Here is a 56,815-nt window from a genome sequence, read left to right on the forward strand (position 1 = left end):
TTGAGCAACACATCAAACACGACAGCCGCTTGCAGGTCGACGGTCAGCGCAGCGAAACCGTGACCGGCAACAGCATCAGCGTGCTCCAGGCCGAAGAGCAGCGCACCGTCAGCGCGGACCGCAAAGTTCAGATCCTGGGCAGCGATCATCTGCACATTGCAACCAGCGCCCATACCCGTGCCAGACAGAGCGTACTGGTCGAAGCCGGGCAGGAAATCCACCTCAAGGCGGGCGCCCTGGTGGGGCTGGAGGCGGGCGCAGCACTGACGCTGAACGCGGGTGGGCAGCATATCGTCATCAGTGCGGCGGGGATTTATTGCAGTTCGCCCATTCAACTGGGAGGCGTGCCGATACCGGGCACGCCCGCGATGCCAGCCATACCGAACCCTGTCGAGCCTTTGATCGCGCTGGCACCAGGCCCGCAAATCGAAGCACTGATGGCGGCCGCGCGTGGCGCCAAACCCATTTGCCCTGTCTGCGAAAAAATGCGGAGCACACCCGCATGAGCCGCGCTTACTTGTTACTCGACAGTTGCCAGATCGACAACCTTCAAGCCCGAGTGTGTGAATTGGCCCCCGGATCAAGGCCTCATTTTTTGTACCTGATGACCCAATACGCCGAGCTGGCATTTTACGGCCCTTTGTTAGTTGCCGTGCAGGCCCATAGCCCGTTGGCGCAGGCCTTCGACGCGCATTGGCAAGCCACAGCAGGCATCTGGCTTGAAAGTGATGCAGACGAAGAACGCTTGATCAAGCACTTGCGCAGCCTGATTCATGTCCGGGTGGAGGGCGATGTCAGCGTTTTATTTCGTTACTACGACCCACGAATTGCCCGTTTATGGTTGCAAGACCTGGCCGCCGGTGAGCGTGACAGGTTGATGGGCCCCGTGAGCCTGATTCGTTTGCCTGAGGGTGATTTACACCGTAAGGGCCTTGCCCGGGTGGGGGCCGAGTATGCGCATGTCCCATGGCTAACCCTGGATGCGCAACAGCTTGAGCACCTTGGCCAAGCAGGGCGAGAGGCTGTTCTGCAGCGCGTACAGGCGCACTGTCAGCAGTTTTTTCCGGCGTATTTAGATGGGCTGGATTCAGCCGGGCAGAAGCAATGGGCCAGTGCTTGCTGTTGCAGTGCCGAGCGTCAAGGGTACAGCGCAGTGGATGACGTGATGCGCTGGGTCAGTGTGTACGGCCATTTCGGTGACACCTTTCCTGATGGACCTGATCACACGGTGTATCGCCAGTTATTGGCCTCTCGTGATGGTTCACCCAAAGAGCGACTGGATAAGCTTCTGGCTGAATTTAAACGCCAGCTTGTATGCGCAGAGATTGCCTCATGAGCCACGAACAAATACTCGCCACACTCTCACGTCTGGAGGCGGCTGAGCGGGCCGCTTGTGGTCATGAATCTATCGATGTCAACAGCGTCGCGGGCCAATGCCCCGCCTACCAACCATATGTTTTTGTGCTGCCCGTTCGGTATGCGTTGAGCGAAGAGGCGTCCACACACGCGGCCGCTCAACCGGGTGTTACGCCTCAGAGCCACCCCATGGCCGCACGACTGCTACGCGAAGGGTTTGTGTATGTGTGGCAAGGCAGTGAAGGGCTAAAACGCTATGCCGTGGCAATCAACCGCTGCCTCCATGAACAACCGTTGGAGGCCGATGACACGCGGGTCGAGCGTGGCAAACTGTTTGGACTGACGCTCAGCAAACATGAGCCTGCCTGGATGCTCTACAGCGAATACCCGCTCACCCCTGAGGCGTGCCAGCAGTTAGCGGATCCACAGGCACGCGCCCAACACATGCGCGTTATTGATTTGCGCCAGCTCGCCAATGAACTTCGGACCCCCCATTGCGTGCCGCTGAATGAGGCGGATCAGCTCATGGGCGAATTAATCCCTGAAACCTATGCGCGAGCCGTGACCCTTGACCATCTGCACAACGGTAAAGCGCATAAAGCCCACGAACAGCAATGGGCGCAACGAGTGTTCGAAAACCGTCCGACGGACAACCTTACGCACAACATCACCCAATGGCTGGACGCTCAGCGCTGGAATAACGAGCGCATCCGTGTGGCGGCGAGCCACCCTGAGATGACCACCGAGCACACCGTGCCTGGTGAGTGGAGTGCGGTGCAGTGGGCGCCTTTCACTGTGCAACAAGTGCTGGAGGGCGCGCATCAACAGGCTCAAGGCCTGTATGCCGTACTGGCATGCCTGGATGATGATCTGGGCGTACTGCGTGACATTAATCACGAACAGGAACAAGTCGAAAGCCGCCATGAACAATGGCAGCAGGACCATCAACTTCGCTTGAGCATTGGCGGCTTCATACGCAGCCTGATCACCGAGGACGGCGCTGAAGTGGCGGGGCAGGTGAGTTATCGCTACCGCGAGCATGAGCTTGAGCTGACCCCGGAGCAGGGTGAGCAACTGCTCAAAGCGGATCGCGATCTGGAAGAACTGTTTCGCGAAGAAGCACGGTTGAATCAACGGCGCGGGCGTATTTCAAAATATTGGGCAGGTGCTGCCAGGCTGGCAGAAGTGCATGATCAAATAAAACGCACGGTAGCCTCGGTACGTGAATTCATTCCGGCTCAATTGCACACCGAAGTTGAAGCGTTGGTGCGCGATTACCGAGCGTCAAAAGTGGCCAACCTGGAAAACCGTTTCGTCAGTGAAAAGGTTGAGCAGTACATTGACTTGCCGGCCATGAACACCTGGCTGGACCACACGGCCCCCAACCATTTCGCTCAGGTTCAACAGCGCCATACCCGTCTCTATGCCGACCGGGGTGTGTATTTGCTTCGGCACCATAGCGGCACGTGGTTTGTCGATTTCCACAACCCCGCTCACCTGACATGGCTTGGCCACTTGGCCATAGCCTGCCTGAGCGCGCAATGCCTGCGCAAACAAGGTGCCGAGCAATACGCCGACTACGTGCGCAGTGCCGATGAAGGCGCCTTGCGTCAGTTGTTCTACGGCTGGAGCCCGACCCTGGAGGCGGCGGTCATCGGCATTAGCCGGTCCGCAGAGTTGATGGCGGCATTGAGTCTGGAAAACCAGGCCAACGCCGAACAGGCATTGATCAAAATACTCGGCCCGCTGGGTGCGCCGATCCTTGCCAACCTCGCCGAACTCGCTCGCGAGGCTGACAGTGCGTGGAATAGCCTGATCAAACGCTTGGGGGCTGCATTGCTGTTACTGGGCGGTAAGCCCGGCACGCCGTTAAGCGGGGCGTGGTTGAGCATCATGGTTGCCGTGCGCGTGGGCAGTGAGACCGGCTTGCGCCTGATTAATCAGGGCGGACGGCAGGTGTTGCAACTGGTCGGTAAAGCGGCCGAAGACCTTATCCAGTGGGCAAAAATAACAGGAAAAGCCATCGGCACAGGGCACGTCGCCAATATCGTTAACTCACCTGCGGTACAAAAAAGTGGCGGCGTGATTGCATTGGCGGCATTGCTGCTCAATAGCTGGAATGCGGGGCGTTATCTGAGCCAGGCGCAGGTGCTGGAAGGGGTGGATCAACAGCGTCAGTACGAGACAGCGTCCGCGACGTTATATGCCGCAGCCGCGTTGGTGGCGGTGATTGATGCGCAGGTCAGGAAGGGGTTTTGGGGAGGAGGTGGCGTCGACAGGCTCAAAGTTGGAGCAAAATTTGCGTCGGTGTTGACGATGTTTGGTGGGGTATTCGGCCTGCTATCGTCAGTCGCAGCGTTGAAAGAGTACAAGTCACTTCAATTGCAGCTCGACAATGCTGGTGGGCAAATTGACCCATGGATGCGGGGTCAAAAAATAATAGTTGGGGCGCAGGCTTTAACCTCTGGGGCACAAGCTTTACTTGGATTTACCTATACGTATAAAAATATTGTTGCTGGCTTGGATGTGGCCTTATCGAATATTCGATATTTACGATTCATGGGGCTGTTAAACTACTTGCTTGTAATATTGGGTGTGTTGTACATAGTCGCTTGGTTGATGCGGCAGACACCGTTGCAAAATTTTCTTGATAATTGCTGCTGGTCAAAAGGGAAAGCACGGAATTTGTCAGCTATTCCTTCAAGTGTCCAAGTGGATGAGTTAACACGTCTTTACGATATACTTTACGCCCCTAGAGTTAGCTTTGTCGGTGCTGAACGAAGAAGGTCTGCTGATAATCGCATGGGTTTTATTTTTGTACCTGCCGTGAGCGCCATGACTATCGACTTGCCAGGGGCAATCCCCTCAAGCGCTTATTTAGAACTATCAATAGTAGGAGATCCAATTGATACGCAACAATGGGTTGCGCGCGTTAAACGTAATAATTCAAGTGTGCGCATTCATCCGCCACGACCGGTACAAGATATAGGTAAGTATTGGATTGAAACCAGTCAGTGTGAATGGATTCCTTATCGTGAGGGGCAGGGGCTCCGTTTGACAGGGCACTTTCACGTCATTCCAGGTGTATTTGAGTCTGAGCCGAGCTCAGTTTCTGTTCGTGTGAGGTTTAAAAATCCAGTAGCCGACTTATTTAGCGGGCTTGGATACGTGGGGGGGGAACAAGGTTTGGTCTTTACCTATACCGTCAGCGAGGGACTTATTGCTGTTAAAAGTGCTCCAACCCCCGAGCTGGATAAAGCTAAGGCTTATGTGCTGAGCGCCGAGCAAAATCCCCAGTACTTTCAACCCTTAAGAACAACGGAATGAATAGTAAAGTGGCACGAAAAAGTAAGGTGCGACCACTTCTGAAGGAGGACTATCTCTCACCCTTACCGTTGCCTACAGGTGAGTTGCCAGCGGACTCCTTAAATATTATTTGGCGGAAGAATAATGTATTTATGGACGTTGGGTATTACTGCATTGCCTCCGGCGTAATGGTGATGTGGCCTTCGATGATGCTCTGTTTATGGATTGCCTATATCACTAATGATCCAGATGTTCTTCTGTTAGGGGGCGCCATTTTGTCTGTCCCTATCGCGTTAATGCTACGGAGCTTATTCGTCCCGGTACCCTTACCTATTCGGTTTAATCGTCAGCGCAGAGAGGTCTGTGTATCAGTTGCGAAGGGTGAATATTGGGTAGTGCCTTGGGAAACTGTCACAGCAATGGGCACTGAAAGTTCGACGATTAATCAAGCGGGTAAGCAAACTCAGGGTTTATTGCTGATAGGGTTTACGAATCCCGATCCGGATGGCAGTGCAAGGAATAAAAATTTCACGATAGGTTTCAATTGTGGGGGCGGTATTTATGCGATGAAACTATGGGAATGCATGCGTAGTTACATGGAAATAGGCCCCGACGCAGTCGAAGACCCTCCTGATAATGTGCATCATCCCAAAGGTATATTGGCGACTTACTGGCGCGACCTTGTCAAAGCTGCCGGCCAGAAAGGATGGCCGCTGGCAATCGTGTGGGATGGGTTCTTTGGAATCTTTATTTTCAATGCCTTGTTGGTTATTGCGTTGGAGCGGCTAAAACTAAACCCCCCTCCAGAATTAACCTGGCCGGAGATTGTTGAGTGGTCTAAACCGATACCACCCGAGCAGTGGGCCAAGCGCTCGCCCGAGCTGGAGGCGGCCATTGCGCAGCGCGAAGCGGAGCTGGCATTGCGCGATTAGTCAGTGCCAGACGTGCCAGTCCGGCTCGCGAAGCAGGTGTACCGCTATCGCGAGCAAGGGGCTGGCCGGATCGATCAGGCCGTTTCGGTCGGGTCGTGGGGTTTGCGCACGGCACGTACCACAGGGCGCAGCAGTTCGGTTGGCGGGGTTTCGCAGCTGATTTTGCGGCCCAGTTTGGTTTCGATGGCGGGCAGCTGATACGAGTCGTCTTCACCGGCAAAGCTGATGGATACGCCGTCAGCACCCGCTCGGCCTGTACGGCCAATGCGGTGTACGTAGTCGTCCGGCACTTCCGGCAGGGTGAAGTTGATCACGTGGCTGATGCCGTCGATGTGAATCCCGCGGCCCGCGACGTCGGTGGCGACCAAGACGCGGATTTTGCCTTCGCGGAAGCCTTCCAGGGTTTTGATGCGTTTGTGCTGGGGCACGTCGCCCGACAGTTGCGCGGCGTTGATGCCGTCACGTACCAGGCGTTCTTCGATGCGACGCACTTCGTCCTTGCGGTTGGCAAAGACGATGACGCGTTCCCAGCCGTTGTCATTCACCAGGTTGAACAACAACTTGTACTTGTCGGCCCCGGCGACGGCGTAGACGTGTTGTTCGACACGGTCGCTGGCCACGTTTTCGGATTCAATCTCCACGATGGCCGGGTCGGTGGTCCATTGCTTGGCGAGGTTCATCACGTCTTCGGTGAAGGTCGCGGAGAACAGCAAGGTCTGGCGTTCGGCTTTGGGCGGGGTCTGGCGGATGATCTGGCGCACCTGCGGGATAAAGCCCATGTCCAGCATGCGGTCGGCTTCATCGAGGACCATCACTTCAACCATGTCCAAATGCACTTCGCCGCGCTGGTTGAAGTCCAGCAGGCGACCCGGAGTGGCCACCAGAATGTCGCAGTGACGGGCTTCCAGTTGCTTGAGTTGCTTGTCGAAGTCCATGCCGCCCACGAACGTCATGACGTTGAGGTCGGTGTATTTGGTCAGGTCGGCCGCGTCTTTGGCAATTTGCACCACCAGCTCGCGGGTCGGCGCGATGATCAAGGCGCGGGGCTCACCCATGTAGCGTTCTTTGGGCGGTGGCGTTTGGGTCAGCTGGCTGATGATTGAAATCAGGAAAGCCGCCGTTTTGCCGGTGCCGGTCTGTGCGCGGCCAATCGCATCGCGGCCTGAGAGGGTGTAACCCAATACGCCCGCCTGAATCGGCGTGCAATAAGGAAAGCCCAGGTCCTGGATGGCGTGCATCAGTTCGGGCGCAAGCTTGAAGTCGTGAAAGCGGGTTTTGCCTGCTTGCGGCTCGACCACGAAGTCTTCGAGTTTCCAGGGGATAACCGGCGGTTTGGGTGCCGCTTCCCGGCGCGGTTTGGCCGGTTTCGGTTTTTCGTCGCGTGCAGAAGGGGCAACGGGCTGTGCGTCGGGCGTGGTCACCGAGGCAGAAGCGGGAGCAGGCTGGGCGCTTTGTGGCGCGTCGGTTCGCGGGCCGGGGCTGCTGGAAGGTGCTGTGCAAGCTGGCGCGAGCGGCTCAGCCTCGCTTTTACCGAATATTTTTTTGAGTGCTTTGAGCACGGTCATCTCATCAGTTGGTTAAGGAGTGTACGCCGGGCAGTGTAATGCAAGTCGCGTGCTCGGCGTAGTGAACGACAGGATGTTTCGGTTTTAACCCAGGCGCGCTTTGAGCCAGACGCCTATGTCCCGGATTTCCTCAGGTAACACTTCATGGCTCATTGGGTATTCCTGCCAGGTAACGCTCACGCCGCGGCTTTTTAAATGTTCATACGCCGTACGTCCCATGGAGTTTTGGACTACATCGTCGTACTGACCGTGTAGGCACAAGGCTGGAATTCGCTGCTGGCTGGCGGACAGTTCCATCTCATCGCTGAAGGTTGGCGCGTAGGTGGAGAGGGCGATTACGCCACCCAATGCGCCCTGCCATTTCAGGTACGCGGTGTGAAACACCACCGCGCCGCCCTGGGAAAACCCGGCCAGAAAAATACGGCTGGCGTCTATTCCTTGTGCTTTCTGCTTTTCGATCAACTCAATGACCGTGCGGGCGGACTCATTGAGCTCGTCTTCGCAGATCGACCGGGCCGGGCTCATGGCCTTGATGTCGTACCAACTGGGCATGGCATAGCCGCCATTGATGGTGACTGGCCGGGTCGGTGCCTGCGGCAAAACAAAACGTGTAGTCAGGAGGCTTTCTTGCAGCGCTTCGGCTACCGGCAAGAAGTCATTGCGGTCCGCGCCCAAGCCATGAAGCCAGATAACACAGGCGTCTGCGGGCTTTTTAGGGTCAAGGATAAGAGGCTCGGTCATGGTTGCTCCATCGGTGTGCAGGCGCGCCATCACGGTGCGCGGCTGAAGTGCGAGTTCGTTTAACGTTTGGCGAAAATGTCTATTGCTTGAACGATTTTTCTGAAAATAAGCGCGTATTTGTTCAGAGCGTATGAGTGGTACGCGCTTTGCTATGAGCTGTGGGCGCCACTGCGTATTTCCGGCGGTAACACTAACAGGCAACGGCCGTCGGGGGGATAGCAAAAAGCCTGAAGGTGAAGCGAGACAAGGAGTTCAGCAGCTCACGTGAGCGCTTCAGTTTGAAGGTTCGTGCGATGCACCCATCGCTCAAGACTTATGCCGCTTGACCTCATTTAAAGCCAACACGGGTCAACAGTGCCTCACAAGGGGGCGGCGGGTCTTGTTCAAACACAATAAAAGCAACACTTGGAGGTTTGAATGAAGCAGTTGAAATCCACTTTGGCCCTGGCCACAGCAGTCGTTGTCCTCGGCATGAGCAGTTTTGCCCAGGCGGGCGCAACGCTGGACAGCGTGAAGAAAAAAGGCTTTGTGCAATGCGGAGTGAGTGATGGGCTGCCCGGTTTTTCGGTGCCGGATGCGTCCGGGAAAATTCTCGGGATTGACGCGGACATTTGCCGCGCCGTGGCCGCTGCTGTGTTTGGCGACGCGACCAAGGTCAAGTTCAGCCAGTTGAATGCCAAAGAGCGGTTTACGGCGCTGCAATCGGGCGAGGTGGATGTACTGTCGCGCAACACCACCTGGACCAGCTCCCGTGACGCGGGCATGGGCATGGTGTTCGCCGGCGTGACGTACTACGACGGCGTGGGGTTTTTGGTGAATAAAAAACTGGGCGTCAACAGTGCCAAGGAACTGGACGGCGCCACCATTTGCATTCAGGCGGGCACCACCACGGAGCTCAATGTCTCGGATTACTTCCGCGCCAATAACCTCAAATACACCCCCATCACCTTTGACACCTCTGACGAAAGCGCCAAGTCGCTGGAGAGCGGGCGCTGTGATGTGTTGACCTCCGACAAATCGCAGCTGTACGCACAGCGCAGCAAACTGGCGACGCCGAACGATTACGTAGTGCTGCCGGAAACCATATCCAAGGAGCCCTTGGGGCCAGTGGTGCGCAAAGGCGATGAGGACTGGTTCAGCATCGTTAAATGGACCCTTTACGCCATGCTCAATGCTGAAGAAGCGGGCATCACCTCCCAGAACGTGGTAGCCGAAGCCAAATCGACGAAAAACCCGGATGTCGCGCGGCTGTTGGGTGCCGACGGTGAATACGGCAAAGACTTGAAGCTGCCCAAAGATTGGGTCGTGCAGATTGTCAGTCAGGTCGGCAACTACGGCGAAGTGTTTGAGCGCAACCTCGGCAAAAGCACTCCTCTGGCCATCGACCGCGGGCTCAATGCCTTGTGGAACAACGGTGGCATCCAATACGCACCCCCTGTGCGCTGATAGCGCTGTCACCCGGCCGCCACCTGGCCGGGTGATGTTCTGTCCATTTTTTTCAGGGGTTCAACATGCAGACTAAAGTCGGCGCACTCAAGCCCAGGCTCAGCCTGAGCGATCCACGTGTGCGTGGGTGGGTATTTCAGATCGTCACCGTGGTGCTGGTGGTCTGGCTGGGCGGGTATCTGTTCGACAATACCCAGACCAATTTGCAGCACCGGGGCATTACGTCGGGGTTTGATTTTCTGGAGCGCAGTGCCGGGTTCGGCATCGCGCAACATTTGATCGATTACACCGAGTCCGACAGTTATGCCCGTGTATTTGTCATCGGCCTGCTCAATACCTTGCTGGTTTCGGCCATTGGCGTGGTCTTGGCGACGATACTGGGTTTCATCATTGGCATCGCGCGGCTGTCACCCAACTGGATGATCAACAAGCTGGCCACGGTCTATGTCGAGGTGTTTCGCAACATTCCGCCACTGCTGCAAATCCTGTTCTGGTATTTCGCGGTGTTCCTGACCATGCCGCTGCCGCGCAACAGTCACAACATCGCAGACACCTTCTACATGAGCAGCCGCGGGCTGAATATGCCCGCAGCGATTGGCACCGAGGCGTTCTGGCCGTTTGTCATCAGTGTCGTGCTGGCAATCGCGGCGGTGGTGCTGATGGTGCGTTGGGCCAACAAGCGCTTCGAAGACACCGGGGTGCCGTTTCATAAATTCTGGGCGGCCGTGGCGCTGTTGGTGGTGATTCCGGGCATCTGCGTGTGGCTGACCGGCAGTCCGGTGCACTGGGAAATGCCGCAGCTCAAGGGCTTCAATTTCGTCGGTGGCTGGGTGCTGATCCCGGAGCTGCTGGCCCTGACCCTCGCGCTTACGGTGTACACCGCTGCGTTTATCGCTGAAATCGTGCGCTCGGGCATCCAGTCAGTCAGCCACGGCCAGACCGAGGCGGCGCATTCGCTGGGCCTGAAGTCGGGGCCGACGCTGCGCAAGGTGATCATCCCCCAAGCATTGCGGGTGATTATTCCGCCCCTGACCAGCCAATACCTGAACCTGGTGAAAAACTCGTCACTGGCGGCGGGTATCGGTTATCCGGAGATGGTGTCGCTGTTCGCAGGGACGGTGCTCAATCAGACCGGTCAGGCGATCGAGGTCATTGCCATCACCATGAGCGTGTACCTGGCCATCAGCCTCAGCATTTCGCTGCTGATGAACCTGTACAACACGCGCATTGCGCTGATCGAACGGTGAGGGCGCGACCATGACGACGCATGTTTTCAAACCGGACTTGCCTCCACCGGGCACACGCATCGGCCTGCTGGCATGGGCACGGGCCAATCTGTTTTCCAGTGCGTTCAACACCGTGCTGACACTGCTTGCGTGTTATCTGGTGTGGCTGATCGTACCGCCATTGCTGAGCTGGGCGATTGTCGATGCCAACTGGGTGGGCACCACCCGTGAGGACTGCACCAAAGACGGCGCATGTTGGGTGTTTATCCAGCAACGCTTCGGTCAATTCATGTACGGCTACTACCCGCAGGCCTTGCGCTGGCGCGTGGACCTCAGCGTCTGGCTGGCGGTGCTGGGGGCTGCGCCGCTGTTCGTTTCGCGCTTGCGGCACAAGGCTGTCTACGGCGTGGTCTTTTTGGTGGTGTACCCGCTGCTGGCCTACGCCTTGCTGCACGGTGGTTATTGGGGCTTGAGCCCGGTGGCCACCAGCCAGTGGGGTGGCCTGATGCTGACCCTGGTGATTGCCACGGTGGGCATTGCGGGCGCGCTGCCACTGGGGATTTTGCTGGCGCTGGGGCGCCGCTCCGACATGCCCGCCATCCGCGTGCTGTGCGTGACCTTCATCGAGTTCTGGCGCGGGGTGCCGCTGATCACCGTGTTGTTCATGTCGTCAGTGATGCTGCCGCTGTTTCTGCCCGAAGGCATGAACTTCGACAAGCTGCTGCGGGCGTTGATCGGGGTGATTCTGTTCCAGTCGGCTTACGTGGCTGAAGTGGTGCGCGGCGGGTTGCAAGCGATCCCCAAGGGTCAGTACGAGGCCGCGGCGGCCATGGGCCTGGGTTACTGGCGCAGTACCGGGCTGGTGATTCTGCCGCAAGCCTTGAAGCTGGTGATCCCCGGCATCGTCAACACCTTTATTGCCCTGTTCAAGGACACCAGCCTGGTTATCATCATTGGCCTGTTTGACCTGCTCAACAGCGTCAAGCAAGCGGCTGCGGACCCCAAATGGCTAGGCATGGCGACCGAAGGGTATGTGTTCGCCGCCCTGGTGTTCTGGATTTTCTGTTTCGGCATGTCCCGCTACTCCATGCACCTGGAGCGCAAGCTGGACACCGGCCACAAGCATTAGGAGACGCGCATCATGAGTGAAGCCATCAAACAGACTGCCGAGCCGCAAGGCATCATCCAGATGCTCGGGGTGAACAAATGGTACGGCCAGTTCCATGTGCTTAAAGACATCAACCTCACGGTTCAGCCGGGGGAGCGGATCGTGCTGTGCGGCCCGTCGGGCTCCGGCAAATCCACCACCATCCGTTGCCTCAATCGCCTTGAAGAGCACCAACAGGGGCGCATCGTGGTGGATGGCGTCGAGCTGACCAATGACCTCAAACAGATCGAAAGTGTGCGCCGCGAGGTGGGTATGGTGTTTCAGCACTTCAACCTGTTCCCGCACCTGAGCATCCTGCAAAACTGCACGCTGGCCCCGATGTGGGTGCGCAAGATGCCCAAGCGTGAAGCCGAAGCAATAGCCATGCATTATCTGGAACGGGTACGCATCCCCGAGCAGGCGCACAAGTACCCAGGGCAATTGTCCGGTGGTCAGCAGCAGCGCGTGGCGATTGCCCGGGCCTTGTGCATGAAGCCCAAGATCATGTTGTTTGACGAGCCGACGTCAGCGCTGGACCCGGAAATGGTCAAGGAGGTGCTCGACACCATGATCGGCCTGGCGCAAGACGGCATGACGATGCTCTGCGTGACCCATGAAATGGGCTTTGCCCGGACCGTGGCGAATCGGGTGATCTTCATGGATAAAGGCGAAATCGTTGAGCAAGCCGCCCCCAATGATTTCTTCGACAACCCGCAAAATGACCGGACCAAGCTGTTCCTGAACCAGATCCTGCACTAAGCCTGTAGCACTACCCGCAGGCTGCGCGCTGTTACCTCCTCAAAAGCGTGCAGCCTGCGGCCGCGACTCCCCACACTCCCGGTTTGCCCCCGGCGTCTTCGTCTGGCTAAGATGTCCCGAATCTGTTGAGGCCCGCGCCACGTACCCCAGTGGCGATCTCAATACCGACATCGGCTGCGACCTGTCATTGCCCCTGCGCCTGATGAATGCCGCGTACACGCCTGCGCCAGCAAGCGGTGTGCCTGCATCGTCAGTGGCGTCAGCAGCCCGTTGCGTCACACAGTGAATATTCACCCGCGCCGCCCGTCGGTGTTCGATCGGCACATCGAACGGCTGGGCGCTGTCAAACAACAAGACCCTCAACGGGCGATGGCACTTAGCCGGACGTTGATCAAAGAACCTTGAACCGGAGCAGGCCATGACGAGCAATCCGCCACACCCTAACGACCGCCTCGAACCCGTACGCCATCTGGAAGATCTGGATCAACTGCTGATTGATGCCGAGGCGGACGACGAGGGGGTCCAGCAAACGCCTCCCGTGGTGCTGCGCCCCTGGCTGTTGTTGCTGGGGTTGGTGTTGGTGGCGTTGAACCTGCGCCCGGCGTTGTCGAGCATGGCGCCGCTGTTGGGGGAGGTGTCAGATCAATTGGGGTTGTCGGCCGCGCAAGCAGGCTTGCTGACCACCTTGCCGGTGTTGTGCCTCGGCATTTTTGCGCCCCTGGCGCCGATCCTGGCGCGGCGATTCGGCACCGAGCGGGTGGTGCTGGGCATCTTGCTGACCCTGGGCGGCGGTATTGTGTTGCGCAGTTGCCTGGGTGAGGTCGGGCTGTTCGCCGGAAGCATTCTGGCCGGTGCCAGCATCGGGGTGATCGGTGTGCTGTTACCGGGCATCATCAAGCGGGACTTCGCCGGGCATGCGGGCACCATGACGGGGGTCTACACCATGGCACTCTGTCTCGGCGCCGCGCTGGCGGCCGGGGCGACGGTCCCCCTGAGCCATTACTTCGGCAACAGCTGGGCGTTGGGACTGGGTTTTTGGGCGCTGCCGGCGGTGCTTGCCGCCGTCTTCTGGCTGCCGCAAGTCGGCAAGCGACAGGGCGCGCACAACGTGGCGTACCGGGTGCGCGGGTTGTTACGCGACCCGCTGGCGTGGCAGGTCACGCTTTATATGGGCTTGCAGTCGTCGTTGTCCTACATCGTGTTTGGCTGGCTGCCGTCGATCCTGATCGGCCGCGGGCTGACGCCGACACAGGCGGGGCTGGTGATGTCCGGTTCGGTGATCGTGCAACTGGCCACCGCCTTGACGGCGCCCTGGCTGGCCACCCGGGGTAAGGATCAACGCGTCGCCATTGTGCTGGTGATGGGCATGACCCTGGCCGGACTGTTTGGCTGCCTGTACGCCCCCCTGGACGGATTGTGGGGCTGGGCCATCGTGCTGGGCCTGGGGCAGGGCGGCACCTTCAGCCTGGCGCTGACCCTGATCGTGTTGCGTTCGCGAGACGCTCACGTGGCGGCCAACCTGTCGGGCATGGCGCAAGGTATCGGCTACACCGTGGCGTCGATGGGCCCGTTTGCCGTGGGGCTGGTTCACGAATTGACCGGTGGCTGGGACGCCCTGGGCTGGATTTTCGGCGTTGTGGGCATCGGTGCAATCATTGCCGGGCTGGGGGCAGGGCGTGCGAAATTCGTCAATGTCGTCAGCGAGAAGGTCTGAAGCCATAGTGTTTCTGCTCATGTCGGATTATCGTGCACGAATTCCACCTGCACGGACCCCGTCATGAGCCAAGCCCACCACGCGTTGATCACGCGCTTTTATCAAGCATTCCAGCAGTTGGATGCTGAAACCATGGCGCAGTGTTACACCGAAGACGTGCTGTTCAGCGACCCGGTGTTCGGTGAACTGAGGGGGCAGGATGCGCGCGACATGTGGCGCATGCTCACGTCTCGGGCCAAGGACTTCACCCTCAGCTTCAACACCGTGCAGGCTGACGATCAGCAGGGCAGTGCGCACTGGGTGGCCACCTATGTGTTCAGCCAGACCGGGGCGATTGTGATCAATGACATCCAGGCCCGCTTTGTGTTTCGCGACGGCAAAATCTGCGAGCACCATGACCATTTCGACCTGTGGCGCTGGTCACGTCAGGCGCTGGGCATCAAAGGCACGCTGCTGGGATGGACGCCGCTGGTGAAAAATGCGATCCGCGCCCAGGCGAGAAAAAGCCTCAAGGCTTTTCAGGCGCGCGCTCAAGGGCTGTAACCGTGACGGCAATAACGCAATCTTGCGAAGCGACAGCGACGAGCAAGCCCTGGTTTGTGTACCTGGTGCGGGCCGCCAACGGGGCGTTGTATTGCGGTATCAGCGATGACCCGCATAAGCGGTTTGCCAAGCATCAAAGCGGCAAGGGCGCGCGCTTCTTTGCATCCAGCCCGGCGGTGGCACTGGTGTATGTCGAATCCTGGCCCGACAAGGGCGAGGCGCTGCGTCAGGAGCGGCTGATCAAAAAGCTCAGGAAGAGCGCCAAAGAGTGCCTGGTGTCGAGCCAGTGCCGGCCCTGACCACCATGACGCCGATCACGGTTTCACTGCGTCGAGGATCGCCTCGGGCTTGAAGTCACGGATCAGCGTGCCATTCACGTCGAGGATCGGAATCCCGCGTCCGCCCAATGCTTCATAGGCTTTGCGGGCGACGGGGTCCTTGTCGATATCGAATTCGGTGTAGGGGATGCCTTTTTCGTCGAGAAAGCGGCGGGTGGCTTTGCAGTACCCGCACCACTCGGTGGCGTAGAGCACGACCCGGGCGTTGGCCCGGGTCTGCTCGGCCACAACGCCCGAGGGGTTGAGCACGCGCTCAATCTTGCCCCAGTTCTGAAAGATCACCACGACCACCAGCACGAACAGGACTTTTTTCAGGATCCCGTTGAACATTATTTGTTGCGCTTGAGCTGGTCGAGCAGTTGGGTCGGCAAGCCCTTGAGGATCAGCGTGCCAGCCTCTTCGTCGAACTCCACCTTGGAGCCCAGCAAGTGCGCTTCAAAACTGATCGACAGGCCCTCGGCGCGGCCAGTGAAGCGGCGGAACTGGTTAAGGGTGCGTTTGTCGGCCGGGATTTCCGGCGAGAGGCCGTAGTCCTTGTTACGGATGTGGTCGTAAAACGCTTTCGGGCGTTCTTCGTCGATCAGTTCGGAGAGTTCTTCAAGGCCCATCGGTTCACCGATTTTGGCCTGGCTGCTGGCGTAATCGACCAGGGTTTTGGTTTTTTCGCGTGCCGACTCTTCGGGCAGGTCTTCGCTTTCCACGAAATCGCTGAAGGCTTTAAGCAGGGTGCGGGTTTCGCCCGGCCCGTCGACGCCTTCCTGGCAGCCGATGAAGTCGCGGAAATACTCGGACACTTTTTTGCCGTTCTTGCCTTTGATGAACGAAATGTACTGCTTGGACTGTTTGTTGTTCTGCCACTCGGACAGGTTGATCCGCGCCGCGAGGTGCAACTGGCCCAGGTCCAGATGGCGCGACGGGGTCACGTCCAGTTCTGCGTTCACCGCCACGCCTTCGCTGTGGTGCAGCAGGGCGATGGCCAGATAGTCGGTCATGCCCTGTTGGTAGTGGGCGAACAACACATGCCCGCCCACCGACAGGTTGGACTCTTCCATCAGTTTTTGCAGGTGCTCGACCGCCACGCGGCTGAAGGCCGTGAAGTCGGTGCCGCCGTCCAGATACTCCTTGAGCCAGCCGCTGAACGGATGCGCGCCGGATTCGGCATGGAAAAAGCCCCAGGCCTTGCCTTGTTTGGCGTTATAGCTTTCGTTGAGGTCCGCCAGCATGTTCTCGATGGCCTGCGACTCGGCCAGTTCGCTGTCGCGGGCGTGGAGAACAGCGGGCGTACCGTCGGGTTTTTTCTCAATCAGATGGACGATGCAATGACGGATCGGCATGGGCTTCTCGGCGAGTTATCAGAAGACAGGGGGCAGGCCCCGCAAAAGCGGCAAGTGTAACGCACCTGAGCCTTTGGACGGCCTTCGCACCGGGGTTTAAGGGGCTTCTGTCGGCCGGGAGGCGTTTTTTTACGGTTTTAACGCGATAAAGCTGACCAAATGGGCAGGTAGAGGCGGATATTTGGCCGTCTCTGTGCTAGTTTTGCCCCGTCTTGCGCCGGGTAACGGCGCAAAGCGCGGATTCAGCATGTGTCAGGTCGAACCAAACCCCGTTTCAGCACTCTACATCCGCGATTCGTCGTGAAAGCAAACGGGCGTGCCAGACCCTAACTATCTGGCTCGATAGCTGACTTTGCACTCTGCAAACCAAATGAATTTGATAGGGAAGGAACATCTCAATGGCTATTACTAAAGACCAACTGATCGCCGATATCGCTGAAGCTATCGACGCGCCGAAAACTACCGCGCGTAACGCTCTGGACCAACTGGCTCAGATCGTTGCTGATCAATTGGAAAATGGCGGCGAAATCACTCTGCCAGGTATTGGCAAACTGAAAGTGACCGAGCGTCCTGCCCGTACTGGCCGTAACCCTTCGACTGGCGCAGCCATCGAAATCGCTGCCAAGAAAGTGATCAAGCTCGTTGTGGCCAAAGGCCTGACTGACGCTGTAAACAAGTAAGACACTTGTTAAAAAGCCGCGCCCCGGAGTGATCCGGAGCGCGGCTTTTTTGTGCGCGCAAGTTGGGGGCTTATTTCCAGTTCTTTTCGCGCCACAGTTGCTGCTGTTCTTTGTCGTGGAAGGTCCAGGCCACAAAGCGGCTTTGCTTGTTGCCCTGAGACATGTCCACCACCTGGCTCTCGCGCACACCGGCTTTTTTCAGGGCGGTCTGGATGGCGGGCAGGTTGGACGCCTTGGACACCAGTGTGCTGAACCACAGCACCTGACGGCCCACTTGCACGCTTTCGCGGATCAGCTGCGTGACAAAGCGCTGCTCGCCGCCTTCACACCACAACTCGGCGGCCTGGCCGCCAAAGTTCAGGACCGGCAACTTGCGTTTCGGGTCTGCCTTGCCCAGTGCGCGCCATTTACGCTCGCTGCCGCGCTGTGCTTCGTCCAGTGAGGCGTGGAACGGCGGGTTGCACATGCTCAGGTCAAAGCGTTCGCTACTTTCCAGCACATCCAGCAGGATCTTCTGCGGGTTGGACTGCTGGCGCAGGCTGATGGCTTTGTTCAGGCCATTGGATTGCACGATGGCCTTGGCCGCTTTCAGGGCGATGGTGTCAACTTCCGTGCCGAGGAACTGCCAGCGGTAATCGCTATGGCCGATCAGCGGGTACACGCAGTTGGCGCCCATGCCGATGTCCAGCACGCGCACGCTCGGGCCACGCGGAATCACGCCGTCATTGAGGGTGGCTAGCAGGTCCGCCAGAAAATGCACGTAATCGGCGCGCCCCGGGACTGGCGGGCACAGGTAGTCGGCCGGGATGTCCCAGTGGGCAATGCCGTAGAAGGCCTTGAGCAGGGCGCGGTTGAATACGCGCACGGCGTCCGGGTTGGCGAAGTCGATGCTCTCTTTGCCGTACGGGTTGATGATCACGAACTGGCCCAGTTCGGGGCACACCGAGATCAGCTGCGGGAAGTCGTAACGGCCCTGATGGCGATTGCGCGGGTGCAGGCTCGGTTTGACCCGCGGTGCGGCCGGCTTGGCTTCGCCGGGCGCTTTGGGTTTGTGGCGTGTGGCTTTGGAAGTGCGTGGGGTTGTCATGTTCAATTCATTCCACAAAAGCAATCGCGGGCAAGCCCCGAGGCTCCCTCAGGAGCATCAGGCCTTGCCCGCGATCAGGTGCGCAGCGTGTTTACAGGCTGGAAATCCGCGCGTGCTGTTCTGCCAACTTGCTCAAAGCCTGTTCGGCTTCGGCCAATTTGGCGCGTTCCTTGTCGATGACTTCGGCCGGGGCCTTGTCAACGAACGCGGCGTTGGAGAGTTTCCCGCCTACGCGGGCCACTTCGCCGTGCAAACGCTGGATTTCCTTGTCCAGGCGCGCCAGTTCTGCATCCTTGTCGATCAAGCCGGCCATCGGCACCAGCACTTCCATCTCGCCCACCAGAGCGGTGGCCGACAGAGGGGCTTCGGCGCCGTCTTGCAGCACGGTGATCGATTCGAGTTTAGCCAGCTTTTTCAGCAAGGCATCGTTCTCGGCCAGACGGCGCTGGTCTTCGGCGTTGACGTTTTTCACGTACAACTGCAACGGCTTGCCGGGACCGATGTTCATTTCGCCGCGGATGTTACGCACGCCGAGCATCAGGCCCTTGAGCCATTCGATGTCATCTTCGGCAGCCTGATCGATGCGTGCTTCGTTCGCCACCGGCCACGGTTGCAGCATGATGGTCTTGCCTTCAACGCCCGCCAGCGGCGCGATGCGCTGCCAGATTTCTTCGGTGATGAACGGCATGAACGGATGCGCCAGGCGCAACGCGACTTCCAGCACGCGCACCAGTGTGCGACGGGTACCGCGCTGACGTTCTACCGGCGCGTTTTCGTCCCACAGTACCGGCTTGGACAGTTCGAGGTACCAGTCGCAGTACTGGTTCCAGATGAACTCGTACAGGGCTTGTGCCGCGAGGTCGAAACGGAACTGGTCGAGGTGACGGGTCACTTCGGCTTCTGTGCGCTGCAACTGCGAAATGATCCAGCGATCGGCCAGCGACAATTCGTAGGCTTCGCCGTTCTGGCCGCAGTCTTCGCCCTTGTCCAGCACGTAACGGGCGGCGTTCCAGATCTTGTTGCAGAAGTTGCGGTAGCCTTCGACGCGACCCATGTCGAACTTGATGTCACGCCCGGTGGAGGCCAGCGAGCAGAAGGTGAAGCGCAGGGCGTCGGTGCCGTAGCTGGCGATGCCGTCCGCGAATTCGTCGCGGGTCTGCTTCTCGATTTTCTTCAGCAGCTTGGGCTGCATCAGGCCCGTGGTGCGTTTGGCCACCAGGTCTTCGAGTTCGATACCGTCGATGATGTCCAGCGGGTCCAGTACGTTGCCTTTGGACTTGGACATCTTCTGGCCCTGGCCGTCACGCACCAGGCCGTGAACGTACACGGTCTTGAACGGCACTTGCGGGGTGCCGTCTTCGTTTTTCACCAAATGCATGGTGAGCATGATCATCCGGGCTACCCAGAAGAAAATGATGTCGAAGCCGGTAACCAGCACGTCGGTCGAGTGGAAGGTTTTCAGCGCGTCGGTTTTTTCCGGCCAGCCAAGGGTGGAGAACGTCCACAGGCCCGAGCTGAACCAGGTGTCGAGCACGTCGTTGTCCTGTTGAAGCGCAACGTCCGGGCCCAGGTTGTTTTTGGCACGGACTTCGGCTTCGTCGCGACCGACATACACCTTGCCCGACTCGTCGTACCAGGCCGGGATCCGGTGGCCCCACCACAGCTGACGGCTGATGCACCAGTCCTGGATGTCACGCATCCACGAGAAGTACATGTTTTCGTATTGCTTGGGCACGAACGCGATGCGACCGTCTTCAACCGCGGCGATGGCCGGTTCGGCCAGCGGTTTGGTGGACACGTACCACTGGTCGGTCAGCCACGGCTCGATGATCGTGCCGGAACGGTCGCCCTTCGGTACTTTCAGGGCGTGGTCGTCAACGCTGACCAGCAGGCCGGCTTCGTCAAAGTCCGCGACGATCTGCTTGCGCGCTTCGAAGCGGTCCAGACCGGCGTATTTGGCCGGCAGGGTGCCGTCAATGGTCTCGTTCAGTGTGCCGTCAAGGTTGAACACTTGAGCGGCAGGCAAAACCTTGGCGTTTTTGTCGAAGATGTTCAGCAGCGGCAGGTTGTGGCGCTTGCCGACTTCGTAGTCGTTGAAATCGTGGGCCGGGGTGATTTTCACGCAGCCGGTGCCGAATTCAGGGTCGCAGTAATCGTCAGCGATGATTGGAATGCGGCGGCCAACCAGCGGCAGTTCGACGAACTTGCCGATCAGGGCCTGGTAGCGCTCATCGTTCGGGTTCACTGCAACAGCGGCGTCACCGAGCATGGTTTCGGGACGCGTGGTCGCCACGATCAGGTAGTCGTTGCCTTCAGCGGTCTTGGCGCCGTCGGCCAACGGGTACTTGAGGTTCCACAGGAAACCTTTCTCGTCGTGGTTTTCCACTTCAAGGTCGGAAATCGCCGTGTGCAATTTGGTGTCCCAGTTGACCAGGCGCTTGCCACGGTAGATCAGGCCGTCTTCGTGCAGGCGAACGAACGCTTCTTTCACGGCTTCGGACAAGCCGTCGTCCATGGTGAAGCGCTCGCGGCTCCAGTCGACGGACGAACCCAGGCGACGGATCTGACGGCTGATGTTGCCGCCGGACTGGTCTTTCCATTCCCAGATCTTGTCGAGGAATTTCTCGCGACCCAGGTCGTGGCGGTTCAGGCCCTGGGCTTCGATTTGGCGCTCAACCAGCATTTGCGTCGCGATACCGGCGTGGTCGGTGCCCGGCTGCCACAGGGTGTTACGGCCCTGCATGCGGCGGAAACGGATCAGGGCGTCCATGATCGCGTTGTTGAAACCGTGCCCCATGTGCAGGCTACCGGTAACGTTAGGCGGCGGGATCATGATGGTGTACGGGTCGCCCGCGCCTTGCGGGGCAAAATAGTTTTCTTCTTCCCAGGTTTTGTACCAGGAAGTTTCAATGGCGTGCGGCTGGTAGGTCTTATCCATGCGCGGCGGGACCCTATTGGCATTAATTCAGGAAAGCCGGCAAGTATAGCGGGGCGGGACGCATAGGGCGAGTTGTGCGCGGCGATTACAGGTCATCGGGCGCTCAGGGATCGGGCATCAGTTTTGATGCTGGCTGATCAGGCGCTCCATGTGTGCGTCGAGGCGGCGTTTGATTTCGGATTCGATGTGCGGGGCGTAGTCGTTGATGACGTCTTGCATGATCGCTTGCGCGGCCGTGCGCAGCTCTCTGTCCAGATGGACCAGCAGGGCGTCGGGGGCCTTGTCGGCGGCAGGCGCACTGGCGAGCGGTGGTTGCGCGGCTGGCACGGGCGCGGGTGTGGGTTCAAAGACCTCGTCCAGCAAGGGGATCTGCGTGCCTTGTTCGCCGACCATCTCGGTCAGCAGCGGCGGTTGCAGGCCTTCGTCGTCCAGCAGTTGGCGAATGGACTCAAGATCATCGAGCAGGTGTGCAGCTTTTTTCGGCGAATTGGGGGTGTCCATCGTGTGCTCAGAGTCGTTGTAACTTGTGGTCTTGCAGAGGATAGCCCTGTTCACGGTAGAAACGGAAACTCTCCCGTGCCGCCAGTCGAACGGCGGGGTCTTCGACCACGACTTCCGCCACGCGGGCGAAACGCTTGAAGGATTCGGGGACTTTCAGGTCCAGATTGATCAGCAGGTCCTGATGGCTGGCAGGCGCATCGGCTATGCCCATGACGATCACGCCATCGGGTTCGTCTTCGGCGTGGCTATGGGGCACAAAACTCTCGCCCTTGAAGCGCCACAGGCGTTGATCGAGGTCGTCGCGCTGAGCCGCGTCGCTGCAGTGCAGGTACACCCGATGCCCGAGACGCCAGGCTTTTTCGGTGAGTTTGCAGGCGAAATCCAGCCGCGCTGCCGGGTCTGCGCTGGGCAGGATATAAAAGTCGACTTTGGTTTTTTCAGAGGTCATTGCGGTTCCTGAATCGGGGCTGCGCCGCCCTCAAGCGGCGCAGCCTGCGATCAACAGTGTCAAGCGTTGGCGCGATCGAGCAGGTATTGCGTCAGCAATGGCACGGGACGGCCGCTGGCGCCTTTGTCCTTGCCGCCACTGACCCAGGCCGTGCCCGCGATGTCCAGGTGAGCCCAGTGGTAGGCCTTGGCAAAACGCGACAGGAAGCAGCCCGCGGTGATGGCGCCGGCTTTCGGGCCACCGATGTTGGCCATGTCGGCAAACGGGCTGTCCAGTTGCTCCTGGTATTCGTCGAACAGCGGCAATGGCCATGCGCGGTCATCGGCTTGCTTGCCCGCGTCCAGCAGTTGCTCGATCAGTTCGTCGTTGTTGCCCATCAGGCCGGAGGTGTGCGCCCCGAGTGCGACCATGCAGGCGCCAGTCAGGGTGGCGATGTCGATCACCGCTTGTGGCTTGAAACGTTCGGCGTAGGTCAGGGCATCGCACAGCACCAGACGGCCTTCGGCATCGGTGTTGAGGATTTCAACGGTTTGACCGCTCATGGTGGTCACGATGTCGCCCGGACGGGCCGCGCCGCCACTGGGCATGTTTTCGGCGCAGGCCAGAATGCACACCAGATTGATCGGCAGTTTCAGTTCGAGCACGGCGCGCAGAGTGCCGAAAACGCTGGCAGCACCGCCCATGTCGTACTTCATTTCATCCATGCCCGCGCCCGGCTTGAGGCTGATGCCGCCGGTGTCGAAGGTGATGCCTTTGCCCACCAGGACAAACGGTTTTTCGGATTTCTTGCCGCCCGCATAGTTCATCACGATCAGGCGGGGCGGTTGGTCGCTGCCCTGGCCAACGGCGTAGAACGCGCCCATGCCCAGGTCCTTGATTTTCTTCTCGTCGAGAATCTCGACCTTCAGGCTCTTGAACGTCTTGCCCAAGGTTTTGGCCTGTTCGGCCAGGAACGTCGGGTGGCAGATGTTCGGCGGCAGGTTGCCCAGGTCGCGGGTGAAGGACATGCCGGCAGCAATGGCTTGGGCGTGGGTCACGGCCAGCTGCACTTCAGCCTGCGCGGCCTTGATGGTCAGCAGGGTGATTTTTTTCAGGGCGCGGGGTTCGGCTTTCTGGCTTTTGAATCGGTCGAACGTGTAATCGCCGTCTGCCAGGGTTTCGGCCAGCAGGCGCGTTTTGCCGTAGCTGTCGCGGCCCTTGACCACCAGTTCGTCGATGGCAAAGACCGCCTCGCTGCCACCCAGGCCTTTAAGGACGCTCAGGGCGCCGCTGATGATTTTCCGGAACGGGCGGTCGCCCAATTCTTCGTCTTTACCCGTGCCCACTAGCAACACGCGCTCGGCTTTGATGTTGGGCAGGGTATGCAGCAACAGGCTTTGGCCGGTCTTGCCGGCGAGGTCGCCGCGCTTGAGGACTGCGCTGATCGCGCCGCCGGTGAGTTCGTCGAGGGCCTTGGCGGTCGGGCCGAGCTTGCGGCCTTCGCCGACGGCGACCACGAGAGTGGCCGTTTTCAACGTTTCTGGGCTAACGCTTTTTACAACCAGTTCCATGTCCGGGTCCCTGAATCAAATGGTCAACGTGCGCACAAACGCGTGGGTTTGAGTGCTTATGGATGAAACGCTTCACCTGTCTAAGCGGGGCTGCGTCTAGTCGGGCAGTTTGAACCCCGTCGGTCGCGGCTGACAACCCTTGCGTGGCCTGCAATGGCTGCTTTGTAACCTTGGGTAAGCAAGCGCAGTGACAGGCGAGGTCATTCACAGGATAATGCGCCATCTTTTTAGTCGGCCCGGCTCATCTATGATGCATGCCTGACCCACTGGTAACGCCGCTTGTTTGGCCGCCTTAGCCTGACGACCCTGGAGTGTCTGGTTTGATCGTCTTCCGTTATTTGTCCCGCGAAGTCCTGCTTACATTGAGCGCTGTCAGCGCTGTGCTGCTGGTCATCATCATGAGCGGTCGCTTCATCAAGTACCTGGCACAGGCTGCCTCTGGCGCTCTTGACCCGGGTTCCCTGTTCCTGATCATGGGCTTCCGTCTGCCGGGCTTCATGCAGCTGATTCTGCCGTTGGGGCTGTTTCTCGGTATTTTGCTGGCCTATGGCCGTCTGTACCTCGAAAGCGAAATGACCGTGCTTTCGGCCACGGGCATGAGCCAGCAGCGCCTGCTGGGCCTGACCATGATTCCGGCAGCGTTCGTGGCCCTGATCGTGGCCTGGCTGAGCCTGAGCCTGGCGCCGCAGGGTGCGAACCAGTTTCAGCTGTTGCTGAACAAGCAAGATGCACTGACCGAGTTCGACACGCTGGTGCCTGGGCGCTTCCAGGCGTTGAGCGACGGTTCGCGCGTGACCTACACCGAAGAGCTGACCAACGACCGGACCAACCTCTCGGGCGTGTTCATCTCGCAAAAAAGCCTGGGTCAGGACGCCAAGGACCGCAGCATCTCGGTGCTGGTGGCCGAAACAGGCCATCAGGAAGTCCGTCCCGATGGCAGTCGCTGGCTGATTCTCAATAACGGCTACCGCTATGACGGTAACCCGGGTCTGGCCGATTACCGCGCGATCAAGTACGACACCTATGGCGTGCTGTTGCCCAAGCCCGATGCCAGCGATGAAGTGACCGACCGCGACGCAATCCCGACCCTCGACCTGATTGGCAACCCCGAACCGCGGGCAATTGCCGAGCTGCAATGGCGTATTTCATTGCCGCTGCTGGTGTTTATCGTGACCCTCATCGCCGTGCCGCTGTCACGCGTCAACCCGCGTCAGGGCCGCTTCCTCAAGCTGTTGCCGGCGATTCTTCTTTATATGGGTTACCTGACCATTCTGATTTCGGCCCGTGGCGCCCTGGAAAAAGGCAAGTTGTCGCCCACCCTGGGGCTGTGGTGGGTGCATGCGCTGTTCCTGGCCATTGGCCTGTTGTTGCTGTACTGGGAGCCGCTGCGCTTGAAGCTGGCTAGTCGCCGTAGCGTGAAGGAGATGACGCGTGGGTAAGCTCGACCGCTACATCGGTAGCAGCGTCTTTTTGGCGATCCTGGCTGTGCTGGGCATTATTTTGGGGCTGGCGTCGCTGTTCGCGTTCATCGACGAGACGGGCAATATCAGCGACAGCTATACCGTGATGGACGTGCTCAGCTACGTGCTGCTGACGGCACCGCGGCGCATGTATGACATGTTGCCAATGGCGGCGCTGATCGGCTGCCTGATCGGGCTGGGCAGTCTGGCCAGTAACAGCGAGCTGACCATCATGCGTGCGGCCGGGGTGTCCATCGGCCGTATCGTGTGGTCGGTCATGAAACCCATGCTGGTGCTGATGGTGGCGGGCGTGCTGGTGGGCGAATACGTGGCACCTGCCACTGAAACCATGGCGCAGGCCAATCGGGCGCTGGCGCTGGGCAGCGGTGATGCGCAAAGCTCCAAGCACGGTTTGTGGCACCGTCAGGGTGAAGAGTTCATCCACATCAACGCCGTCCAGCCGAACGGCACGCTGTTTGGCGTAACGCGCTACCGCTTTGACGACGAGCGCCACATGCTGTCTTCAAGCTTCGCCAAAAAAGCAGAGTTCGACAAAGATCACTGGCAGCTGACGGATGTGAATACCACGCTGTTCCACGACCGCAGCACTGAAGTGGTCAGCGCACCGGTCGAGCGTTGGGACGTGGCCTTGAGCCCGCAGTTGCTCAACACCGTGGTGATGGCCCCTGAGTCGCTGTCAATCAGCGGTCTGTGGAATTACATCCATTACCTGAAAGACCAGGGTTTGAACAACGGTCGTTACTGGCTGGCATTTTGGGTCAAGGTGTTGCAGCCGCTGGTCACTGCCGCGCTGGTGTTGATGGCGATTTCCTTCATTTTCGGCCCGTTGCGCTCGGTGACCCTGGGGCAGCGGGTGTTTACCGGCGTGCTGGTGGGCTTCACGTTCAAGATCGCGCAAGACCTGCTGGGGCCGTCCAGCCTGGTGTTTGGCTTCTCCCCGCTGTTTGCGGTGATATTGCCAGCCCTCATTTGCGCCCTGGCGGGCGTCTGGCTGTTGCGACGGGCGGGTTGATCGACCTGTAAAGCTCGAACCAAAAGCCTCTGTCCCGCGACAGGGGCTTTTTTGTGGGGGAGCATTGGCCTGTAAACGTGACGCTCGTCGCGATCACAGGTACAATTCCCGGCTATTTTTCGGCGGGCAGTCTGCCTGCGACTTTTTTTGAGTGTTGACCCGTGAGTGATTTGAGTCATATCCGCAATTTCTCCATCATCGCCCACATTGACCATGGCAAGTCGACGCTGGCCGATCGTTTCATCCAGATGTGCGGCGGCCTGACTGCCCGTGAAATGGAAGCCCAGGTGCTGGACTCCATGGACCTCGAGCGTGAGCGCGGGATCACCATCAAGGCCCACAGCGTTACTCTGTATTACAAGGCGCAAGACGGTAATACCTACCAGTTGAACTTCATTGATACCCCCGGCCACGTTGACTTCACCTATGAAGTCAGCCGTTCGCTGGCGGCCTGTGAAGGTGCCTTGCTGGTGGTCGATGCGGGGCAGGGCGTAGAGGCCCAGTCCGTCGCCAACTGCTACACCGCTATCGAGCAGGGCCTTGAGGTCATGCCGGTTCTGAACAAGATCGACCTGCCGCAAGCCGATCCTGATCGGGTGAAGGAAGAAATCGAGAAGATCATCGGTATCGATGCCACCGACGCCGTAACGTGCAGCGCCAAGACCGGCCTGGGCGTCGATGAAGTGCTCGAGCGTCTGGTGCACACCATTCCTGCACCGACCGGCAACATCGAAGATCCGCTGCAAGCGTTGATCATCGACTCCTGGTTCGACAACTACCTGGGCGTTGTGTCCCTGGTTCGCGTGCGCCACGGCCGTGTGAAAAAGGGCGACAAGATTCTGGTCAAGTCCACCGGCAAGATCCACCTGGTGGACAGCGTCGGTGTATTCAACCCCAAGCACACGGCGACCGCCGACCTCAAAGCCGGTGAAGTAGGTTTCATCATCGCGGGTATCAAGGACATTCACGGCGCGCCAGTGGGCGACACCCTGACCTTGAGTTCCACCCCGGATGTGGACGTCCTGCCCGGCTTCAAACGCATTCAGCCGCAGGTGTACGCCGGTCTGTTCCCGGTCAGCTCCGACGACTTCGAAGACTTCCGCGATGCGCTGCAAAAGCTCACGCTGAACGACTCGTCGCTGCAATACACCCCGGAAAGCTCCGACGCACTGGGCTTCGGCTTCCGTTGCGGCTTCCTCGGCATGCTGCACATGGAGATCATTCAGGAGCGCCTGGAGCGCGAGTACGACCTGGACCTGATCACCACCGCGCCAACCGTTATTTTCGAGTTGCTGCTCAAGACCGGTGAAACGATTTACGTCGACAACCCGTCCAAGCTGCCGGACCTGTCCATGATTGAAGACATGCGCGAGCCTATCGTGCGTGCCAACATTCTTGTGCCTCAAGAGCACCTGGGCAACGTCATTACCCTGTGCATTGAGAAGCGTGGCGTTCAACACGACATGCTGTTCCTGGGCACACAGGTACAAGTGACCTACGATTTGCCGATGAACGAAGTGGTTCTGGACTTCTTCGACCGTCTCAAATCCACCAGTCGCGGCTATGCTTCGCTCGATTACCACTTTGACCGTTACCAGTCTGCCAACCTGGTGAAGCTCGACGTGCTGATCAACGGTGAGAAGGTCGATGCACTGGCCTTGATCGTTCACCGTGACAACGCTCACTACAAAGGGCGTGCACTGACCGAAAAAATGAAAGAACTGATTCCGCGTCAGATGTTCGATGTCGCCATTCAGGCCGCCATTGGCGGGCAGATTGTGGCGCGAACCACTGTCAAGGCACTCAGAAAGAACGTACTGGCCAAATGCTACGGTGGTGACGTTAGCCGTAAGCGCAAGCTGTTGGAAAAGCAAAAGGCCGGTAAAAAACGCATGAAGCAAGTGGGTAACGTGGAAATTCCACAAGAAGCCTTCCTTGCAGTGCTCAGGTTGGATAGTTAGGTCCTATGTCACTAAATTTCCCGCTGTTGCTGGTCATTGCTGTAGCCGTCTGCGGTTTGCTGGCGCTGCTCGATCTGGTCTTCCTGGCGCCTCGCCGGCGCAAGGCTGTTGCCAACTATCAGGCCAGCGTCCAGCCGGCCGATATGCAGGTGGTCGAGAAGCTCAACAAAGAACCGCTGCTGGTTGAATACGGCAAGTCGTTTTTCCCGGTGTTGTTCATCGTGCTGGTGCTGCGTTCGTTTCTGGTTGAGCCGTTCCAGATTCCGTCCGGCTCGATGAAGCCGACGCTGGACGTGGGCGACTTCATTTTGGTGAACAAGTTTTCTTACGGGATCCGCCTGCCGGTGATCGACAAGAAAGTCATCGAAGTGGGTGATCCGCAGCGGGGCGATGTGATGGTGTTTCGCTACCCGAGCGATCCGACCGTCAACTACATCAAGCGTGTAGTGGGCCTGCCGGGCGACAAGATCCGTTACACCAGCGACAAAAAGCTCTACGTCAACGATCAATTGGTTGCCGAGACGCTGGTGGGGGCCGAGCCCGGCACGCTGGGCAGCGCACAACTGTACAAAGAGAAACTGGGCGAAGTGGAGCACATGATCCGCAAGGAAATGAGCCGCTACCGCACACCGCCTGATCATGAATGGACGGTTCCGGCCGGGCATTACTTCATGATGGGTGACAACCGCGACAATTCGAACGACAGCCGTTATTGGGATGATCCGAACATTCCCAAAGACGAGCTGGGCATGGTCCCCGACAAGAATATCGTCGGCAAGGCCTTCGCTGTTTGGATGAGCTGGCCCGAACCGAAAATGAGCCATTTGCCGAACTTCTCGCGAGTGGGTCTGATCAAGTAGCCAAAACGGCGCTGTTAATAACAGCGCCGAATGCTTTTCAGGTGGCCGTATAAATCGGCGGCCTGACGGTTCTTACAACCGCCGTGCAGCGTCAGGCACGGCGGCAACAGTATTCAGGATGTGGATTTGAACAAAGCGTTAAGTGCGACGGCGGCGAACAGCCTGTTCCCCGTCCATTTGCTATGCGATAAACGAGCATCACTGATCCCTAATATCGGTCCGGTGGTGACATTCGGCCACGAACTCAGCGTGGGTAAATCGTGAGTTTTTCATTAAATCGTTTAGAGCAGCAGCTCGGTTACACCTTCAAGGACCAGGAACTGATGGTTCTGGCCCTCACACACCGCAGCTTCGCGGGGCGCAATAACGAGCGTCTTGAGTTTCTCGGTGATGCGATCCTCAATTTTGTAGCCGGTGAAGCGCTGTTTGATCGCTTCCCGTTGGCTCGCGAAGGCCAGCTGTCGCGTTTACGTGCCCGCCTAGTCAAGGGCGAAACCCTCGCCGTACTGGCCCGTGGTTTCGAGTTGGGCGAGTACCTGCGCCTGGGCTCGGGCGAGCTGAAAAGCGGCGGGTTCCGTCGCGAGTCGATTCTGGCCGATGCCCTTGAAGCGCTGATCGGCGCCATCTACCTGGATGCGGGCATGGAAGTGGCCCGCGACCGCGTACTGGCCTGGCTGGCCAGCGAGTTCGAGACGTTGACCCTGGTCGACACCAACAAAGATCCGAAAACCCGACTGCAAGAGTTCCTGCAGTCGCGTGCCTGTGAGCTGCCGCGTTATGAAGTGGTGGATATCCAGGGCGAACCGCATTGCCGCACCTTCTTTGTAGAGTGCGAAATTGCCTTATTGAATGAAAAAAGCCGGGGTCAGGGTGTGAGCCGTCGCATTGCCGAACAGGTAGCGGCCGCTGCAGCACTGATTGCCCTTGGCGTGGAGAATGGCCATGACTGATTCAACTGCAACACGCTGTGGCTATGTCGCCATTGTTGGCCGACCAAACGTGGGTAAGTCCACGCTGCTCAACCATATCCTCGGTCAAAAGCTGGCGATCACTTCGCGCAAGCCGCAAACCACTCGTCACAACATGCTCGGCATTAAAACCGAAGGCAGTGTGCAGGCGGTTTACGTCGACACCCCGGGCATGCACAAGGGTGGCGAGAAAGCCCTGAACCGCTACATGAACAAAACCGCTTCGGCAGCGTTGAAAGACGTCGACGTGGTGATCTTTGTCGTGGACCGCACCAAGTGGACCGACGAAGACCAGATGGTACTGGAGCGCGTGCAGTACGTGACCGGCCCGCTGATCGTGGCGTTGAACAAGACCGATCGCATCGAAGACAAAGCCGAGATGATGCCGCACCTGAGCTGGCTGCAGGCGCAACTGCCGAACGCGCAGATCATCCCGATCTCGGCTCAGCACGGCCATAACCTGGACGCGCTTGAGCGTGTGATTGCCGATCACCTGCCGGAAAACGAGCATTTCTTCCCAGAAGACCAGATCACCGACCGCAGCAGCCGCTTCCTGGCCGCCGAGCTGGTCCGCGAAAAGATCATGCGCCAGATGGGTGCAGAACTGCCGTACCAGATCACCGTCGAAATCGAAGAGTTCAAGCAGCAGGGCAAAACCCTGCATATCCATGCCTTGATTCTGGTGGAGCGTGACGGCCAGAAAAAAATCATCATTGGCGACAAGGGTGAGCGCATCAAGCGTATTGGCACTGAAGCGCGCAAGGACATGGAGCTGCTATTCGACTCCAAAATCATGCTTAACCTGTGGGTGAAGGTGAAGGGTGGTTGGTCCGACGACGAGCGCGCCTTGCGTTCGTTGGGCTACGGCGACCTGTAACGGCAGCTTTTCATTCCCCCCGTTCCTGCAGGAACGGGGGGAGCAGCAGTGCTGCGTAGATGTGCTTTTACTTCCAGTCCCTCTTCCCCAAGAGGCAAGGTGAGGGCGCTTTTCGTTTTCACAGAGGCGTGCCTGCCATGTCCAGTTCCCCTCCTGCCGCGCAACTTGCCTACGTCCTGCACAGCCGCCCCTACCGTGAAACCAGTGCGCTGGTGGATTTCATCACGCCGCAAGGGCGTTTGCGGGCAGTGCTGCGCAGTGCGCGGGGCAAGGCCGGTTCGTTGGCGCGGCCTTTTGTCCCTCTGGAAATCGAGTTTCGCGGGCGCGGCGAGCTAAAAAACGTCGGGCGCATGGAGAGCGCCGGGGTGTCCACCTGGCTCAATGGCGAAGCGTTATTCAGCGGTCTTTATCTCAATGAATTGTTAGTGCGCTTGCTACCGGCTGAAGACCCGCACCCCGCGGTCTTTGATCACTACGCAGCCACCCTCCTGGCGTTGGCCGAAGGTCGACCGCTGGAACCTCTGCTACGGGCCTTCGAATGGCGCTTGCTGGATGATTTGGGGTACGGGTTTTCGCTTTCTCGGGACATTCAGGGTGAGCCGATAGCCAGTGACGGCATGTACCGTTTGCAGGTCGATGCCGGGCTGGAGCGCATTTATCTGGTACAGCCGGGGTTGTTTCACGGCGCTGAGCTACAGGCCATGGCCGAGGCTGACTGGACCACCGCGGGTGCGTTGTCGGCGGCCAAGCGTTTGATGCGCCAGGCATTGGCGGTTCACTTGGCGGGCAAGCCCCTGGCCAGTCGTGAGTTGTTTCGCAAGCCCTGAATAGACCGGTATGCTGTGCGCCGAATCTTCAACTCTTCAGGAGAGCCCTCGTGACCCAAAGCAATCGCATCCTTCTCGGCGTGAATATCGACCACGTAGCCACGCTGCGTCAGGCTCGGGGCACGCGTTACCCTGATCCGGTCAAGGCCGCGCTGGACGCTGAAGAGGCGGGCGCCGATGGCATCACCGTGCACTTGCGTGAAGACCGCCGCCACATTCAAGAGCGCGACGTGTTGTTGCTCAAGGATGTGCTGCAAACCCGCATGAATTTCGAGATGGGCGTGACCGAAGAAATGATGGCGTTTGCCGAGCGCATTCGTCCGGCGCACATCTGTCTGGTGCCTGAAACCCGTCAGGAACTGACCACGGAGGGTGGGTTGGACGTGGCGGGGCAGGAAGCCCGGATTAAATCAGCGGTTGAGCGCTTGAGCCGGATTGGCTGTGAAGTGTCGCTGTTCATCGATGCCGATGAGCGTCAGATCGAGGCATCGAAGCGAGTCGGTGCGCCGGCGATTGAATTGCACACCGGTCGTTATGCCGATGCGCAAACCCCCGCCGAGGTGGCGCAAGAACTGCAACGGGTAGCGCAAGGCGTGGCCTGTGGTCTGGCTCAAGGGCTGATCGTCAATGCCGGGCATGGCCTGCATTACCACAACGTTGAGGCCGTGGCCGCCATCAAAGGCATCAATGAGCTGAACATCGGTCATGCGTTGGTGGCGCATGCCCTGTTCGTAGGCTTCAAGTCGGCCGTCTCGGAAATGAAAGCGTTGATTGTGGCAGCCGCCAGGCACTGAGGGCATTTACGCTTTCAAGCGGCGCAAACTGCGCGGTGCGGGTGCGACAGGCACTTGATCGCCGGATAAGCCGCCTCGAACCGCAGCAGCAATGAAGAGCCGCCGCTACAGCTGGGGTTCTTCTTTGGGCTTGGTCTTGTCGATGCCGGGAATGTGCAGCTTGCTGTCAGCCGCCTGGTCGCCTTCAAGCTGCGGCTGCGTGGCCCATGTCAGGATGTCGTAGTAACGACGGATGTTGGCCACAAAGTGCACGGGCTCGCCGCCGCGGGCGTAGCCATAACGGGTTTTGCTGTACCACTGCTTCTGCGCAAGGCGGGGCAGCATCTTTTTGACGTCCAGCCACTTGTTCGGGTTCAGGCCTTCTTTCTTGGCCAGTTTGCGTGCGTCTTCCAGATGCCCGCCGCCGACGTTGTAGGCTGCCAGGGCAAACCAGGTACGATCTGGCTCCTGGATGTCGTCGTCCAGCTCGCTTTTGATCAGCGCCAGGTACTTAGCGCCGCCCTGAATGCTTTGCTTGGCATCCAGCCGATTGGCCACACCCATGGCCTGCGCCGTATTCTGCGTCAGCATCATCAGCCCGCGAACACCGGTTTTTGAGGTGACAGTCGGTTGCCACAGCGATTCCTGGTAGCCCATGGCCGCCAGCAGGCGCCAGTCGATGCCTTCTTTCTTGGCGGCATCCTTGAAGAATTTTTCGTACTTGGGCAAGCGCTGCTGCAAGTGCTGGGCGAAGGTGTAGGCGCCCACATAACCCAGTACGTCCACGTGGCCGTAGTAACGGTCCTTGAGGCGTTGCAGCGTGCCGTTCTTTTCGACCTTGTCCAGATAAGCATTGATCTCGTTCAGCAGGCTGTTGTCTTCGCCTGCCATCACCGCCCAGCGCTGGCTGCGGGCGTCACCCAGATCAAACGCTACGCGCACATTGGGAAAATACACCTGGTTCATGGCCACTTCGTTGGAGTCCACCAGGGTCAGGTCGATTTGCCCCTCATCGACCATGCGCAACAGGTCGACCACTTCCACGGCGTCGGATTCGTCGTATTCAATGCCAGGGTATTGTTTCTTCAGTTCGGCAAGCTGTTCTGCGTGGGAACTGCCTTTAAGGACGGTAATACGTTTGCCTACCAGATCAGCGGCAGAGGTAGGGCGCGACTGCCCGTTGCGGTAGATGATCTGGGGCGTGACTTCGAGGTATGGGTGGGAAAACTTGGCTTGTTTGAGTCGATTCTCGCTGCTGACCAGTCCGGCAGCAGCCAGCACAGGGCCGTCAGGCTGGCCCAACTGGGTAAACATGTCATCCAGGTTGTCAGCGGTCTCGATTTTGAGTTCGACACCCAAGTCGTCGGCAAAGCGTTTGACCAGCTCGTATTCGAAGCCGGTTTCGCCGTTGCGGTCTTCAAAATAAGTGGCCGGGCTGTTACGAGTAATGACCCGCAGTACCCCGTCCTCCTTTACACGCTCCAGAGTGCTGGGTTTTTCAACGCAGGCACCGAGCATCAGGAAGAGTCCGGTTGCGAGGAGCCATTTGGCGCAGCGCGGGCGGATTGCTGATAGAGAAAACATGCGCGCAGTATACGCAAAGCAGGGCGGGTGCCATATCTCGACAATATGTAGCCATTCTGATAACAACCCCCAAAACTGCTCAAACCCTTGTGAAATGGGGGGTTGAGGGGGCTTTAAAGAGCTGAATCGACCAGCCGCACGCGCGCTGATAGCCACAAAGAATAAGGCCCTGATCGATTAACGACGTTTGGCGTGCGCTTGGTGTGCCGTTTCGGGTGCCGAGGCCAACGGTTTACGTTAGAATGCCGGGCCTCAAAGCACACCCCTCCCGAGGCTGTCCCGAAGATGTTGATCCTGCGCGGCGCTCCTGCCCTTTCTGCCTTTCGCCACAACAAACTTCTCGCACAACTGAGCCAAAAGGTTCCAGCTGTCAGCGGTTTGTACGCTGAATTCGCCCACTTCGCCGATGTTAAAGGCGAATTGACCAGCGACGAGCAACTGGTACTGGCTCGTCTCCTCAAGTACGGTCCAAGTGTGCCGGTTCAAGAGCCGAGTGGCCGACTGTTCCTGGTGTTGCCGCGGTTTGGCACCATCTCGCCCTGGTCGAGCAAGGCCAGCGACATTGCCCGTAACTGTGGCCTGGCCAAGATCCAGCGCCTGGAACGCGGCATTGCTTTCTATGTGGCCGGTCAATTCAGTGACGCCCAGGCGCAACTGATTGCCGACGCCTTGCATGACCGCATGACGCAAATCGTGTTGGGCGACCTGGAGCAGGCTGCCGGTCTGTTCAGCCATGCCGAACCCAAGCCGCTGACGGCGATTGACGTGCTCGGTGGCGGGCGTGCTGCGCTGGAGAAAGCCAACGTCGAGCTGGGCCTGGCGCTGGCAGAAGACGAAATCGACTATCTGGTCAATGCCTTCAACGGTCTGGGCCGCAACCCGCATGACATCGAACTGATGATGTTTGCCCAGGCCAACTCCGAGCATTGCCGCCACAAGATTTTCAACGCCAGTTGGGACATCGACGGCCAAAATCAGGAAAAAAGCCTGTTTGGCATGATCAAAAACACCTACGTGATGCACAGCGAAGGTGTTCTGTCGGCTTATAAAGACAACGCGTCGGTCATTGTTGGCAGCGTGGCCGGCCGCTTCTTCCCGAACCCTGATACCCGCCAGTACGGTGCGGTGCAGGAGCCGGTGCACATCTTGATGAAAGTCGAGACCCACAACCACCCGACCGCCATTGCTCCGTTCCCCGGGGCGGCCACCGGCTCGGGCGGCGAAATTCGCGACGAAGGTGCCACCGGTCGTGGCGCCAAGCCTAAGGCCGGGCTCACCGGTTTCACCGTATCCAACTTGCAAATCCCGGGCTTTGAACAGCCGTGGGAAGTGCCGTACGGCAAGCCTGAGCGCATCGTCAACGCGCTGGACATCATGATTGAAGGCCCATTGGGCGGCGCCGCGTTCAACAACGAATTCGGCCGTCCGGCACTGACCGGCTACTTCCGCACGTTCGAGCAATCGATCAGCACGCCCCATGGCGACGAAGTACGCGGTTATCACAAGCCGATCATGCTGGCGGGCGGCATGGGCAACATCCGCGCCGAACACGTTCAAAAAGGCGAAATCACGGTCGGTTCCAAACTGATCGTGCTGGGCGGCCCGGCCATGCTTATCGGTCTGGGCGGCGGTGCTGCGTCTTCCATGGCCACCGGCGCAAGCTCGGCGGATCTGGACTTCGCATCGGTGCAGCGCGAAAACCCGGAAATGGAACGCCGTTGCCAGGAAGTGATCGACCGCTGCTGGCAGCTGGGTGACAAGAACCCGATCAGTTTCATCCATGACGTGGGTGCGGGCGGCCTGTCCAATGCGTTCCCCGAGCTGGTGAACGATGGCGACCGGGGTGGCCGTTTCGAACTGCGCAACATTCCGAACGACGAGCCGGGCATGGCCCCGCACGAAATCTGGAGCAACGAGTCTCAGGAACGTTACGTACTGGCTGTGGGCGTTGAGGACTTCGAGCGTTTCCAGGCCATCTGTGAACGCGAGCGTTGCCCGTTTGCTGTGGTCGGTGAGGCCACGGCCGAGCCGCAACTGACCGTCACCGACAGCCACTTCGGTAACAACCCGGTGGACATGCCGCTGGAAGTACTGCTCGGCAAGGCGCCACGCATGCACCGTTCTGCCGTGCGCGAGCAGGAACTGGGCGATGATTTCGATCCGGCGACCTTGAGCATTGGCGAGTGCGTCGAGCGCGTTCTGCATCACCCGGCGGTGGCCAGCAAAAGTTTCCTGATCACCATTGGCGACCGCACCATTACCGGTCTGGTCGCGCGCGATCAAATGGTTGGCCCTTGGCAAGTGCCGGTGGCTGACGTGGCCGTCACTGCCACCAGTTTTGACGTCTACACCGGCGAAGCCATGGCCATGGGCGAGCGTACACCGCTGGCCCTGCTGGATGCGCCGGCCTCGGGCCGCATGGCCATCGGCGAGACCCTGACCAACATTGCAGCGTCGCGCATTGGCAAGCTGTCCGACATCAAAATGTCGGCCAACTGGATGTCCGCTGCCGGTCATCCGGGTGAAGACGCCCGTCTGTTCGACACCGTGAAAGCGGTCGGCATGGAGTTGTGCCCTGAGCTGGGGATTACCATCCCGGTCGGCAAAGACTCGATGTCGATGCAAACGCGCTGGAACGAAGAGGGGACCGAGAAGAGCGTGACCTCGCCGCTGTCGCTGGTGGTCACCGGTTTCGCTCCGGTGGTGGATATCCGCCAGACCCTGACCCCCGAATTGCGCATGGACAAAGGCCTGACGGACCTGATCCTGATCGACCTGGGCCGTGGCCAGAACCGCATGGGGGCGTCCATCCTGGCGCAAACCTACGGCAAGCTGGGCAAGCAGGCGCCAGACGTCGACGACGCCGAAGACCTCAAAGCCTTCTTCGCTGTGATCCAGGGCCTCAATGCCGACGGCCATTTGCTGGCTTACCACGACCGTTCCGACGGTGGCCTGATGACCAGCGTGCTGGAAATGGCCTTCGCCGGTCATTGCGGCTTGAACCTGACCCTCGATTGCCTGACGCAAAACGCCAGTGAAATCCCGGCCATCCTGTTCAACGAAGAATTGGGCGCGGTGATTCAGGTGCGTCAGGATGCGACGGCCGAAGTGCTGGCTCAGTTCAGCGTTGCAGGCCTGGGTGAGTGCGTCGCCGTGATCGGCCAGCCGCTGAACAACAGCGAAGTCACCATCAGCCTTAAGGGCGAGACGGTGTTCGAAGGTCAGCGCGGTTCCCTGCAGCGTCAGTGGGCACAAACCAGCTACCAGATCCAGCGCCTGCGTGATAACGCCGAGTGCGCCGATCAGGAATTCGACGTGCTGCTGGAAGAAGACAACCCGGGCCTGACGGTCAAGCTCGGCTTTGACGTCAACCACAACATCAGCGCGCCTTACATCAAGAAGGGCATTCGCCCGCAAGTGGCGGTACTGCGTGAGCAGGGCGTCAACGGTCAGGTTGAAATGGCCGCGGCGTTTGACCGTGCCGGTTTCAACGCCATTGACGTGCACATGAGTGACATTCTGGCCGGCCGTGTCGACCTGAACGAATTCAAAGGCATGGTGGCCTGCGGTGGCTTCTCTTACGGTGACGTACTGGGCGCCGGTGAAGGCTGGGCCAAGTCGGCACTGTTCAACACCCGTGCGCGGGATGCGTTCCAGAGCTTCTTCGAGCGTTCCGACAGCTTCTCGCTGGGCGTGTGCAACGGTTGCCAGATGATGTCCAACCTCAGCGAACTGATCCCGGGCAGCGAGTTGTGGCCGCACTTTGTGCGCAACCGCTCCGAGCAGTTCGAAGCTCGTGTCGCCATGGTGCAGGTGCAGGAGTCGAACTCGATCTTCCTGCAAGGCATGGCCGGATCGCGCATGCCAATCGCCATTGCACACGGCGAAGGTCATGCTGAATTCGCCAGCGAAGAAGTCATGTTGCAAGCGGACTTGTCCGGTGCCGTGGCACTGCGTTTCGTCGATAACCACGGCAAAGTCACTGAAAGCTACCCGGCCAACCCGAACGGTTCGCCGCGCGGGATTACCGGTCTGACCAGCCGTGACGGTCGTGTGACCATCATGATGCCGCACCCGGAGCGTGTATTCCGCGCCGTGCAAAACTCGTGGCGCCCTGAAGAGTGGAACGAAGATGCGCCTTGGTTGCGCATGTTCCGTAACGCTCGCGTCTGGGTGGATTAAGCGCGATGTACAAGCTCAGCTTTTTCGTGCCTCCCAGCCATGTGGATGGGGTCAAGGATGCCGTGTTCGCTGCCGGTGGCGGTCGCATCGGCAACTACGACCACTGCGCCTGGCAGACCATGGGCCAGGGCCAGTTTCGTGCGCTGGACGGCAGTCAGCCGTTCATCGGGCAAACCGGCGCGGTCGAGTATGTCGGGGAATGGAAGGTTGAGCTGGTGGTGGCCGATGATCTGATCCAGGCGGTGGTGGCTGCGCTCAAGCTCAGCCACCCGTACGAAACGCCTGCCTATGAAGTGTGGCGCCTGGCGGACATCTAGCCTGGCACTGCAACAAAAAGCCCGCTGAACCGGTAACGGTCAGCGGGCTTTTTGTTGCGTAGAGCCTGGTGCTTAGGGGCGAATTTCGACCATCGTGCCGTCTTTGGTCAGGTTCCACACCTCACGCATTTCATAGTTCTTCATGGCGATGCAGCCATCGGTCCAGTCCAGGGTGTGAAACAGGTTCTCCGGGTTTTCTTCGGTGTCGGGCGTGCCGTGAATCATGATCATTGACCCCGGGCTCACCCCTTCGCGGCGGGCCTGTGCGGCATCGCTAATGTTGGGGTAGGAGATGTGCATGGCGAGGTTGAATTTCTCGCTTTTCTTGCGCCAGTCGACCCAATACAGGCCTTCCGGGGTGCGCTTGTCACCTTCACGGGTTTTCGGCCCCTTGGGTTGCTTGCCCAATGAAATGCGGTACGTGCGGATCGGTTTGCCGTTGCTGATCAACTGCAGCTGGCGAGCCGACTTGAGCACCAGGATTTTTTCCACCGGGGCAGACGCGCGGGCGGGCTGCGACGAACGATGCGGTTGGATCACTTCATTTTTATCGACCGGCTTGCCGTTGATGGTGACGACAACGGCGGCTTGGCACGTAACAGCAAATGACAGGCAGAGTGCGGTAAACAACCAACGCATGGAGCGGTATCCCTAGAGGTGCAGTGGGGGTGACGAGCACTGTATTTATTGTTGAGGTTTGATCAGGCCTGCCAAGGGCGGCACGGCTTCGCTGCGCACCGGATAGACCTGCCCCGGCCGGTCAGCGAAAAAGCATTCTAAGGTACGGCTGACCGTGCGAAAAGCCAGCTCTGACCAAGGGATGTCGGCTTCGTCGAACAGGCGCACTTCAAGGCTCTCTTCACCGGCCGCAAAGTCGCGGTTCAGCAGTTCGGCGCGGTAGAAAATATGCACCTGATTGATGTGCGGTACATCGATCAAGGTATAGATGCTCAGGTTCGCGACTTCGGCACAGGCTTCTTCGCGGGTTTCGCGTTGCGCGGCCTGCTCAACGGTTTCTCCGTTTTCCATAAAGCCGGCGGGCAGCGTCCAGAACCCTTTGCGCGGTTCGATTGCGCGCCTGCACAGCAAGACTTGAGTGCCCCACGTCGGAACGCACCCGGCAACGATGTTCGGGTTTTGGTAATGAATGGTCTGGCAGTGGTCGCACACGTAGCGCAGGCGCGAATCGCCCTGCGGGATGTGTTGGCTGACGGAATGGCCGCACTGGCTGCAAAATTTCATGCTGAGCTCTCTGGTGTGGCGCCTATCTTGGCGGTTCTGGCGGGGCTTGGGCAAGTGCCGCATGGCGTGCTGCGACAGTGTGGGGCTTGGGTGCTTTGGGTGATTTGGTGCATGATGCCCGATAAGTGACGGATCGAGATGACCTATGCTGGACGAGCTGCTTGGCCGCGTGAGCCGCTATACCCCGCGAACGCTGGTGACAGAGCGCAATTTCCCCGAGGCTGCGGTGTTGCTGCCCGTGACCCGCAGTGATGAGCCTGAATTGATTTTGACCCTGCGCGCCAGCGGCCTCTCAACCCATGGCGGCGAAGTGGCATTCCCCGGAGGTCGACGTGACCCCGAGGACCCGGACCTTGTGTTCACGGCCCTGCGCGAAGCTGAAGAAGAAATCGGCCTGCCGCCGGGGCTGGTCGAAGTCATTGGCCCGCTGAGCCCGTTGATCTCCCTGCACGGCATTCGTGTGACGCCCTTCGTCGGAGTTGTGCCGGACTATGTGGAATACCTGGCCAACGATGCGGAAATCGCGGCCGTGTTCAGCGTGCCCCTGGATTTCTTTCGCCAGGACCCGCGCGAACACACGCACCGTATCGACTATCAGGGCCGCAGTTGGTACGTGCCGAGTTACCGCTTCGGTGTGTACAAAATCTGGGGGCTGACCGCGATCATGATCGTTGAGTTAATGAACCTGCTCTATGACGACGTGAATATCAACCTGCACACCCCGCCAGAGCGCTTTATCACCTTCTAGAACCCTGCTCACAGGGTCATGCCTGCCTTGAGGACTTTGCCATGAAATACCGTTTGGGCGACGCGTGCGTCGACACTCACCCTGACAGCTGGACCGCGCCCACTGCCACGTTGATCGGTCGCGTCCGGCTCGAAGAAGGCGCCAGCGTGTGGTTCAACGCCGTTTTACGCGGCGATAACGAGCTGATTCTCATCGGCAAGGACAGCAACGTGCAGGACGGCGCCGTGATGCACACCGACATGGGCTACCCGCTGACCCTGGGCACGGGCGTGACCATTGGTCATAACGCCATGCTGCATGGCTGCACGGTCGGCGACTACAGCCTGATCGGGATCAACGCCGTGATCCTCAACGGCGCAAAGATTGGTAAGCACTGCATCATCGGAGCCAATTCCCTGATTGGCGAAGGCAAGGTCATACCCGACGGTTCGCTGGTCATGGGGTCGCCCGGCAAAGTGGTCCGCGACCTCACTGACGAGCAGAAAGCGTTGCTGCAAGCCAGTGCGGCCCATTATGTGAAAAATGGCCAGCGGTACGCCCGCGACCTTGAAGAGCAGTCATCGTGAATGATCCGCAGCGCCCGGTGGCGTCCCCCTGCGTGAACATTTGCGCACTGGACGACGATGACGTGTGCACGGGCTGCCAGCGCACCGTGGCTGAAATCACCCGTTGGAGCTGCATGACCAACGCTGAGCGTCGCGACGTGCTGGTGTTGTGCCATGAGCGGGCCACCTCCCGTGGCGTGATGTGGATGCTGAACGGCCCGGGCTGAGCGGCGTAGTCGCTGCGCCAGCGACTACAAATACAGGCATGACTCAAGTACCCTGTGCGCCTTGCCCACAGGTGTCTCCCGTTACCATGTTGTTTCTCGTCGCTTATATCGCCAGCGTTGTGCTCATCAACTACGCGTTTTCCACGGCGCCGCACCTGGACATCATCTGGTCGGCCTGGGGCGGGCTGGTATTTGTCCTGCGCGACATGGTGCAAACCCGCTTTGGTCATGGCGCCATTGCGGCCATGCTGGCGGCACTGGTGTTGTCGTACGTCACTTCAGACCCTTCCATTGCCCTGGCCAGCGCCACCGCGTTTGCCGTGTCCGAGTGCATTGACTGGCTGGTGTTCAGCCTCACCAGGCGCCCGTTGCACGACCGGCTATGGATCAGCTCCGCGCTGAGTATCCCGATCGATACCTTCATTTTCTTCGGCATGATCGATGCGTTTACCCCCGGCGTGATCCTGACCGCCATGGGCTCCAAGTTCGCGGGCGTAACCTGCGTGTGGCTGGCCATGGCCTGGCGAATGCGCAAAGCAGCGGCCCGATAAGGTCACGCGGCCCGGATCATGTAAAATGCCGGCCTTTCTCCCCCAGCAGGCGCTGGCCTGGCGAGCGCCTTCGATGATTTGTTTCCTTGAGGACCTGAAATGACCCGTATCGGAACTCCACTGTCGCCGACCGCGACCCGCGTATTGCTGTGTGGCTGCGGCGAGCTGGGTAAAGAAGTTGTCATCGAATTGCAGCGTTTGGGTGTCGAAGTGATTGCCGTTGATCGCTACGCCCATGCCCCGGCCATGCAGGTGGCGCATCGCAGTCACGTGGTCAACATGCTCGATGGTGCAGCTTTGCGGGCCGTGATCGAAGCTGAGAAGCCGCACTTCATCGTGCCGGAAATCGAAGCCATCGCGACCGCCACGCTGGTCGAGCTGGAAGCGCAAGGCTTTACCGTCATCCCGACTGCCCGCGCCACGGCGTTGACCATGAACCGTGAAGGCATCCGGCGTCTGGCCGCTGAAGAACTGGACCTGCCGACCTCGCCTTATCACTTTGCAGACACATTTGAAGACTACAGCCGTGCCGTGCAAGACCTCGGCTTCCCGTGTGTGGTCAAGCCGGTCATGAGTTCGTCGGGCAAAGGCCAGAGCCTGCTACGCAGTGCGGATGATGTGCAAAAAGCCTGGGATTACGCGCAAGAAGGCGGCCGTGCCGGGAAAGGTCGGGTCATTATCGAAGGCTTTATCGACTTTGATTACGAAATCACCTTGCTCACCGTGCGCCACATCGGCGGCACCACATTCTGTGCGCCAGTGGGGCATCGTCAGGAGAACGGCGATTATCAGGAGTCGTGGCAGCCGCAGGCCATGAGCCCGATTGCGCTGGCTGAATCCGAGCGTGTGGCCAAAGCGGTGACAGAGGCGCTGGGCGGACGCGGCTTGTTCGGCGTCGAGCTGTTCATCAAGGGCGATCAGGTCTGGTTCAGCGAAGTGTCGCCGCGCCCGCATGACACGGGGCTGGTCACGCTGATTTCTCAGGACCTGTCGCAGTTTGCGCTGCACGCGCGCGCCATCCTCGGTCTGCCGATTCCCCTGATTCGTCAGTTCGGGCCGTCGGCGTCGGCTGTGATTCTGGTGGAAGGGCAATCCACCCAGACGGCTTTTGCCAACCTGGGCGCCGCCCTGAGCGAGCCTGATACCGCGTTGCGCCTGTTCGGCAAGCCAGAAGTCAACGGTCAGCGCCGTATGGGCGTAGCCCTGGCCCGTGACGAATCGATCGAGGCCGCACGCGCCAAAGCCACACGTGCCGCCAAGGCCGTGGTGGTCGAGCTGTAAATCGGTGTGGTCGCTGCCGCACCGGGCGGCAGCGACCACAAGCTCCCAAGCCGCTTCACGCGACCTTGTTCAGGTCAGCCTCCCTCGTTTCCTTCAGGCACAGCACGGCGATCAGGCTGAGCAGCGCCGCACCTGATACGTACCCGCCGACCCAGCTCAAACCACCCATGCTGACCAGCTTTTGCGCGAAGAACGGTGCCGCAGACGCACCGACAATCCCGCCCAGGTTGTACGCGGCCGACGCGCCGGTATAGCGCACGCGTGTTGGGAACAGCTCGGGCAGCAGCGCGCCCATCGGCGCAAAGGTCACGCCCATCAAAAACAGTTCAATACACAAAAACAGCGCCACGCCCCATGTGGTGCCGTGGGTGAGCAATGGCTCCATCAAAAAACCTGACAGCAACGCCAGTACGCCACCGACGATGAGCACCGGTTTGCGTCCCCAGCGGTCGCTGGCCCAGGCTGAGAGTGGCGTGGCGGCCGCCATGAACAGCACGGCAAAGCACAGCAGGCCGAGGAAGGTTTCGCGGGTGTAGCCCAGGGTCGACACCCCGTAACTCAGGGAGAACACCGTCGAGATGTAAAACAGCGCGTAACACACCACCATCGACGCTGCGCCCAACAGCATCGGCGCCCAGTACTGGCTGAAAAGCTCGACGATCGGCATCTTCACCCGTTCGTGTTGCGCCACGGCTTTGGCGAATACGGGGGTTTCTTCAAGTTTGAGGCGCACATACAGCCCCACCATCACCAGCGCCGCGCTCAGCAGGAATGGAATTCGCCAGCCCCAAGCGCGGAACTGCTCATCGCTCAGGGTCATGGCCAGCGTCAAAAACAAACCATTGGCCGCCAGAAAGCCAATTGAGGGGCCCAGCTGCGGGAACATGCCGAACCAGGCGCGTTTGCCCTTTGGCGCGTTTTCAGTGGCCAGCAAGGCAGCGCCACCCCATTCCCCGCCCAGACCCAGCCCTTGGCCAAAACGCAGCACACACAACAGGATGGGCGCCCAAGCACCGATCGTGGCATAGCCCGGCAGCACGCCAATCAGCGTGGTGCACACGCCCATCAGCAACAGCGAGGCCACCAGTGTCGACTTGCGGCCAATGCGGTCACCGTAATGGCCGAACAGAAATGAGCCCAGCGGGCGTGCGAGAAAGGCGATGCCGAAGGTCAGAAAAGCCGACAGCATTTGTGCGGTGCCGGATGTCTGCGGAAAGAACACCGGCCCGATGACGAGCGCGGCGGCCGTCGCGTACACATAAAAGTCGTAGAACTCGATGGCGGTTCCGATAAAGCTGGCGGTGGCCACGCGGGCGGCTGAGTTGGCCGGTTTTTCGGATGAGGCTTCGCTGTAAGTGGTGCTGGAGGTCATGTGCATATCCCTGACAGTTATGTGCTCATGGCTGGCCTGGGCGGGGAGCGAGGCGAGGCTGAGCGATTGTTATGGTCGTTGGCCCCGAGGGATATCAGGGTGCAAGCGCCGTTCGGGATGGGAACGCACGCAGGTACTGCGAACAACAACCCGCCGGGGACGCAGCGCGCGGGTAGCACGCCTGTTGGCGGGGCTTGGGTAAGCGGGAGTGATTATAGGGAGCCCTGCCGGAATCGAACAAGGCCCGGCGCGGCCATCAGGCCGCGGGCTTGACGCTGTTGTGCCAGATCAGCACGCGGCTGATACGGTTATCTTCGGTGTCGAGGATTTCCAGTCGGTAGCGGCCAATTTTCAGGCATACCGTGGTTTCCGGGATGGTTTCCAGGGCCTCGGTGACCAGTCCGTTCAGGGTTTTGGGCCCGTCGCAGGGCAGTTGCCAACCCAGGCTTTTATTCAGCTCGCGAATCGATGCCGCGCCGTCCACCACGTAACGGCCATCGGGCAGCGGCTCAATGTGCGGGTTATCGACGTTTTGCTCGTTTTCGAATTCGCCCACGATCTCTTCGAGGATGTCCTCAAGAGTCACAATGCCGAGCACTTCGCCGTATTCATCCACCACGATGCCGATACGGCGCTGCTGTTTGTGAAAATTCAGCAGCTGCAAATGCAGCGGGGTGCTTTCAGGGATGAAGTAGGGTTCGTGGCAAACGGCCAGAATCGCCTCTTTGGTCAGGCTGGCGTCCGGCAGCATGTGCTGGATGTGGCGCGTGTTGAGGATCGCTTCAACCTGATTGATGTCGTTATGGAACACCGGCAGGCGCGTGCGTTTGGTCTGGCGTAACTGCTCGATCAGGTCTTCAATCGGGTCGTCGAGGTTAAGGCCTTCGACCTCGCTGCGCGGGATCAGGATGTCATTGACGGTGATGTTATCCAGCGCGTGGATGCCGGCCAGCAAGGGCGGGCGATGATTGGGTTCGTCGTCCTCCTGGGGCAGGGCGCTGTGAGGCGAGTGGGGTTCGGCACGCTGGACCACGGATCGCGACCTGCGCGACAGCAGTCCAATACAGAAGCCCAGTCCTGCAAACACCAGGGCCAATAAGGCCAGCAGCGGCCCGGGGGGCAAGCTATCCATAATCATCGCCCGTCAAATATGCAGAATGTATTCACGAACCAGCTTGCTGCCAAAGTAGGCCAGCATCAGCAGGCAGAACCCGGCAAACGTCCAGCGGATGGCTTTGTGGCCGCGCCATCCGAGGTGATGGCGACCCCACAGCAGCACGCTGAACACGATCCAGGCCAGGCACGCCAACAGCGTTTTGTGCACCAGGTGTTGAGCAAACAGATTGCCCAGGAACAGCCAGCCCGAGATCAGCGACAGCGACAGCAACGTCCAGCCCGCCCACAAGAAACCAAACAGCAGGCTTTCCATGGTTTGCAGCGGCGGGAAGTTTTTGATCAGGCCCTTGGGGTGCTTGTGTTTGAGCTGATGGTTTTGCAATGACAGCAGCAGCGCTTGAAACACCGCAATGGTGAACATGCCGTAAGCCAAAATCGACAGCAGGATATGGGCGAGGATGCCGGGCTGTTCATTAATGACTTGCACCGTGCCGGGCGGGGCAAATTCAGACAGCAGCACGGTCAGGGCGCCCAGCGGGTATAGAAGCAGCAGCAGGTTCTCGACCGGGATGCGGGCGCAGGCGACCAGCGTGACGGCAATCACGGCGACCGCAATCAGACTGGCGGCGCTGAAAAAGTCCAGCTCCAGCCCGGCGGGGGTCATCAAGTGGGTAAAAAGGCTCGCGGCGTGGGTGATGACGGCAAGGATGCCGAGCGTCACCAACAGGCGTTTGTTTGCCTTTGCGCCGTGGCGCAAGCAATTGCCTTGATAGAAAGTCGCAGCGGCGTATAGACATGCGGCGGCGAGGCTGGGGAGCAAACTCGGTGACAAGGGGAGCATAAATCCTGTTAGGCAAGCCCGAAAGGGCTGAGTTTGGCATACAACCGCCTGAACACGAAAGCCACATAAGCTGACGGTAAGGTGTCCGCCGCGATCAGTCTTCGCTATAATCCGCGACCTGCCCACGCCGCAGGCTCGCCGAGCATCAGTTTTACACGGGCTGGGCCGCAATAACCCCGGTCTACTTTGGGCCTGAAAGGATCGCGCATGTTTGAAAATTTAACCGACCGTCTCTCGCAGACGCTGCGCCATGTCACCGGCAAGGCCAAGCTGACCGAGGACAATATCAAAGACACCCTGCGCGAAGTGCGCATGGCGTTGCTGGAAGCCGACGTGGCTTTGCCAGTGGTCAAAGACTTCGTCAACGCGGTCAAAGAGCGCGCTGTCGGCACTGAAGTGTCGCGCAGCCTGACGCCGGGCCAGGCGTTTGTGAAGATCGTCCAGGCTGAACTCGAAAGCCTGATGGGCGCGGCGAACGAGGATCTGATCCTCAACGTCACGCCGCCTGCCGTGATCCTGATGGCCGGTTTGCAGGGTGCGGGTAAAACCACCACCGCCGGCAAGCTGGCGCGCTTCCTCAAAGAGCGCAAAAAGAAAACCGTCATGGTCGTGTCCGCCGACGTGTATCGTCCGGCCGCGATCAAGCAGCTGGAAACCCTGGCCGGCGAAGTGGGCGTGACCTTCTTCCCGTCCGACATCAGCCAGAAGCCGGTGGCGATTGCTCAAGCGGCTATTAATGAAGCGCGGCTCAAGTTCATTGATGTCGTGATCGTCGATACCGCCGGTCGCCTGCACATCGACGCCGACATGATGGCCGAGATTCAGGAACTGCACGCGGCGGTCAAGCCAGCAGAAACCTTGTTCGTGGTGGACGCCATGACGGGCCAGGACGCCGCCAACACGGCCAAGGCCTTTGGTGATGCCCTGCCGCTGACCGGTGTGATCCTGACCAAGGTCGATGGTGACGCCCGTGGCGGTGCCGCGTTGTCCGTGCGCGCCATCACGGGTAAACCGATCAAGTTCCTCGGCATGGGCGAGAAGAGCGATGCGCTCGACCCGTTCCACCCCGACCGTATTGCGTCACGTATTTTGGGCATGGGCGATGTGCTCAGCCTTATCGAGCAGGCCGAACAGACCCTCGATAAAGAAAAAGCCGACAAGCTGGCTAAAAAGCTCAAGAAAGGTAAAGGCTTCGACCTCGAAGATTTTCGCGATCAACTGCAACAGATGAAAAACATGGGCGGCCTCGGCGGCCTCATGGACAAGCTGCCGAACATGGGTGGCGTGAATCTGGCGCAAATGGGCAATGCCCAGGGCGCAGCAGAAAAGCAATTCAAGCAAATGGAAGCCATCATCAATTCCATGACTCCGGCCGAGCGTCGTGACCCTGAGCTGATCAGCGGTTCGCGCAAACGTCGTATTGCCATGGGTTCCGGCACGCAAGTGCAGGACATCGGTCGCTTGATCAAGCAACACAAGCAGATGCAAAAGATGATGAAGAAATTCTCTTCCAAAGGCGGCATGGCCAAAATGATGCGCGGCATGGGCTCGATGATGCCCGGCGGCGGCATGCCGAAAATGTAATTTACCTGCGCAAGCGCTCGCGTTTGCGCAGCTCGCAGCCCTGCGAGACCTCCAGCAAACCCGCACTGTGCGGGAGCTGACTTGTCGCCATTCGTGGCGGCCTTATAGCAGATCTGGATGTAACGCCACGTAGGCGCCAGAAAAAGACATTTGCAAAAGTCCGGATATTCCTTAGAATATGCGGCCTTTCGGGCACCTATGCCCGCTGTGCATTTAGATTTGCAGCACCGACTACAGGAAAGATCTACACATGCTAACAATCCGTCTTGCCCTTGGCGGCTCCAAAAAGCGCCCGTTTTACCACTTGACCGTTACCGATAGCCGTAACCCACGTGACGGTTCCCACAAGGAACAAATTGGCTTCTTCAACCCGGTTGCCCGTGGTCAGGAAGTTCGTTTCTCCGTTAAAGAAGACCGCCTCGCTTACTGGTTGAGCGTTGGTGCACAAATGTCTGAGCGCGTTGCTCAGCTTGTGAAAGTCAATGCCAAGGCTGCGGCCTGAGCAATATGAGCGTGACGCCAGAAATTGCTGATGATTTGATCGTTATCGGCAAGATTTTTTCGATTCATGGCGTTCGCGGCGAAGTGAAGGTGTATTCCTTTACGGATCCAATTGACAACCTGCTGGATTACAAGACCGTAACGCTTCGGCGTGGTGGCGATGTACGGCAGGCAGAGCTGGTCAGTGGTCGTTCCCAGAACGGCAAGTTTCTGGTTGTGAAGCTCAAGGGTCTTGATGACCGTGATGAAGCAGGCCTTCTTCGCGAATTCGAAATCTGCGTGCCCCGTAACCTGTTTCCTGAACTGACCGACGGCGAGTACTACTGGTACCAGCTTGAAGGCCTCAAGGTCATCGATACACAAGAGCAACTGCTCGGAAAAATCGATCACCTGCTAGAGACTGGCTCTAACGATGTGATGTACGTCAAACCTTGCCCAGGTAGCCTGGATGACCGTGATCGCTTGTTGCCCTATACAGAGCAATGCGTGTTGAGCGTCGACCTGGCAGCCAGCGAGATGAAGGTGGATTGGGATGCGGACTTCTAAGCGTGGCTAATTTGCGCGTAGAAGTGATCAGTTTGTTTCCCGAAATGTTTTCCGCCATCAGCGACTACGGCATCACGAGTCGCGCGGTGAAACAAGGGCTCTTGCAGCTCACCTGTTGGAATCCGCGAGACTACACAACGGACCGGCATCACACTGTGGACGATCGCCCATTTGGCGGTGGTCCGGGCATGGTGATGAAGATCAAGCCTCTGGAAGATGCACTGGTTCAGGCCAGAAATGCAGCCGGAGAGGCGGCGAAGGTAATTTACCTGTCGCCCCAAGGCCGCCAGCTGAATCAGTCGGCGGTACGCGAACTGGCGAATGAGGAAGCATTAATCCTCATTGCAGGTCGTTATGAAGGCATTGACGAGCGTTTTATTGACGCTCATGTCGATGAAGAGTGGTCGATTGGCGACTATGTATTGTCTGGCGGCGAGCTGCCGGCAATGGTTCTGATTGATGCGGTTACACGACTGCTGCCTGGAGCTTTAGGGCATGCGGACTCCGCCGAGGAAGATTCCTTTACGGATGGTCTGCTGGATTGCCCGCACTACACCCGACCGGAGGTGTATGCGGATCAGCGTGTTCCCGACGTATTGCTTAGTGGCAATCATGCACACATCCGGCGTTGGCGTTTGCAGCAGTCCCTTGGGCGGACCTACGAACGACGCGCCGATCTTCTGGAAAGCCGCTCGCTTTCTGGAGAAGAGAAGAAGCTGCTCGAGGAATACATCCTCGCGCGGGACGATAGTTAACAACGTATCGATGGTAGATCCGACGATCTACCTTAGGAGCACAGCATGACTAACAAAATCATCCTTGCACTCGAAGCAGAGCAGATGACTAAAGAGATCCCTCCTTTTGCCCCGGGCGACACCATCGTCGTTCAGGTGAAAGTGAAGGAAGGCGATCGTTCGCGTCTGCAAGCTTTCGAAGGTGTAGTGATTGCCAAGCGTAACCGTGGCGTGAACAGTGCTTTCACTGTTCGTAAAATCTCCAACGGTGTTGGCGTAGAGCGTACTTTCCAGACCTACAGCCCGCAAATCGACAGCATGGCTGTGAAGCGTCGCGGTGACGTTCGTAAAGCCAAGCTGTACTACCTGCGTGACCTGTCCGGTAAAGCAGCTCGCATCAAGGAAAAACTGGCTTAAGTCCAGCTTCCCGATGCAGAAAAAAGCAGCCTTCGGGCTGCTTTTTTGTTGCCTGAGATTTATCAGACCTTTGTCCAGTTGTAGGTAGTAAAAAGCATGACACCGCGTGAGCAAGAGATTCAACGCCGTACAGAACTGTCTGTTACCCGCATCACCAAAGCCGTATTCCCTTCGACCACCAATCACCACAACACCCTGTTTGGCGGCACCGCATTGGCCTGGATGGATGAAGTGTCGTTCATCGCCGCGACCCGTTTCTGTCGCCTGCCGCTGGTGACCGTGTCCACTGATCCCATCAACTTCAATCACCCGATAGCGGCGGGCTCAATCGTTGAGCTGGTCGGACGCGTGGTGAAAGTCGGTAACACCAGCCTCAAGGTTGAAGTGCAGGTCTACGTTGAAAGCATGAGCAGCGACGGACGTGAACTCGCGATCCAGGGCTTGTTCAGCTTCGTGGCCATCGACGACGACAAGCGGCCTGTTCCCGTATTGCCAGGGTTTGCCCAGTAACGGCGAGTGCCCCCTCTAAGCGGGCCTGATCAATGCCAGTAACGTCCAGCCTGGCTCGGGGCTCACCTCGCTTTGCGGCGTGATTACGTGTACCCAGCCTGACGTGTCCTTGGCAAACAGCAGGTTCGCTCGCTCCCCGTGGAGCGCCTGATAGTCTTGCCACGTGAACTCATTCGTCAGGTGCGTGCTGTACAACTGCGCGCCCTGATTGAACTCGCCCACCAACTGGCCGTAGGTCAGCGCCGGGTCGCCCAGTGCGCGGCCGCGATGCTCATGGCTGGCCCGGTGTTTATCCGTGCGGCGGCTCTCCTGGCTGTTGGCCAGCGCAAACAGGCGATGCGGCCCGAACTCATGACGAAAACGCATGGCGGCCAGCGCATTGAGTTCGCCTGAGGGGGACAGCCCTAGCAGATGCCCTAACCCAACCAGATCCAGGTGCGATTCGGCATGCTCCGATGCCGGGTTGCCGAAGTAGGTCGGCAGGTTTTCCATGCGGGCCGCGCGAATGTTTTCCCAGCTCGAATCCGTTAGCAGCACCCGGCTGCCCAACTGTTGCAAGGCTGTGCCGATGAGGCGGGCCGGGCCGTTGGCGCCGACAATCAAAAAGCCGCTGGGAGGCGGTTCTGCCACCTTGAGCAAGCGCGCGAGCGGGCGTGCTGTAGCGCTTTGCACCACGACAGTGCCGATGATCACGGCGAAGGTCAGAGGCACCAATAACAGCGCACCCTGGTGACCGGCTTCGTCCAGGCGAATGGCAAAAATGGCCGAAACCGCAGCGGCCACAATGCCACGCGGTGCAATCCAGGCGAGGAGGGTGCGCTCGCGCCAGTTCAGTTTTGAGCCAAATGTCGAGAGCAGTACATTCAAGGGGCGTGCAATAAATTGAATGATCAGCAGCAAAACCAGCACCGCCGGGCCCAGCCCGATCATGGCGTCCAGATCAAGGCGCGCGGCGAGCAGAATGAACAGGCCGGAGATCAGGAAAACGCTGAGGTTTTCCTTGAAGTGCAGAATATTGCGCACATCCACGCCTTTCATGTTGGCCATCCACATGCCCATCAGCGTGACAGCCAGCAGGCCGGACTCATGCATGACCTGATTGGAGGCAATGAACACGGCCAGCACTGTCGCCAACGTGCCAAGGCTTTGCAAGTATTCGGGCAGCCATTGCTTGCGCAGCACATGCCCCGAGACCCAGCCGCCCACGATCCCGAACAGGCTGCCGCACACAATCACACCGGCAAAGGTCAGCAAGCTGTGGCTCAAGCCATCGCCCGAAGCACGGGCAATGATGAAGCTGTAGACGACCACGGCGAGCAGGGCGCCAATCGGGTCAATGACGATCCCTTCCCAGCGCAGAATGTTCGCAATCGACGCCTTGGGCCGCACCACGCGCAGCATCGGCACAATGACCGTCGGCCCGGTGACCAGCGTCAAGGTGCCGAACAGCAATGCCAGGAGCCAGTCAAAACCCAGTAGCCAATGCGTGGCCACAGTAATGACGGCCCAGGTCGACAGAGCACCCAGGGTGACGAGACGGCGCACAACCGTGCCAATTTCTCGCCATTCGGACAGGTGCAGCGTCAGGCTCCCCTCAAACAGGATCAAGGCCACCGCCAACGACACCAGCGGCATCAGCAGCGGGCCAAACAGTGTTTGCGGGTTTAGCCAGCCGAGCACCGGGCCGAGCACGATGCCCGCCAGCAATAAGAACAGGATGGCCGGCAGTTTCAGGCGCCAGGCCAGCCATTGGCAGCCCAGCGCAGCGATTCCGATGCCCCCAAACGCCAGCAGGATCTGTTGTTCATTCATATGGAGCCCCTTGGGGGTGGGTGATGAGTGCTTTCTATTTATGCGGCGAGCCGGCTATGAAAGACTAGCGGCCACTTTCACTGTTCACTTTTTATTTACGCGCGGCTCAGTGCCTGCGCGTTTCGAGCGCCAATGCCAGCTATCGATGACCCGCTTATTGACCGTTTTCTGGATGCCCTGTGGCTGGAAAAAGGCCTGTCCGACAACACCCGTGATGCCTATCGCAGTGATTTGGCGCTGTTCAATGGCTGGTTACGCGAGCGCGGGATCGAGCTGGCCCATGCGGGCCGAGAGCTGATCCTCGACCATTTGGCCTGGCGTCTCGATCAGCATTACAAACCGCGATCTACGGCGCGCTTCCTGTCGGGTGCGCGTGGGTTCTATCGTTACTTGCTGCGTGAAAAATTGATTGCCGTTGACCCGACCTTGCAAGTCGACATGCCACAGTTGGGGCGGCCGTTGCCCAAGTCCTTGTCAGAAGCGGACGTTGAGGCGTTGCTGGCTGCCCCTGATTTGAGCGACGCCATCGGCCAGCGCGATCGCGCCATGCTGGAAGTGTTGTATGCATGCGGGTTGCGGGTGACCGAGCTGATCAGCCTGACGCTGGAGCAAGTCAACTTGCGTCAGGGTGTGCTGCGGGTCATGGGCAAGGGCAGCAAGGAGCGCCTGGTGCCGATGGGGGAGGAGGCGATTGTCTGGGTTGAGCGCTACCTGCGCGGCGCCCGGCATGAGCTATTGAACGGGCGTCCCAGTGACGTACTGTTCCCCAGCCAGCGCGGGGAGCAAATGACCCGCCAGACTTTTTGGCACCGCATTAAGCATCAGGCCACAGTGGCCGGTATCGACAAGTCGCTGTCGCCGCATACGCTGCGCCACGCTTTCGCCACGCACCTGCTCAACCACGGGGCGGACTTGCGAGTGGTGCAAATGCTGCTGGGACACAGCGACCTTTCGACGACCCAGATCTACACCCATGTGGCGCGTGCGCGTTTGCAAGACCTGCACGCCCGGCACCATCCCCGCGGCTGAGGTGCTTTGTCAGCTGTTGCATCCGCCACAGTCGGCCTTGCGGGCCAATTGTGGTAGGCTTTGCCGGTTCAGAAAACGAGCCACTAAAACCCTTTTTGCCTTGGGGTAGTGAGGTTTGGCCGTTTTGTCCGCCTTCAGGAGTTCTCATGCGCGTGACCCAACTTTTCGCCGCCGCAGCCATTGCGTTGGTCAGTACCTTTTCGTTTGCCGATACCGGCGCCGAGCAAGCCATTCGTAAAAGCCTCGAAACCCTGCAACTGGATGTGCCGGTCGAAAGCATCAGTGCCAGCCCGATGGCAGGCCTGTATGAAGTCAAACTCAAAGGCAGCCGAGTGCTGTATGCCAGTGCCGATGGTCAGTTCATCGTGCAGGGCTATATGTTCCAGCTCAAGGACGGCAAGCCGGTCAACCTGACCGAAAAGGCCGAGCGCGTCAGCGTTGCCAAGCTGATCAACGGGATTCCTGCCGCAGAGACCGTGGTGTACCCGGCCGTTGGCGAAACCAAGTCGCACATCACCGTGTTTACCGACACCACCTGCCCGTACTGCCACAAGCTGCACGAAGAAGTGCCTGAGCTGAACAAAATGGGCATTGAAGTGCGCTATGTAGCGTTCCCGCGTCAGGGCTTGGGCTCGGCCGGTGATCAACAGCTGCAAGCGGTCTGGTGTTCCAAGGACAAGAAAAGCGCCATGGACAAAATGACCAATGGCAAAACGGTCGACGCCCCCAAGTGCGCCAACCCTGTGTCCAAGCAGTTCGCATTGGGCCAATCCATTGGTGTGAACGGCACGCCGGCCATTGTCCTGGCCGACGGTCAAGTGATTCCGGGCTATCAGCCAGCAGCACAGGTTGGCAAGCTGGCACTCAGTGTTAAATAATCCTGCCTCGTCACAGTAAGCCTTTGACGAGCATGCTCGGGCCGTTCAACGGCCCGGGCATTAATAGAGAACCGTGGCAGACCACGGTTGTTTTCCACGGCCGACCTTGCGTCGGCCGTTTTATGGGGAGTTCAGCGTGAATCCGGTCAAAGTAGGCATCTGTGGACTAGGGACCGTCGGTGGCGGCACCTTCAACGTACTTAAGCGTAACGCCGAGGAGATTGCCCGCCGTGCCGGGCGTGGTATCCAGGTTGCGCAAATTGCAATGCGTACGCCAAACCCGCAGTGCGACATTACCGGTGCCCCCATTACCAACGATGTATTCGCTGTTGCAACCAACCCTGACATCGACATCGTGATCGAGTTGATCGGCGGTTACACCATCGCCCGGGAACTGGTGCTCAAAGCCATCGAAAACGGCAAGCATGTGGTCACGGCCAACAAGGCCTTGATTGCCGTTCATGGCAACGAAATCTTCGCCAAAGCCCAGGAAAAGGGCGTGATCGTGGCGTTCGAAGCAGCGGTCGCGGGCGGTATTCCGGTCATCAAGGCAATCCGTGAAGGCCTGTCCGCCAACCGCATCAACTGGGTTGCGGGCATCATCAACGGCACGGGCAACTTCATCCTCACCGAGATGCGCGAGAAAGGCCGGACCTTCGAAGACGTTCTGGCAGAAGCGCAAGCGCTGGGGTACGCCGAAGCCGATCCTACCTTCGACGTTGAAGGCATTGACGCCGCCCACAAGCTGACCATTCTGGCGTCTATCGCGTTCGGTATTCCGCTGCAATTCGACAAAGCCTACACCGAGGGCATCACCAAGCTGACCACCGCTGACGTGAACTACGCCGAAGCGTTGGGCTACCGCATCAAGCACCTGGGCGTCGCCCGCAGCACGGCCAGCGGCATTGAGCTGCGGGTTCACCCGACCCTGATCCCGGCCGACCGCCTGATCGCCAACGTCAACGGCGTGATGAACGCCGTGATGGTCAATGGCGACGCCGCCGGTTCGACCTTGTTCTACGGGGCTGGCGCCGGCATGGAACCCACCGCTTCCTCGGTCGTGGCGGATCTGGTCGACGTGGTCCGCGCCATGACCTCCGACCCCGAAAACCGCGTGCCGCACCTGGCCTTCCAGCCGGACTTGCTGTCTGATCATCCGATCCTGCCGATTGAAGCATGCGAAAGCGCTTACTACTTGCGCATTCAGGCCAAGGACCATCCGGGCGTGCTGGCGCAAGTGGCCAGCATCCTGTCCGAGCGCGGTATCAACATTGAATCGATCATGCAGAAAGAAGTCGAAGAGCATGATGGCCTGGTGCCAATGATTCTGTTGACCCATCGCGTGCTTGAGCAGCACATGAACGACGCCATCACCGCGCTGGAAGCGTTGCAAGGCGTTGTCGGTTCAGTGGTCCGCATCCGCGTGGAACATCTAAATTAATGACCAGCGGCACGCTGTAGGCGCCTGCCCCCCGTTAACGTGCCATCTGGCGTTGACGTGGGCCATGACGCCACGGCTTGCCGCTCACCTCGAAGGTTCGCCCTAATGCGCTATATCAGTACCCGCGGCCAGGCACCGGCCCTGAATTTTGAAGATGTCCTGTTGGCCGGTCTGGCCAGTGATGGCGGCCTGTATGTGCCGGAAAACCTGCCACGCTTTACCCAGGAAGAAATCGCCTCGTGGGCCGGCCTGCCGTACCACGAGCTGGCATTTCGCGTGATGCGTCCGTTCGTGACGGGCAGCATCCCGGATGCCGACTTCAAAAAGATTCTCGAAGAAACCTACGGCGTGTTCTCCCACGCGGCGGTCGCGCCGCTGCGTCAGCTCAATGGCAATGAATGGGTGTTGGAGCTGTTCCACGGCCCGACCCTGGCCTTCAAGGATTTCGCCCTGCAACTGCTGGGTCGCTTGCTCGACTACGTGCTTGAAAAGCGCGGCGAGCGAGTGGTCATTGTCGGTGCTACCTCGGGAGACACCGGCTCGGCGGCGATTGAAGGCTGCAAGCACTGCGAGAACGTGGATATTTTCATCCTGCACCCCAATAACCGGGTGTCTGAAGTGCAGCGTCGCCAGATGACCACGCTGTTCGGTGACAACATCCACAACCTGGCCATCGAAGGCAACTTCGACGACTGCCAGGAAATGGTCAAGGCCAGCTTCGCGGACCAGAGCTTCCTCAAGGGCACGCGCCTGGTTGCCGTGAACTCGATCAACTGGGCGCGAATCATGGCCCAGATCGTCTACTACTTCCACGCAGCCTTGCAGTTGGGCGGGCCGCACCGTTCCGTGTCGTTCTCGGTGCCCACCGGCAACTTCGGCGACATCTTCGCCGGTTACCTGGCGCGTAACATGGGCCTGCCAATCAATCAATTGATTGTCGCCACCAACCGCAACGACATCCTGCACCGCTTCATGAGCGGCAATCAG

The 56,815-nt window shown here is 59.2% G+C and carries 51 protein-coding genes and 2 pseudogenes (1 of these 53 cut by a window edge); 37 read left to right on the top strand and 16 right to left on the bottom strand.

All coding sequences use genetic code 11. The features are described from left to right. The 4 genes and pseudogenes from BKD70_RS25050 to BKD70_RS14655 form a co-directional block, all read left to right on the top strand. Positions 1 to 506, top strand: a pseudogene (locus tag BKD70_RS25050) (type VI secretion system tip protein VgrG); the annotation flags it as partial. Further along, positions 503 to 1,336: a DUF4123 domain-containing protein gene (locus BKD70_RS14645; protein ID WP_047277444.1), complete on the top strand. Its 834-nt coding sequence runs from the start codon at positions 503 to 505 to the stop codon at positions 1,334 to 1,336. The pseudogene BKD70_RS25050 and the gene BKD70_RS14645, both read left to right, overlap by 4 nt. Beyond that, positions 1,333 to 4,683 carry a toxin VasX gene (locus tag BKD70_RS24325; RefSeq protein WP_047277441.1) on the top strand — a complete coding sequence of 1,117 codons (3,351 nt, stop codon included), beginning with the start codon at positions 1,333 to 1,335 and terminating at the stop codon, positions 4,681 to 4,683. The genes BKD70_RS14645 and BKD70_RS24325 overlap by 4 nt, the downstream gene beginning before the upstream one ends. Further along, a complete protein-coding gene (locus tag BKD70_RS14655) occupies positions 4,680 to 5,594 on the top strand; it encodes a DUF6708 domain-containing protein (RefSeq protein ID WP_047277439.1) in 915 nt (304 codons plus the stop codon). The genes BKD70_RS24325 and BKD70_RS14655 overlap by 4 nt, the downstream gene beginning before the upstream one ends. 74 nt (positions 5,595 to 5,668) lie before the next feature. Here the strand turns inward: BKD70_RS14655 and rhlB are convergent, their stop codons facing one another. Together rhlB and BKD70_RS14665 are read right to left on the bottom strand one after the other, a co-directional pair. Further along, positions 5,669 to 7,159: an ATP-dependent RNA helicase RhlB gene (rhlB, locus tag BKD70_RS14660; RefSeq protein WP_047277437.1), complete on the bottom strand. Its 1,491-nt coding sequence runs from the start codon at positions 7,157 to 7,159 to the stop codon at positions 5,669 to 5,671. A gap of 84 nt (positions 7,160 to 7,243) precedes the next feature. Further along, the gene (locus BKD70_RS14665; RefSeq protein WP_047277435.1) at positions 7,244 to 7,900 is read right to left on the bottom strand and encodes an alpha/beta hydrolase; all 657 of its coding nucleotides are present in this window, start codon (positions 7,898 to 7,900) and stop codon (positions 7,244 to 7,246) included. A gap of 417 nt (positions 7,901 to 8,317) precedes the next feature. On the opposite strand from BKD70_RS14665, the gene BKD70_RS14670 reads away from it, so the two are divergent. The 7 genes from BKD70_RS14670 to BKD70_RS14700 all read left to right on the top strand — a co-directional run bounded on the left by BKD70_RS14670 (position 8,318) and on the right by BKD70_RS14700 (position 15,034). Next, positions 8,318 to 9,346: an amino acid ABC transporter substrate-binding protein gene (locus BKD70_RS14670; RefSeq protein WP_047277432.1), complete on the top strand. Its 1,029-nt coding sequence runs from the start codon at positions 8,318 to 8,320 to the stop codon at positions 9,344 to 9,346. Positions 9,347 to 9,411: 65 nt separating this feature from the next. Further along, positions 9,412 to 10,593 carry an amino acid ABC transporter permease gene (locus BKD70_RS14675; protein WP_047277430.1) on the top strand — a complete coding sequence of 394 codons (1,182 nt, stop codon included), beginning with the start codon at positions 9,412 to 9,414 and terminating at the stop codon, positions 10,591 to 10,593. A gap of 10 nt (positions 10,594 to 10,603) precedes the next feature. After that, a complete protein-coding gene (locus BKD70_RS14680) occupies positions 10,604 to 11,701 on the top strand; it encodes an amino acid ABC transporter permease (RefSeq protein WP_047277428.1) in 1,098 nt (365 codons plus the stop codon). Positions 11,702 to 11,713: 12 nt separating this feature from the next. Beyond that, the gene (locus BKD70_RS14685) at positions 11,714 to 12,478 is read left to right on the top strand and encodes an amino acid ABC transporter ATP-binding protein (protein WP_047277425.1); all 765 of its coding nucleotides are present in this window, start codon (positions 11,714 to 11,716) and stop codon (positions 12,476 to 12,478) included. A gap of 418 nt (positions 12,479 to 12,896) precedes the next feature. After that, positions 12,897 to 14,192 carry a CynX/NimT family MFS transporter gene (locus tag BKD70_RS14690; protein WP_047277424.1) on the top strand — a complete coding sequence of 432 codons (1,296 nt, stop codon included), beginning with the start codon at positions 12,897 to 12,899 and terminating at the stop codon, positions 14,190 to 14,192. 63 nt (positions 14,193 to 14,255) lie between these two features. Then, on the top strand, positions 14,256 to 14,735 hold the full coding sequence (locus tag BKD70_RS14695; protein ID WP_047277421.1) for a nuclear transport factor 2 family protein: 480 nt from the start codon (positions 14,256 to 14,258) through the stop codon (positions 14,733 to 14,735). Positions 14,736 to 14,737: 2 nt separating this feature from the next. Continuing rightward, positions 14,738 to 15,034 carry a GIY-YIG nuclease family protein gene (locus BKD70_RS14700; protein WP_047277419.1) on the top strand — a complete coding sequence of 99 codons (297 nt, stop codon included), beginning with the start codon at positions 14,738 to 14,740 and terminating at the stop codon, positions 15,032 to 15,034. A 15-nt stretch (positions 15,035 to 15,049) separates the two neighbouring features. Here BKD70_RS14700 and BKD70_RS14705 read toward each other — a convergent pair whose 3' ends face one another. Together BKD70_RS14705 and yejK are read right to left on the bottom strand one after the other, a co-directional pair. Further along, positions 15,050 to 15,403, bottom strand: a complete 354-nt coding sequence (locus BKD70_RS14705; protein WP_047277416.1) for a glutaredoxin family protein — start codon at positions 15,401 to 15,403, stop codon at positions 15,050 to 15,052. Further along, positions 15,403 to 16,407, bottom strand: coding sequence for a nucleoid-associated protein YejK (yejK, locus tag BKD70_RS14710; protein ID WP_047277415.1), 1,005 nt, complete (start codon positions 16,405 to 16,407; stop codon positions 15,403 to 15,405). The genes BKD70_RS14705 and yejK overlap by 1 nt, the downstream gene beginning before the upstream one ends. A gap of 398 nt (positions 16,408 to 16,805) precedes the next feature. Between yejK and BKD70_RS14715 the strand changes: the two genes are divergently transcribed. Then, complete coding sequence (locus tag BKD70_RS14715) at positions 16,806 to 17,087, top strand: HU family DNA-binding protein (RefSeq protein ID WP_003440137.1); 282 nt, start codon at positions 16,806 to 16,808, stop codon at positions 17,085 to 17,087. A 70-nt stretch (positions 17,088 to 17,157) separates the two neighbouring features. Here BKD70_RS14715 and rlmF read toward each other — a convergent pair whose 3' ends face one another. From rlmF to BKD70_RS14740, 5 genes are all read right to left on the bottom strand, one after another. After that, positions 17,158 to 18,174, bottom strand: coding sequence for a 23S rRNA (adenine(1618)-N(6))-methyltransferase RlmF (gene rlmF, locus BKD70_RS14720; protein ID WP_047277413.1), 1,017 nt, complete (start codon positions 18,172 to 18,174; stop codon positions 17,158 to 17,160). A 91-nt stretch (positions 18,175 to 18,265) separates the two neighbouring features. Further along, entirely contained in the window at positions 18,266 to 21,112 is a 2,847-nt protein-coding gene (locus BKD70_RS14725; RefSeq protein ID WP_047277411.1) for a valine--tRNA ligase, read from the bottom strand. A 117-nt stretch (positions 21,113 to 21,229) separates the two neighbouring features. Further along, the gene (locus tag BKD70_RS14730; RefSeq protein WP_047277409.1) at positions 21,230 to 21,613 is read right to left on the bottom strand and encodes a hypothetical protein; all 384 of its coding nucleotides are present in this window, start codon (positions 21,611 to 21,613) and stop codon (positions 21,230 to 21,232) included. 7 nt (positions 21,614 to 21,620) lie between these two features. Then, entirely contained in the window at positions 21,621 to 22,061 is a 441-nt protein-coding gene (locus BKD70_RS14735) for a DNA polymerase III subunit chi (protein WP_047277408.1), read from the bottom strand. Positions 22,062 to 22,120: 59 nt separating this feature from the next. Next, the gene (locus tag BKD70_RS14740) at positions 22,121 to 23,611 is read right to left on the bottom strand and encodes a leucyl aminopeptidase (protein ID WP_047277406.1); all 1,491 of its coding nucleotides are present in this window, start codon (positions 23,609 to 23,611) and stop codon (positions 22,121 to 22,123) included. A 320-nt stretch (positions 23,612 to 23,931) separates the two neighbouring features. On the opposite strand from BKD70_RS14740, the gene lptF reads away from it, so the two are divergent. The 8 genes from lptF to pdxJ all read left to right on the top strand — a co-directional run bounded on the left by lptF (position 23,932) and on the right by pdxJ (position 32,391). Next, on the top strand, positions 23,932 to 25,050 hold the full coding sequence (gene lptF, locus BKD70_RS14745; protein WP_047277403.1) for an LPS export ABC transporter permease LptF: 1,119 nt from the start codon (positions 23,932 to 23,934) through the stop codon (positions 25,048 to 25,050). Next, positions 25,043 to 26,104, top strand: a complete 1,062-nt coding sequence (lptG, locus tag BKD70_RS14750; protein WP_047277402.1) for an LPS export ABC transporter permease LptG — start codon at positions 25,043 to 25,045, stop codon at positions 26,102 to 26,104. The genes lptF and lptG overlap by 8 nt, the downstream gene beginning before the upstream one ends. 161 nt (positions 26,105 to 26,265) lie before the next feature. Continuing rightward, positions 26,266 to 28,065: a translation elongation factor 4 gene (gene lepA / locus BKD70_RS14755; protein ID WP_047277399.1), complete on the top strand. Its 1,800-nt coding sequence runs from the start codon at positions 26,266 to 26,268 to the stop codon at positions 28,063 to 28,065. A 5-nt stretch (positions 28,066 to 28,070) separates the two neighbouring features. Continuing rightward, positions 28,071 to 28,925 (top strand): signal peptidase I, encoded by an 855-nt coding sequence (gene lepB / locus BKD70_RS14760; protein ID WP_047277397.1) that lies wholly within the window; start codon positions 28,071 to 28,073, stop codon positions 28,923 to 28,925. A gap of 260 nt (positions 28,926 to 29,185) precedes the next feature. Beyond that, on the top strand, positions 29,186 to 29,875 hold the full coding sequence (gene rnc, locus BKD70_RS14765) for a ribonuclease III (RefSeq protein ID WP_047277395.1): 690 nt from the start codon (positions 29,186 to 29,188) through the stop codon (positions 29,873 to 29,875). Beyond that, entirely contained in the window at positions 29,868 to 30,770 is a 903-nt protein-coding gene (gene era, locus BKD70_RS14770; protein ID WP_047277393.1) for a GTPase Era, read from the top strand. The genes rnc and era overlap by 8 nt, the downstream gene beginning before the upstream one ends. A 137-nt stretch (positions 30,771 to 30,907) precedes the next feature. After that, on the top strand, positions 30,908 to 31,597 hold the full coding sequence (recO, locus tag BKD70_RS14775) for a DNA repair protein RecO (protein WP_047277391.1): 690 nt from the start codon (positions 30,908 to 30,910) through the stop codon (positions 31,595 to 31,597). Positions 31,598 to 31,647: 50 nt separating this feature from the next. Further along, positions 31,648 to 32,391, top strand: a complete 744-nt coding sequence (gene pdxJ, locus BKD70_RS14780) for a pyridoxine 5'-phosphate synthase (RefSeq protein ID WP_047277389.1) — start codon at positions 31,648 to 31,650, stop codon at positions 32,389 to 32,391. Positions 32,392 to 32,496: 105 nt separating this feature from the next. Here the strand turns inward: pdxJ and mltF are convergent, their stop codons facing one another. Beyond that, entirely contained in the window at positions 32,497 to 33,954 is a 1,458-nt protein-coding gene (mltF, locus tag BKD70_RS14785) for a membrane-bound lytic murein transglycosylase MltF (protein WP_047277387.1), read from the bottom strand. 285 nt (positions 33,955 to 34,239) lie between these two features. On the opposite strand from mltF, the gene purL reads away from it, so the two are divergent. Both purL and BKD70_RS14795 read left to right on the top strand, forming a co-directional pair. Further along, positions 34,240 to 38,136 carry a phosphoribosylformylglycinamidine synthase gene (gene purL / locus BKD70_RS14790; RefSeq protein ID WP_047277385.1) on the top strand — a complete coding sequence of 1,299 codons (3,897 nt, stop codon included), beginning with the start codon at positions 34,240 to 34,242 and terminating at the stop codon, positions 38,134 to 38,136. Positions 38,137 to 38,141: 5 nt separating this feature from the next. After that, a complete protein-coding gene (locus BKD70_RS14795; protein WP_047277383.1) occupies positions 38,142 to 38,453 on the top strand; it encodes a YqfO family protein in 312 nt (103 codons plus the stop codon). Between the two features lie 72 nt (positions 38,454 to 38,525). Here the strand turns inward: BKD70_RS14795 and BKD70_RS14800 are convergent, their stop codons facing one another. Both BKD70_RS14800 and BKD70_RS14805 read right to left on the bottom strand, forming a co-directional pair. Further along, positions 38,526 to 39,092 carry a murein L,D-transpeptidase family protein gene (locus BKD70_RS14800; protein ID WP_047277381.1) on the bottom strand — a complete coding sequence of 189 codons (567 nt, stop codon included), beginning with the start codon at positions 39,090 to 39,092 and terminating at the stop codon, positions 38,526 to 38,528. Between the two features lie 45 nt (positions 39,093 to 39,137). Further along, positions 39,138 to 39,695 carry an NUDIX hydrolase gene (locus BKD70_RS14805; RefSeq protein WP_047277380.1) on the bottom strand — a complete coding sequence of 186 codons (558 nt, stop codon included), beginning with the start codon at positions 39,693 to 39,695 and terminating at the stop codon, positions 39,138 to 39,140. A gap of 145 nt (positions 39,696 to 39,840) precedes the next feature. Between BKD70_RS14805 and BKD70_RS14810 the strand changes: the two genes are divergently transcribed. The 5 genes from BKD70_RS14810 to purT all read left to right on the top strand — a co-directional run bounded on the left by BKD70_RS14810 (position 39,841) and on the right by purT (position 43,047). Beyond that, positions 39,841 to 40,443 (top strand): CoA pyrophosphatase, encoded by a 603-nt coding sequence (locus BKD70_RS14810; protein WP_047277378.1) that lies wholly within the window; start codon positions 39,841 to 39,843, stop codon positions 40,441 to 40,443. Between the two features lie 41 nt (positions 40,444 to 40,484). Then, complete coding sequence (locus BKD70_RS14815) at positions 40,485 to 41,009, top strand: gamma carbonic anhydrase family protein (protein WP_047277376.1); 525 nt, start codon at positions 40,485 to 40,487, stop codon at positions 41,007 to 41,009. Next, the gene (locus BKD70_RS14820; protein ID WP_047277374.1) at positions 41,006 to 41,215 is read left to right on the top strand and encodes a DUF1289 domain-containing protein; all 210 of its coding nucleotides are present in this window, start codon (positions 41,006 to 41,008) and stop codon (positions 41,213 to 41,215) included. The genes BKD70_RS14815 and BKD70_RS14820 overlap by 4 nt, the downstream gene beginning before the upstream one ends. Positions 41,216 to 41,301: 86 nt before the next feature. After that, positions 41,302 to 41,766, top strand: a complete 465-nt coding sequence (locus BKD70_RS14825; protein ID WP_047277372.1) for a VUT family protein — start codon at positions 41,302 to 41,304, stop codon at positions 41,764 to 41,766. A 99-nt stretch (positions 41,767 to 41,865) separates the two neighbouring features. Then, positions 41,866 to 43,047, top strand: a complete 1,182-nt coding sequence (gene purT, locus BKD70_RS14830; protein WP_047277370.1) for a formate-dependent phosphoribosylglycinamide formyltransferase — start codon at positions 41,866 to 41,868, stop codon at positions 43,045 to 43,047. Positions 43,048 to 43,102: 55 nt separating this feature from the next. Here purT and BKD70_RS14835 read toward each other — a convergent pair whose 3' ends face one another. From BKD70_RS14835 to BKD70_RS14845, 3 genes and pseudogenes are all read right to left on the bottom strand, one after another. Next, positions 43,103 to 44,419 carry an MFS transporter gene (locus tag BKD70_RS14835; protein WP_047277453.1) on the bottom strand — a complete coding sequence of 439 codons (1,317 nt, stop codon included), beginning with the start codon at positions 44,417 to 44,419 and terminating at the stop codon, positions 43,103 to 43,105. Positions 44,420 to 44,675: 256 nt separating this feature from the next. Continuing rightward, positions 44,676 to 45,401, bottom strand: a pseudogene (locus tag BKD70_RS14840) (transporter associated domain-containing protein); the annotation flags it as partial. Between the two features lie 162 nt (positions 45,402 to 45,563). Further along, entirely contained in the window at positions 45,564 to 46,376 is an 813-nt protein-coding gene (locus BKD70_RS14845) for an inner membrane protein YpjD (protein WP_047277368.1), read from the bottom strand. 207 nt (positions 46,377 to 46,583) lie between these two features. Between BKD70_RS14845 and ffh the strand changes: the two genes are divergently transcribed. The 6 genes from ffh (at position 46,584) to BKD70_RS14875 (ending at position 50,668) form a co-directional block, all read left to right on the top strand. Next, positions 46,584 to 47,960 carry a signal recognition particle protein gene (gene ffh / locus BKD70_RS14850; RefSeq protein ID WP_047277366.1) on the top strand — a complete coding sequence of 459 codons (1,377 nt, stop codon included), beginning with the start codon at positions 46,584 to 46,586 and terminating at the stop codon, positions 47,958 to 47,960. Positions 47,961 to 48,210: 250 nt separating this feature from the next. Then, a complete protein-coding gene (gene rpsP / locus BKD70_RS14855) occupies positions 48,211 to 48,462 on the top strand; it encodes a 30S ribosomal protein S16 (protein ID WP_047277364.1) in 252 nt (83 codons plus the stop codon). A gap of 5 nt (positions 48,463 to 48,467) precedes the next feature. Continuing rightward, on the top strand, positions 48,468 to 49,007 hold the full coding sequence (gene rimM, locus BKD70_RS14860) for a ribosome maturation factor RimM (RefSeq protein WP_047277362.1): 540 nt from the start codon (positions 48,468 to 48,470) through the stop codon (positions 49,005 to 49,007). 2 nt (positions 49,008 to 49,009) lie between these two features. Continuing rightward, positions 49,010 to 49,762 carry a tRNA (guanosine(37)-N1)-methyltransferase TrmD gene (gene trmD, locus BKD70_RS14865; RefSeq protein WP_047277360.1) on the top strand — a complete coding sequence of 251 codons (753 nt, stop codon included), beginning with the start codon at positions 49,010 to 49,012 and terminating at the stop codon, positions 49,760 to 49,762. 45 nt (positions 49,763 to 49,807) lie between these two features. Next, positions 49,808 to 50,158 (top strand): 50S ribosomal protein L19, encoded by a 351-nt coding sequence (gene rplS, locus BKD70_RS14870; protein ID WP_003440273.1) that lies wholly within the window; start codon positions 49,808 to 49,810, stop codon positions 50,156 to 50,158. A gap of 96 nt (positions 50,159 to 50,254) precedes the next feature. Beyond that, entirely contained in the window at positions 50,255 to 50,668 is a 414-nt protein-coding gene (locus BKD70_RS14875; protein WP_047277358.1) for an acyl-CoA thioesterase, read from the top strand. Positions 50,669 to 50,683: 15 nt separating this feature from the next. On the opposite strand, the gene BKD70_RS14880 is transcribed toward BKD70_RS14875, so the two are convergent. Further along, entirely contained in the window at positions 50,684 to 52,480 is a 1,797-nt protein-coding gene (locus BKD70_RS14880; protein ID WP_047277357.1) for a sodium:proton antiporter, read from the bottom strand. Between the two features lie 132 nt (positions 52,481 to 52,612). On the opposite strand from BKD70_RS14880, the gene xerD reads away from it, so the two are divergent. The 4 genes from xerD to thrC all read left to right on the top strand — a co-directional run. Then, positions 52,613 to 53,509 carry a site-specific tyrosine recombinase XerD gene (xerD, locus tag BKD70_RS14885; protein WP_047277355.1) on the top strand — a complete coding sequence of 299 codons (897 nt, stop codon included), beginning with the start codon at positions 52,613 to 52,615 and terminating at the stop codon, positions 53,507 to 53,509. 146 nt (positions 53,510 to 53,655) lie between these two features. After that, the gene (locus BKD70_RS14890; RefSeq protein WP_047277353.1) at positions 53,656 to 54,387 is read left to right on the top strand and encodes a DsbC family protein; all 732 of its coding nucleotides are present in this window, start codon (positions 53,656 to 53,658) and stop codon (positions 54,385 to 54,387) included. A gap of 136 nt (positions 54,388 to 54,523) precedes the next feature. Further along, entirely contained in the window at positions 54,524 to 55,828 is a 1,305-nt protein-coding gene (locus tag BKD70_RS14895) for a homoserine dehydrogenase (protein ID WP_047277352.1), read from the top strand. 105 nt (positions 55,829 to 55,933) lie between these two features. Next, a protein-coding gene (gene thrC, locus BKD70_RS14900) for a threonine synthase (protein ID WP_047277350.1) crosses the window boundary here: on the top strand, positions 55,934 to 56,815 show its 5' portion. It continues 528 nt past the right edge of the window; only the first 882 of its 1,410 coding nucleotides appear in the window; it begins with the start codon at positions 55,934 to 55,936; its stop codon lies off the right edge, out of view.

The sequence above is a fragment of the Pseudomonas sp. BS-2016 genome, from assembly GCF_001806145.1.
Taxonomy (GTDB): domain Bacteria; phylum Pseudomonadota; class Gammaproteobacteria; order Pseudomonadales; family Pseudomonadaceae; genus Aquipseudomonas; species Aquipseudomonas lundensis.

Excerpts from the sequence above, each read along its gene's own strand:
- BKD70_RS14715 (WP_003440137.1), top strand. The coding sequence starts at position 16,806 with ATGGCTATTACTAAAGACCAACTGATCGCCGATATCGCTGAAGCTATC.
- rhlB (WP_047277437.1), bottom strand. The coding sequence starts at position 7,159 with ATGACCGTGCTCAAAGCACTCAAAAAAATATTCGGTAAAAGCGAGGCT.
- BKD70_RS14825 (WP_047277372.1), top strand. The coding sequence starts at position 41,302 with ATGTTGTTTCTCGTCGCTTATATCGCCAGCGTTGTGCTCATCAACTAC.
- BKD70_RS14655 (WP_047277439.1), top strand. The coding sequence starts at position 4,680 with ATGAATAGTAAAGTGGCACGAAAAAGTAAGGTGCGACCACTTCTGAAG.
- BKD70_RS24325 (WP_047277441.1), top strand. The coding sequence starts at position 1,333 with ATGAGCCACGAACAAATACTCGCCACACTCTCACGTCTGGAGGCGGCT.
- mltF (WP_047277387.1), bottom strand. The coding sequence starts at position 33,954 with ATGTTTTCTCTATCAGCAATCCGCCCGCGCTGCGCCAAATGGCTCCTC.
- lepB (WP_047277397.1), top strand. The coding sequence starts at position 28,071 with ATGTCACTAAATTTCCCGCTGTTGCTGGTCATTGCTGTAGCCGTCTGC.
- BKD70_RS14890 (WP_047277353.1), top strand. The coding sequence starts at position 53,656 with ATGCGCGTGACCCAACTTTTCGCCGCCGCAGCCATTGCGTTGGTCAGT.
- BKD70_RS14705 (WP_047277416.1), bottom strand. The coding sequence starts at position 15,403 with ATGTTCAACGGGATCCTGAAAAAAGTCCTGTTCGTGCTGGTGGTCGTG.
- BKD70_RS14815 (WP_047277376.1), top strand. The coding sequence starts at position 40,485 with ATGAAATACCGTTTGGGCGACGCGTGCGTCGACACTCACCCTGACAGC.
- BKD70_RS14730 (WP_047277409.1), bottom strand. The coding sequence starts at position 21,613 with ATGGACACCCCCAATTCGCCGAAAAAAGCTGCACACCTGCTCGATGAT.
- BKD70_RS14845 (WP_047277368.1), bottom strand. The coding sequence starts at position 46,376 with ATGCTCCCCTTGTCACCGAGTTTGCTCCCCAGCCTCGCCGCCGCATGT.
- purT (WP_047277370.1), top strand. The coding sequence starts at position 41,866 with ATGACCCGTATCGGAACTCCACTGTCGCCGACCGCGACCCGCGTATTG.
- ffh (WP_047277366.1), top strand. The coding sequence starts at position 46,584 with ATGTTTGAAAATTTAACCGACCGTCTCTCGCAGACGCTGCGCCATGTC.
- BKD70_RS14810 (WP_047277378.1), top strand. The coding sequence starts at position 39,841 with ATGCTGGACGAGCTGCTTGGCCGCGTGAGCCGCTATACCCCGCGAACG.
- BKD70_RS14680 (WP_047277428.1), top strand. The coding sequence starts at position 10,604 with ATGACGACGCATGTTTTCAAACCGGACTTGCCTCCACCGGGCACACGC.
- purL (WP_047277385.1), top strand. The coding sequence starts at position 34,240 with ATGTTGATCCTGCGCGGCGCTCCTGCCCTTTCTGCCTTTCGCCACAAC.
- BKD70_RS14795 (WP_047277383.1), top strand. The coding sequence starts at position 38,142 with ATGTACAAGCTCAGCTTTTTCGTGCCTCCCAGCCATGTGGATGGGGTC.
- BKD70_RS14880 (WP_047277357.1), bottom strand. The coding sequence starts at position 52,480 with ATGAATGAACAACAGATCCTGCTGGCGTTTGGGGGCATCGGAATCGCT.
- BKD70_RS14675 (WP_047277430.1), top strand. The coding sequence starts at position 9,412 with ATGCAGACTAAAGTCGGCGCACTCAAGCCCAGGCTCAGCCTGAGCGAT.
- BKD70_RS14670 (WP_047277432.1), top strand. The coding sequence starts at position 8,318 with ATGAAGCAGTTGAAATCCACTTTGGCCCTGGCCACAGCAGTCGTTGTC.
- BKD70_RS14875 (WP_047277358.1), top strand. The coding sequence starts at position 50,255 with ATGACACCGCGTGAGCAAGAGATTCAACGCCGTACAGAACTGTCTGTT.
- BKD70_RS14645 (WP_047277444.1), top strand. The coding sequence starts at position 503 with ATGAGCCGCGCTTACTTGTTACTCGACAGTTGCCAGATCGACAACCTT.
- rlmF (WP_047277413.1), bottom strand. The coding sequence starts at position 18,174 with ATGACAACCCCACGCACTTCCAAAGCCACACGCCACAAACCCAAAGCG.
- rimM (WP_047277362.1), top strand. The coding sequence starts at position 48,468 with ATGAGCGTGACGCCAGAAATTGCTGATGATTTGATCGTTATCGGCAAG.
- BKD70_RS14690 (WP_047277424.1), top strand. The coding sequence starts at position 12,897 with ATGACGAGCAATCCGCCACACCCTAACGACCGCCTCGAACCCGTACGC.
- BKD70_RS14685 (WP_047277425.1), top strand. The coding sequence starts at position 11,714 with ATGAGTGAAGCCATCAAACAGACTGCCGAGCCGCAAGGCATCATCCAG.
- rpsP (WP_047277364.1), top strand. The coding sequence starts at position 48,211 with ATGCTAACAATCCGTCTTGCCCTTGGCGGCTCCAAAAAGCGCCCGTTT.
- BKD70_RS14740 (WP_047277406.1), bottom strand. The coding sequence starts at position 23,611 with ATGGAACTGGTTGTAAAAAGCGTTAGCCCAGAAACGTTGAAAACGGCC.
- recO (WP_047277391.1), top strand. The coding sequence starts at position 30,908 with ATGTCCAGTTCCCCTCCTGCCGCGCAACTTGCCTACGTCCTGCACAGC.
- BKD70_RS14800 (WP_047277381.1), bottom strand. The coding sequence starts at position 39,092 with ATGCGTTGGTTGTTTACCGCACTCTGCCTGTCATTTGCTGTTACGTGC.
- BKD70_RS14695 (WP_047277421.1), top strand. The coding sequence starts at position 14,256 with ATGAGCCAAGCCCACCACGCGTTGATCACGCGCTTTTATCAAGCATTC.
- BKD70_RS14735 (WP_047277408.1), bottom strand. The coding sequence starts at position 22,061 with ATGACCTCTGAAAAAACCAAAGTCGACTTTTATATCCTGCCCAGCGCA.
- BKD70_RS14725 (WP_047277411.1), bottom strand. The coding sequence starts at position 21,112 with ATGGATAAGACCTACCAGCCGCACGCCATTGAAACTTCCTGGTACAAA.
- BKD70_RS14665 (WP_047277435.1), bottom strand. The coding sequence starts at position 7,900 with ATGACCGAGCCTCTTATCCTTGACCCTAAAAAGCCCGCAGACGCCTGT.
- xerD (WP_047277355.1), top strand. The coding sequence starts at position 52,613 with ATGCCAGCTATCGATGACCCGCTTATTGACCGTTTTCTGGATGCCCTG.
- era (WP_047277393.1), top strand. The coding sequence starts at position 29,868 with ATGACTGATTCAACTGCAACACGCTGTGGCTATGTCGCCATTGTTGGC.
- BKD70_RS14835 (WP_047277453.1), bottom strand. The coding sequence starts at position 44,419 with ATGACCTCCAGCACCACTTACAGCGAAGCCTCATCCGAAAAACCGGCC.
- BKD70_RS14805 (WP_047277380.1), bottom strand. The coding sequence starts at position 39,695 with ATGAAATTTTGCAGCCAGTGCGGCCATTCCGTCAGCCAACACATCCCG.
- yejK (WP_047277415.1), bottom strand. The coding sequence starts at position 16,407 with ATGCCGATCCGTCATTGCATCGTCCATCTGATTGAGAAAAAACCCGAC.
- rplS (WP_003440273.1), top strand. The coding sequence starts at position 49,808 with ATGACTAACAAAATCATCCTTGCACTCGAAGCAGAGCAGATGACTAAA.